Genomic DNA, 54776 nt, shown 5'->3' with positions numbered 1-54776 from the left:
GATTTATACTACCGATTAAATCAGTTTGTCCTTACAGTTCCTCCGCTGAGAGACAGGGGGGAAGATATCTTGCTGCTTTCATATTATTTTCTTGAAAAATACAGGTTGCAGTATCCTGATAAAGAAATTGCGGATTTTTCTCCGCAATCGTTACGCATAATCAGCTCATACGAATGGCCGGGAAATGTCAGACAATTGGCAAGCGCAATTCATAAAGCGGTGATTACTGCTCAATCACCAATTGTCGAAGTGCAGATAAAGACAAAGGAAAATACCGTCACTAATCTGGATCAGGCGACCAGAAATTTCCAATTAAAGCTCATTAACAGAGTACTTGATATGACCGGCGGAAATAAAGATCAAGCTGCCGGCATGCTAGGAATTCATCGGAGTACATTATTTCGCTATTTGAATCCTCCGGCAAAATAGTTAGCATATGTATTTCCACTATATATTGCGGTTTATGGTGAGATTATCATTCGATAAAACTTGTGTTTCTTTTTTTGTCGTATGTGTCTTTGCAAATGCATTTTCGCTCAAAGAAGAAGTCATACGGAAGCATTTTGAATGGGGAGAATACGATAGCCTTGTCGTAAAGCTTCAACCATATTTTTCATCTCTTGCCGAGATTCAGGATTCTGCTCAGATTGCAGAATATCATCTTTATTACGCTGTTGCTGAATATGCAAAAGGGAAAATCAGCGAATCTCGGGTTCATTTTATTAAGGCATATGCCTTGAATCCGGAAATAGAATGCGAAAAAAAATATGTTAACGAGGAGATTTTAGATCTTTTTGCCGCTACAATTGATGAGTACAAAAGGCAAATCACCCTTAAGGCAAAGCAGGACTCGCTCCTTCTGGAAAAAGAGGAAAGGCTTGAGCAGAGTAAGACCAAACTCGAAATAATTGAGCTGAAAAAGCAAAAAAGGAATAAAATTATTGGTGCTGCAATCGGCTATACACTTGCTTGTGCAGCGGCTGTTTTTGCAGTATCTGAATACAATAAGGCTGAAAGATACTACGATATTTTCGAGACTGCCCGCACGGCGGGGGATAAGGCTGTCTACGATGAATACAAATTCAAGACCAAAAAAACCGATGCTTTAACGATAGCAGCAAGCATGGCATCGGCAGTAGCTGCCGGAATGGGGGCTGCATTTACATTTACCGCTCAAAAAGAGCGAAAAACGATACGGGACTTGCAATCTCAGTCCATTGGAGCAGAGCTAATACAATATGGCATACAAATCAGCGTCGAATTTTAAAAGCAATAGTGCGCGGACAGCTATTTTATTGACCGTTTGCTTCCTGTCGTGCATACATGATACTTCATTGCCGCTTCAGAATGATATCCCGGATTGTGATTACCAGAAAATAAATTCAACGCTTTTCTATCCAGACAGTATAATCTGCACATTAACAGTCAACGATTTAAACGACACGATGCATAGCCTCTTTTCCGTAATAGCGGGCACAGTAGATTTCGACAGCATCGTTTCTGATACCCTGCCATGGATAGGGCATACACAGTATCTTAACAGGGATTATACCGATAAGCAAATTCTCATTTCACTTGCTGGCAGTACACTCGGGAAATTTAATGGTGATCTGCTTATCAATGATTCATTTGGTGATATATATGTTCTACCCTATTCCGTTGAGCGAATGTTCTGCGATTCATTTAATATGTATCCTCTCAATGCTCTGTACTGGCAAAAGTATGATGATATGGATTCCGCGCATGTCACCATGGATTATGCCGATTTAAAACTGATGTTTCTCTTTGATACATCATCATCTGCGACAGGAGCGGCGGGAACAGGGGTGAGAAGCAAGTTCGCCGTTGACGGTGACTGCAAACTATCGGTAGATTTCAGCTTGCGTGATGACATGTTCGACGGATTCCATACCGATTTATTCCTGTCGACCAGTTCCGATACAGCCAAGTATGCCGGGCGGACATTCGGGATGTTTCTTGAGGCCGGTGGGCAATGGATCAATATCAAATGCAAGTCGGGATGGCAGATGTCAAGCAAAGAAATACAATATTATACCGGGACTCTTTATATTGAAAAGGTCGATTCAACAGTTAGGTTTTTCGGCAAAGAAGCAAAGCCGTCCTCCGGCAGAGTACAATTTGCCGAATTTTCCTTCTCCGACAAAGATCCGCTTTATGTCCACTTCAAAATGATGGTTGATGATCGCACAAGAATTCGTCATTGCACATGGGATAATTTCTGCATAACTGAAGGCACACTCGTTTTTTAAGTTACACAGATATTCCCTAAATATAAAGCAACCGTCTCACTTCTGCAACGTTTGTCGCATACCTGAGACACATAATTCTGGAAATTGCCTAAAAAGCTTGATTTTGAGCACAATTGCAAATGGCATTCAATTTGCTTAATCTTTAGTCATAATTGCAGACGAGTTCAAGATATGTAGTGCGGCTTTACCTTTTAAAGGAATTGTTGCAATTTCAAAATCTGTTTGCTGTCTGTAAAATTATTAATTATATTGAAAAACGATCACCAATTTTGCTCAGGAGATTAAAATGATCCGAAAAAATCACTCCCAAAAATTCCTGCTGTGCGCAATTACTGCAAGCCTCATTTTTGTGGTTTGTACCAGCGAAAACACCCTGAATGCCAGCAACCAGAGTAGCGAAGGCGGTGTTGCAAAGTTTAAAATTGTTGCAGCCTCAGATTCACCATTTCGGGAAGTAGCGGATTATGCTGTCCTGACCATCAGTGATGAAAATGTCCCTGATTTAAATTACACCTTAACCGTCACCGATTCGTCAATTGAGGGGTTGGTAAGCGGAATACCTGTCGGCGAGGACAAGTTGTTTACTATTGCTGTATATGACAGCTACGAAAACCTGCAATATCGTGGAGAATCACGGGCAGATATTATTGCAGACAGCACAATTTTTATTGCAATAACGCTCAGAAGGGTTTCCGGCAGTGCCTATATTTACGGTGTCATTGAAGAAATCCCATCGGTGAGTCCATCGTCTGAACTGGTAGCACACTGGCGTTTTAATGAAGCAAATGGCATGCGTGCCTATGATAATTCCGGCAATGATCATACAGGGGAAATTCATGGCGCTCAATGGGAGCAGGGTATTGCCGGAAGTGCATTGCTGTTCGATGGTACTGATGATTATGTTGAAATAGCCGATAAAATAAGCGATTTTCATCTCACAACGTATTCTATAGAAGCCTGGATAAAGCCATCAGAATTGCCCCTGGAAAATGGCTGTGCCTATTGTGCGGATATGTTTATTTACAGCACTATTCATACGTCAGCAGGTATGGGAAATTGCCTGCTTTTCAGAGATGGAAGACTTATGGCATCTCAGAATACAGGAGGGTGGTGTTGGAAGACAACGACAGTACCAGTGATGGATGGCAAATGGCATCATGTTGCAAGTACATTTGATGGCTCCACATTACGCTTGTATTTTGATGGTGAAATTGTAGAGTACTGGACATGCAGCAGCGCTATTTCCTACGATCAGACGCCCGTTTCTATTGGCGCAAGTCCCTGGCAATCAATCAGCAAGGGGTACTTTCATGGCTTGATCGATGAGGTAGCCGTGTGGAATGTCGCTCTGGATTCACTTACTGTTCTGAATCATTATACTGCATATCGATAATGAATACCGGATTTCGGACCAGACTCCTTATCTTTTATTGCATGATATAATATTGCGTTTTTTCGGGCTGCAGTGAACTTATACATTCCCGCCTCGCTCAGTTATTATATAATTTATATACTATGGAGTATGCCACATCGAATTTATTTTGCAGACGAATTATTCACCATCTCCTGATAGGCGTGCTGTCTCTTTTCAACACAGCCCTTGCTGATCAGCTTCCAGCATACAACGTAACCAACCCGGCTGTTGAGGATACATTCTTTATCGGGGATACGCTCCACATCCAATGGGAAGCTAATACCGAGCTTGTTTATGAAGCATATATCTATATTTCTTCTGATTCCGGTGTTAACTGGAGTGAAATACCTGATACTTCTGTTACTCTTCTTGATGCTGAATGGCTTGATTATCCGTGGATCATTTCTGATAGTGTTGGAGGTGAAAGAATTGCCGGAAAATGGTGTCGTTTGAGGATATGCAATTACGCCAGGACACTCTGTGCTTTATCTCCATATTTTTTATTTATTGATTTCAAAGATAACAGCAGGATTCGCAATAAAAACCGCACAGGCAAAGCGTATTTAAAATCTGCAAGCAGGAATATGTTTATTTACGGGCTTGATGGCAGGGTCCGGAAAACCGATTTAATTTCAACGCATCTACTGCATAATTTGAAATTAAGCGGTTATCCGTGCAGCTATTATATTTGCAAAGCTGATTCAAATACCGGCTATTTTATGCTTAATCTGATTCATTAACTGGAGAGTGTAAGGATTAATGCTGGCTAAATGCAAAAACGATCCGTATGCAATCTTTTGTGTGTTGTTAATTGCTATTCATATACTGTTTGCTAATAATCAATCTGCACAGCAATCAGTAAACAGAGCATCTCCATTGAAAATCAGTCGATCCTGGAATTATTACAGCATTCTGTCGGAGAAAATGCCGTTGTTTATACAGATTTATCATCAACTTGAACTAATCGTTGTAGGTGATTCCCGCGCGGCGTGGGGAATAGATCCCCTCAATTTTTTTGATACTACAAATCAAGCTTATCCACAGGCATTCAATTTCAGTATTTACAGCGCCGGGCTTCCTGCGGTCGAGATTCAGATTCGGGACTATGCCTTTAACCTGCCCAAACTGAAATGGATCGTTTATGGCATTTCACCGCGTATTTTTAATAAGGAGTGGCTGAGTAGTGGTAAGCAATGGCAACTACTTACAGCTAGTCCCGGATATAAATTCGATATGGATAATCCTGACAGTATCTGGGTAAACGATTATGGTTCTCTGATAAGTCCTACACCACCGGATTATTGTTGCCAAAACATGACTTTCTGGGGCTATCCAACAGATTTGGCCGATAAAGACAGTGGAAGTTGGATGTCTGATTTTGATAATCCGGAAACAGAAAGAAAGTTAAAAGAGCTTGTTCAGAATGGCACTTTTTCTCTTTCGGAAGAGCGAATTGCGCAATTTGATTCGTTATTGGCAGCTTTGCAATCAAGAGGAATTTATATGCTTGGTTATACTCCTCCAATGCATTATTTCATAGCAGACCAGCCTTGTACTGATGATGATGGAACCACTCGGGAAGGATATGATCTTGTTGTAAATTTTCTTGAAGAAATGCAGGTTAAATATAGCAATTTTATATTTATTGATATTGATAATAAAGCAAATAATGATTTTTCCTCCGACGAATTCTGGAATTTTGACCATCTCAATTCAAAGGGGGCAAAAAGGCTGACCCAATACCTGAATCAATACATTCTTTCATCTGAAATCAGACGAAATAAAGGCGTGGGTTACCCCTCGCAATTTCATAATACCTATTTGTCCAATGAGGAAATCGATATTTATACAATTCAAGGTTCTTTCATTGGTTCATTCCCTGTAAAAAGGATGAAATATGGCATTTTGCCTGAAAAAATTCCTTCGACACTGCTTATTATCAAAGGTAAGCAATCTCAAAAGCATCTTGAATTTCATTTTGAGCCGAATGACGTTTTTTTCGATTTTCACATAATACATTAACGATCGATGATACATTAGCCGGTTTGTTATCATTCTGTAAGGTAACCGTCGCATCCGTGCAACGTTTGTCGCAGGACAGAGACACATAATTCCAAAAATGGGCTTTTTTGAGCTTAACGGCTGCTTATATATTGGCATGTATATTGCAATTTGCAGGGTGGTTTAATTTATGCTGGAATAACAGTGTTTTTGCCACTAAACCCGATAGCCTTCTGTACTATCTTATTTACAAGGAGTGCTTTTATGATCCCCAAAAGAATGATATGCATATCGCTCACTTTTTTATGTGTCTTTGGCGTATCAGAATCAGTTTTTTCTCAGGCGCCTCAGACGATTCCATATTACTCTGAGTGGACAAAAGATTCAACTCCAACCCTGTCTTGGTATGCCGTATCGGGTGCAAGCAACTATCAGATAGCTATCGATGATGATCCATCATTTACTGCTCCGATAATTTTAGATCATACTAATGGTTCGACAACATATACTCCTGGATCACCCTTGCCCCTGGGGGTGATTTGGTGGAAAGTTTCAAGTTCACTCAATTATAATATTTATTCTGAGACAGATAGTTTTGAAATTTTATTTGAGCATGCTCCATATATCATTCCCTGTACCCCAGATCCTACTTCAAATAGGAAGCCGCGACTTGAATGGTCTGAAGTAGCCGGCGCAACACATTATTTTATCCTCATCGATAGCACTCCAGCCTTCGACAGTCCTTTTATTAACAAGCAGACAGGCAGCTCAGGACAAGATACATTCTTTATACCGAGTAATGATCTTCCTTATGGTTCAATTTACTGGAGAGTTTCCAGTTCCTATGACAGTTCACAGTTCTCAATGCCCGATCAATTTGAGATAATTAATTTTGAGCCTGCTTGTATAGCTCGCTGGTCCTTTGATAAGGGGAGCGGTGATTCTATATATGATTCAAGCGGTAATAATCATAATGGTTATATACATGGAGCAACCTGGACCTCAGGTTATAATGGAAACGCCCTTCGTTTTGATGGCGATGATTTTGTCCAGGTGGCAAACCATCCGCAACTTGATATTCAAAAGAATATTACAATTGTAGCCCTTATCAGACCTTCTATTATAACCGGCAATCATACAATAATCAGTAAATCTGATGGTTCGACTCTTGGTTACGATATTGCCTGCAATCCATCCGGTAATGCATATGGAAGGGTCGGAGGAGCCGGTAACTCCAATCGCTATATCATGATGAATTCACCGGTCCTTAATAATGAATGGCAAGATCTCGCTTTAACTTTCGATGGACATACTTCGAAACTCTATTATAGTGGTGAGCTTGTTGCAAGCAAAAATGTCGATGATTCATCGGGCATCGTACCGCATGACCTTTGTATTGGCAAAATGGCCGATAGAAATGGTGACAATTTTATCGGTGATATCGATGAGCTTGCTATCTATAATTGTGCCCTGAGTGCTACGGATATTTCAAATCTTTCCTATAGGCCCGATACGCTTTCGCAGGAACCTCGGCTTGTTGCTTATTGGTCGTTTGATGAGGGGAGCGGCGATACGGTTAGTGATGCTCAAGGTCATAATGGTTTCATAAACGGTGCAAATTGGACAAATGGGATAGATGGCAAAGCATTAAATTTTGACGGCATTGATGACTATGTAGAAATCACTGGAAACCCGGGCGATCTCCGGCTTCAGAAATATACAATTATGGCATGGATTAAACCGCACGTGCTGTTGAGAGAATATGGTGCAGCCTATATGGCCGATATGTTTGTTTATAGTACGATACATTCGAATCCAAGTTTGTCAAAAGGAAACTGTATCCTGTTCCGGGATGGTAAATTAACTTCATCGAAAGCCTCAGGCGGTGTTGGGAGCTGGTGTCATAATCAACTTGAAGTACCTGTTATGGACGGCAAGTGGCACCAGGTAGCCGTCAGCTTTGACGGTACTCAGCAACGGCTTTATTATGACGGCGAACCGGTATTAATATGGACGTGTCCGGAACCGGTCGATTATGATAATACCGCTCCCACTATCGGTGCCAACCCGGATCAACACATAAGCCAAGGGTATTTTAATGGTGTTATCGATGAAATTGTAGTTTACGATCAAGCGCTTCATCCGGATACTGTCGCTCAATTTTATTCCATTTTTGCGTCTGATACATCCAAACAACTCGAAATTAATCTCGGAATGAAAACTGCATATGCTCAACCTGGACAGGAGCTTTGGATGCCGGTTTATATTACTAACTATGAAGATTATATCGAGTTTAATGCATGTCAATTTACAATGAATATAGATACTGCGGTAGTTACTTTTCTTGAGGCATCAAAAGATAGCGGGATTGTTTCGGATTGGATGTTAAGCTGTAATGAAGGTGCTGGTAATTCAATCAATTTTGCCCTTGGCGGGATTTCTACTTCTCTCGGGTACAGCGAAGGTGAGCTGTTACGCTGCAAATTCAGGGTCAAACATCAGGCATCCGGGGGTAGTTTTTCGAATCTGATAATTTCAGATATTATCGTTGATGAATCGGGCCTTGTTACCGCAACATCAACACTAGGCAGAATTATCGTAGATACTGTTGATGTATTATATGGAGATATTACGGGTAATAGAATTGTTAATGCCTTTGACGGCGCATATATCCTTGAACATATCGTCGGTAACCTCATGCTTCCCGACCCCGCGGTTCCCAATTTCACCACCATGGTTGCGGATGTCAGTGGGAATGGTGCGATTACCAGTTTCGATGCTGCTTTGATATTTCAGCACAGTGTGGGGCTGATACCGGTTTTTCCGGTTGAGCAACGCAGCATGGGGAAGGTGTTGTCGGTAATGGAAACGGCATCGGGAACTCTTCAGCTTGTTTTAAACGAGAGTACGAATCAGAATGAAATTGCCGTGGATATGAGGGGCAGAAATCTGAAAGGATATGTTGCCGGTGAGTTCGGAGTTCGGTATAATCCATCCCTTGTTAACGTTGATATCGGCGGGGATGCATCCTCTCCACTTCGGGGCCATAATCTGGCAATGGGAATCGACAAACCTGTCAATAAATTCAAAATTGCCCTTGCTGTTAATGATGATATCGATGATAATCAGGAATTAACTCTTCTAACGCTTACCGTACCTCGAAAGGGCACTGAGGACCCGACCTCGGCCCTTTCACTTGTTTCTGCAGAGATAAATGAGGGTGCAATACCAACCAATATCCCTCTGGGAAATCTGGTCGGCCTTAAACAGGGATATTCGGCGGATAACTCCGGAAATATAGCATCACGAAATATGACAATGCTTTTCAACAACCGGATTCTGATCTGGAATGATGCCAAAAAACCGGTATCACTATCGATCTACGATCTTAAGGGAAGGCTTGTTTTCAACGACAGCTTTGCTCCCCAGGCCCGTTTTGTTTCAATACCATTGGAACAGTTGTCATCGGGGATGTACATCTATAAAATAATGCGCGGTTCTCAGCCGGTTGTCAGACATTTTATCCACAATAGAAAATAGCAGATAGATCTTATCCTTCTTTCTGGCCATTTGCAGCAAAGAGAAATTGGGACGAATGCTTTCGTCCCTTTTTCTTTTTGAGTTATTTTATTTCTATGGAGCAATTTTTACGATATAAAATTAAGCGCAAAATCGACTCGGGCGGGATGGCTACCGTGTATCTGGCGACCGATACGGTTTTGCATCGTGATGTTGCTCTTAAGATGGTTCATCCCCACCTGCTCGATAAACCGGAAACACTCAGGCGCTTTGAAAATGAGGCCCATGCCATTGCGACACTTTCTCATGATAATATTATCAAAATATTTGATTTTGGCGAGGAGAATGGCCGGCGTTATCTGGTAATGGAATTCATCGACGGTTCTACTCTTCTTCAGTTGCTCGAAACACATACCATTTTGCCTAACCTGGTTATTCTCTCATTGTTTGCCCAGATCTTTTCCGCATTGAACGCTGCGCATGAAAAGGGGATATGCCATCGTGATATTAAACCTTCAAATATAATGATCGACAGACATGGCTCGGTCCGGATCATGGATTTCGGCATAGCTCATCTGGTAAATCAGGACTCGATGACTATGACCGGAACATTTCTCGGTTCGCCAAATTATATTTCACCCGAACAGGCTCAGTCAAAAAGAATGTCGGTAAAAAGTGATGTCTTTTCTGCAGGTGCTGTTCTTTACCAGTGTGCAACCTCTTATCTTCCCTTTGATGGTGAAACACCTCATTCGATTATCTATTCGATAATTCATGATGAACCTCAGCCGGTTGTCCACCATAATCCGAAGCTTATTGCCCATATACCGGAACTCATTGAAAAATGTATGATTAAAGACAGCGAAATTCGTCCTTCTTCACAAGAATGCTTTGAACTGATCGAAAAGTTTTGTCTTTCCAACAAATTTCATATCGGCAGACAGCGGATTGCACGATTTCTGATCGATCCTGGGGAATATTCCCGCTCGGAAAACAGAGAATTGCATGAAATGTATTCTCAGAAGGCACGGCTGGAATTTAAACAACGCAATTATGTTACTTCATTGAGAAGCTTTTCTCAATCAAAAGTTTTTGGCGATTTGCCTCCCGAGGATCGCAAAATGGTCTCGCGCATAGGAAAGGGAATTGCTTTTCGACGAGTTGCTGTTTATCTGCTAATCGGTTGTATGACCGCGGGGATGGGATTTCTTTTGTGGCCCTTGATACAAAAAGCCGATCTAATCATAGAAAATACCCAGAAACAGAAGCTGAAAGTCGAACACGAAACGGTGATGGATGATCTCAGAGAGGAAAAGGATACTGCAAGGCCTGCCGAATCCTCCCATGAGAATCGGCGGCAGCCTCCCGAACAAAAAATAAAGACGGCAGCACGTCCTGCCTCCAGAGAAACGGCACCTCCAAAAATGGAGAAAATTGACGGGTATTTTTCAATTTATACCCGCCCTCCCATAGCCGAAATCTATGTAAATGACATTTACAGGGGTACAAGCCCGGTCGGTGTCTTATCGCTGTCTCCGGGGAGCCATCGACTAAAAATCACAAAGAAACGCTACAAAAATATCGATACGGTTATTACTATTATGCCTGAAGATACCCTCATTGAGAAAATTCCTCTGAGTAAAATTCCCGCAAAGAATCATGAATAATAGTTGAAGCAAACTATTTTGAGTAATATATTATTCTCATGTCCTTGCACGTTTATCCGGCTGCTGCAATCAAATGGGCCGGAAAAAACCGGTTTATCATCTGCAGGTATCTATGAATAAGTTTGCGATATTCCTTCTTGCGCATATCATTCTGCTCACTTTTTTTGCTCAGGCTCAGTCACAGCAGCATTCGTTTACTGCAGAAATAAGGCAGCATTTCGAATGGGGTGAGTACAATAATCTGATTGAAAAACTTGATCCCTATCTCGCTACACCTCCGGATTCATCAGATTCATCGCTTATAGCAGCATATCATACATATCTTGGCGTTGCCTATTTCGACAGGGGAGAAATCGGAGACGCCCGGGAACAGTTTGAAAGGGCCCTGATGTATGATCCCTCTGCAAAGCTCGAAAAGGATTTCGTTTCTCAACCCATGCTGGACCTCTTTGACGGCGTTCTGGAGGACCTGCAGGAGCTTAAAAAGCAGCAAAAAGAAGCAAAAAGAAAAGATTCGCTAATCGTCACCCGGGAAAGGGAACTCAAAAAAAGCATAACGACAGTGACCAGGATACAGCGAAGCTGGATTATGAGAAAAAAACAGATACATTCGATTACGGCTGTTTCTCTCTATGTTCTTGCTGGTATCATGGGTGGCGTGGCGGTGTATCAGTATGGTATTGCAGAAGAAAATTATAAACATTACAAATATGCCAGTGACAATGGTTATCTGGATGATAGACGAAAATACCGGCGTATTGTTTTACGGGCGGATATTCTTACTATCAGCGCTGCATCGGCTGCCGTACTTTCTGCACTCTCAGGGGCCGTTTTTACCCGAAATGCCCTGCAAAGAAAAAAGCAGTTGGACAGCGATTCAAAAACTCAACTGGAGATCGAACCGGATGAATAAGCCGTTCAAAAGATCTATTTGTATAGAATGGCTTCTGAAAGCACTTGTGCTCTTTTGCAGTATTACCGGATGTCTGCACGACCTGGATTATCCATTAAGTAACAACATCCCCGTTATAACGGAGATTTCGTCGAAAGGCGATTCTCTTATGGTTCTCTTTCATCCTGAAAGTACGCTGTGCACCCTTTCAATTGCCGATTATAATGACAGCATACTTATTGTGGACTCGACAACATGGCCTGGAAAATACACGTTACTGAACAGTTGTCTTGATGAAAAACGGCTTGTATTCTATCTCGATACCAACCTGCTCGGTTATGTTTTTGAGGGTGAATGCAGAATTATTGATGAACAACATGCCGGAATGCGATTTCCCTATTCTGTAGTCAAACAATTCAAGGACCCTTTTGACGCCTATCCGTTGACCTGGTGGGGAGAATCGATCGATTCCGATTCGATCGGGTATATGCGATTTTATAGTCCCATTTCCAAGGTACAGTTCTTTTTTCCGGATACGAATCTGACCGACACCTCGACAATCGCACTTACCAGCAAATTTGGCTTGACCGGTGACTTTAAATGGAGTATCAATTACTGGATCCGCAATGATATGTTGACAGGGTTCAGGCTTGGATTCCGAACTACGACCAGCAGGACATTCAACGATCCGGACGGGCAGGAAGCGGGATTAAATATTGTTGGTGATTTCAGCAGTTTATCGATCGAATATTTTGATAACAATGTCAACTCTTACATTGGAGAAGTCGGCAGGAAATTTTATTATGGGCCTGTATGGTTTATCCGCTCCGGGTGGGAGCTGCATATTATTCATGAGTCGATTGAAGGAGAGATGGATACGTTGACGCAGTTTCCGCAGCCGGAATTAATTTATGATGTACAGGACACTGTTTTTATACATATTTTTATGTCGGTAAGCGATTATTCAAATGAGCGTTTCGGTACATTGTTTGATTTCACCGTTTATGAAGGAGAGTTCTGTTACTAATGGAAATATTAAAACGGTTTTCAGGAAAAGGATCCCGCACAATTGAGCTCCGGAAATCTCCGATACTTCTTGGGAGACATTCCGATAATGATGTTGTTCTTGAAGAGAAAGGGATACCGGATATTGCTGCGAGGATTGAGCGGGAAAAGGAGGGGTTTTCGCTCGAAGGGATCAAGCCCGGGACAGCAAAAGTTAATGGGAAAAAGATCAAAAGTGTTGCTCTTGCTCCGGGAGATAGAATTGAGATCGGTTCGGAAATCTTTATCTTTGATGAAACGGAAGAAAACAACAGGTCCGATAAATCATCACTGGAGCAGACCATGCACAGCATTTCCCGCTTTTGTGAAGCCATAGGAAAAGAACGGGATTTAAAAACCTTATTAAGAAAGATTATCAATTCTCTCTTTGAAATTATCGGGGGAGAAGAAGCTTTTATATTTACGGTTGATGAAAATCGTTCTCCCCGTATTTTTATTTCATCTTCGGATGATAATGCCGAAGAGCGATTCAGTGATACGATTGTTCAGGATGTTCTTGCTTATGGCCGAGGTGTTTTTATCGGTAATGCGCTCGATGATCCCCGTTTTGCTCATGCACAAAGTATTGTTGATCTTAAGCTGGCGTCGGTGCTCTGCTGTCCGATCCGGATAGCGGCTAAGACGATCGGCGTGATTTATCTCGGGTCGAAAAAAGCGGCCATATCATTTTCCGAGCACGAATTGAACATCCTGCAGGTCTATGCCCGGATGGCAGGGATGCTCATTAACCATGTCGAATATATTTCACAGCAAAACACAACAATCAAGCGGCTTGCTGAAATACACGATAATGAAAAGATTATATCAACTTCGCCTGCCATGTCCCGGCTTCTCGAAACGGCCTTCTCTGCAGCCCAGTCGGATATTATCATTCTTCTTGAAGGTGAGACCGGCACCGGAAAAGATCTTATCGCCCAGGCAATCCACCATCGGAGTAAAAGAAAAAGTAAACCTTTTGTGGTGGTTAATTGCAGCTCCCTCACCGGCGACCTTCTTGAATCCGAGTTGTTCGGACATAAAAAAGGAGCATTTACCGGCGCGGTAAAAGATCATAAAGGGCTTTTCTCCGCAGCCCACGGGGGTACCCTGTTCATGAACGAGATCGGCGAAATGAATGTTGGACTGCAGGCGAAGCTGCTCCGTACCCTTGAAACAGGAAAAATCCGCCCTGTCGGTGCATCCACGGAAGAATCGGTTGATGTTCGTATTATATGTGCGACAAACCGGGATTTAAAACAGATGGTTGCAGAAGGGTTGTTCAGGGAAGACCTCTATTATCGCATAAATCAGTTTGCTGTGAAACTACCCCCTCTCAGGGAGCGTGGGGAAGACATCAAACTTCTTGCATACTATTTTCTGGATTTATATAAGACTCGATATCCTCATAAAGATATCATTGATTTTAATCCCGAGTCCCTGAAGGCTATGCTTTTCTATGATTGGCCGGGAAATGTTCGTGAACTGGCAAGTGTAGTCCATAAGGCGGTTTTAAGCGAAACAGGAGGTTTTGTAAGGGTTGAACTTGATGATGAGAATACGGTTGTTGAAGGATTCGACCAGGCGACGAGGGAGTTTCAGAAAAAACTCATCAAAAAGGCTTTGGCAGCCTGCGGCGGGAACAGAGAGAAAGCGGCAAAGATGCTTGGAATGAGCAGGAGTTCATTTTTTCGGTATTTGGCGCTGGTTAACGAATAATCCGCTCCTCACCCTTTCGCCTGCGAAGGTTCTTATTCTATTTTCAATGCCCGGCTATGACATTCTGATCACTACTGAAAAGTAATTATTTTATAGCATTCACATTCATACTTATCTAATCTAAAGGAGCTTGTAACGTGGCAAAATTAACTGGAAAAGCTGTTGTTGCGCAGGGAGGGGGCCCTACGGCAGTGATTAATCAAAGCCTGGTCGGCGTTGTCCTTCAGGCGCGTGAATATCCTTTTATCGAAAATATCTACGGTGCGCTTCACGGCGTTCGAGGTATTATCGATGAAGAATTTCTTGATCTGACCCAGGCGACAATGCACAACCTTGAGCAGGTAGCCAGCACGCCTTCATCCGGTATGCTTTCTACCAGAGATAAACCAGATGAAGAATATTGCGAAAAGATATTTAAAGTGCTGAAAGCTCATGATGTTCGGTATTTCTTCTATTGTGGCGGGAATGATTCTGCCGATACCTGCAGGATCGTTAATGAGAATGCCAAGCAGGCCGGTTATGAACTGCGTGTAATTCATATCCCCAAGACAATCGATAATGATCTTCTGGTAACCGACCACTGCCCCGGATTCGGCTCTGCAGGTAAATTCGTTGCCCAGGCCTTTGCCGGAATCAACCTGGATAATCGGAGTATTCCCGGTGTTTATATTGGTGTCGTGATGGGCCGTCATGCAGGATTCCTGACCGCAACAAGTATTTTTGCAAAGAAGTATCCCGATGATGGACCGCACCTTGTGTATGTCCCTGAAAAGCCTTTTGATCTCGAAAAATTTATTGCCGATGTCGACCGGGTATACAAAGAATACGGGCGTTGTGTCATTGCGATATCCGAGGGAGTGGTAAATGCTGAAGGGATACCGATTATTACGGAACTGACAAAAAGCGATGAAAAGGATGCTCATGGCAATATTCAGCTCTCAGGAACCGGAGCTCTGGGCGATGCCCTTGGGCAGCTGATAAAAGATAAACTGAAAATCAAACGTGTCCGTTGTGATACTTTTGGCTATCTGCAACGGAGCTTTTTAGGCGTTGTATCCGGTACCGATGCTCATGAGGCACGTGAAGTGGGCGAAAAAGCGGTCCAATTCTCGGCATGGGAAAATGTCGACGGCAGCGTTGCAATCAGAAGAACCGGGGATTATTCGGCAGAATATTTCCTGACACCACTTGAAACGGTTGCCCGTAATACAAAGATGATGGCTGATGAGTATATTGATACCGAAAATTCTACAATTACAACGGCATTTAAAAATTATGCCCGTTCATTAATCGGAGTATTGCCTGATTATGAAAGAATTTCGGCTCCTGTTGTCAAGAAATTGCTCCATTAAAGCCGAATATATGTATTTTCAGCACTGCAGCATTAATAATGCTGCAGTACCTTAAACCATAAAGCCCGAAAAAGAAATTTGAATTTTTTCCAGTCATTTCATCGGAGCATTGTCGATCCGGACTACTACAAAGAAATAGTTTCTTTTTCCTTTTTTCGTCCTTTCAAATATCTTGTTTCGCTGCTTCTGATCAGCTCTTTAATTTCAGGTGTTTTCCACACGTGGCATGCTTTTAGTCTCACTGATGGCCTGCCGGTCTATCTCGCCGAGATCTTCAAAAAAATCCGGTATGAAAATGGGGAACTCCATCCGGAGAGAGAAACCCCTTATATGCCTAATAAATCGTATATTGCTCAGGCTCTTGATATCCATTTTAATGTTGAAGGCACCTATTCTCTGTTACCCGATTCGTTGTTAATTGTCGATACCGCAGCAACACCATCAAAATACGAAAACTCTTCCACCTGGGTCGTTTTAGGGAAACGGCAGGTTTTTTTAACTTTTGGAGGAGTATACTTAAAGACGTTGTCATATTCTACTTTTATGTTAGAATCATTAAAGGGTAAAAATATTGAAAGGAAAATAAAAAATTACCTGCAGGGACAGACACTATCCTTTTTCTTATTCTATTTTACAAGAAATATAATCAGAATGGCGGGTGCTCTACTCTTTGGTATTTTATTCCTTTCATTCGCAACGTATATTTTCTCAATGCGACGAGTTGTCTCTCTGAGGGATATTTTTAAAATGAGCTGTTTTGCTGTCAGCCCGATTAGTGCAGGTGTTGTAATAAGTGCTGCGGCAGGTGTACGCTGGCAGTGGATACCATATATTTTTCTTTTTATATCATCAATGGTTCTTTTGCGTGGAGTTAGAGCAAATATCGGAAAGATCGAAAATAATACAACCGAATAGGGAGCGCACATTCATGTTGCTGGATATTGAACAAAAAAAAGGTGATCCGGAGAATCTTGACGGACGCCTTACCGTCTATGCTGTTATCGATATCGATCCATCCGAGCTTATGACCACGAACCATCCCATTGGATCGGTAATCCATAATGGTTTATTGGTTGCCCAGGGAAATTTTCAGGAACAGAACAATCTGAGGGATTTCCTCCAGTCGGAAATGGGACTTTCTCTGGAGGAAGGTCTGGAGGAAATTATTGGTCGGCTTGATGGTCTCGAATCGGCCCTGGATCCTGATAAGTTGCGTGATAAAATTCAGAATATGAAAGAGTTTGAAGATTTTATTCCCACTCCGGCAAAGATCGTACCGTTTCATTCGGAATCCGAAATAATGGCACAGGAGGGGGATGTTTTCTTTGTTGGAACATTCGCTCATATCGGCAATGCGAATTTGAGCGTCAATTCCTTTCCCATACTTTATCAGGCACGGTATCGTGAGCAACAGGTATTCCGGGTAAGAAATGAAATCGAAAATCTTGTTGCCCAGATTGAAAAAGGTGGAGGAGGCACGGGAAATAAACCGATAGCTCCCGATACTAATGTGCAGGAAAAGATATTGAAAGAGTACATACCCAATATGCTCTATTGCCGAAAGGATGAAACGGTACTTAAAGCGGCGGAACGGCAGTTCAAGAGCTTTTTCAGTCAGGACAAATACAAGAATGATGTTAATGCTATTATTGATTTGATAGAGAATGCCGATGAAATGGCATCAAAGCATTTCAGGCTTTTAGAATTATATGCCAGCAAAATTTCAGAGTTACATCGGGACAATTTCGCGGCGGCTGATAAAATTAATCAAGATATTACAACAATTTTAAATGAGCTCGGACACTAAACCGTCTCAGATTATCAGTGTTAAAGTATTTTATCTTCTGGTAAGGAATGCGTAATAATGCAAAACGATACAGGCTTGTTGGCAAAAATAGTTGAGCATACGCCGATTATTATTATTATTACCAACAATGACGGCACATTTCGATATGTAAATGAATACGGGGAGCAGCATCTTGGCACGCAGCGGTCCAATCTGATCGATAAATCATTTGAAGATTATCTTTCTCAAATAGAAGGGAATTTGAGCTGGAATCAGATTATGGATGTCCTTCATTCGGGCGATTATTGTCAAACGAAAATGATACTCTCTTCGGTACAGGGTGAAGAATATATCTGTAATTTCAATGCATTCTGTATTCTTGATGATCACCATCCGGTGGCGCTCACATTCATGCTGATCGATGTGACTGAAGAGGCCGATAAGGCCGACCAGATTGAAAAAAAGAATATCGAGATGGCACGGATAAATTCCGAGTTGATCAGGTCGAATGCAGAATTGAAAAAATTGAGTAAATTAAAATCGAGCTTTCTCAGTATCGCTTCGCACGAACTCAAAACGCCGCTTACATCGATTAAAGGATATTCCGATATAATCATGGACAGCATGAAAGATCGCCTTGACAGCGGAGTACTTCGCATGGTCGAGAATATCAATCGGGCTGCCGAGCGATTACACCGTGTGGTAAATGACATTCTTGATGTTAACCGTATCGAGCAGAAACGTCTCCGGCTTCAAGTTGAATCAATGAATCTCGAGTCGGTCGCTCGGGACTGCATTGATGAACTGGACTCGGTAAGCGCAAATAGAAATATCGAAGTGCGGTTGAATGTCGATGAAGCTACACCCCGTTTTTTCGGTGATAAAATACGCATGCACCAGGTATTTGCCAACTTATTGAATAATGCAGTTAAATTCTCTCCCGATAATACGGCAATCGAATTGAAAATTATGCCCTACGAGTACGAACAAATTCAGATTGTCGTAAAGGATCAGGGGATCGGAATCGACAAGGCCGACCAGAAGAAGATTTTCGATCCCTTTTATGAGATCGCCAATACAAATCGCCATAGTACACATACCTCTCGTTTTATGGGAGGGGGCACCGGGTTGGGGCTTTCTATTGTTAAGGGCATAATCGAAGCTCACGGTGGCCGGATATGGGTTGAAAGTGCCGGCGTTCAAGAGGGCGTATTTAACGGCAGCGAGTTTCATATTATTCTTCCGGTAAAAGCTCAAGTTACTGTTGAAGATGATGAGACCGATGAGATCGATCTTTCTGAAGGAGATGAGTTGGGTGAGGTTTCCGATGAAGTTTCTCCGGAACAGAAACCGGTTGTGTTATTTATCGATAGTGACAGGGAAGCTGTTGAGGTTGCCCGGATGGTGCTTGAGAATGTTTTTGATGTTGTTGTTGCTGAAAACGGTGAACTCGGGCTCTCAATGGCATTCAGCCACCGTCCATCGTTGATACTGCTCGACTCTGACCTTCCGGGAATGAATGGTTACCGGGTTTGTAGCCTCCTCCGCTCTCAGTATGAAACAAGGAATACTCCCATCGCTTTCTTTTCTGCTGCAGCAAAGGATGAAGAGATTCAGCGATGCTTTGCCAGCGGGGCAGACGATTTCATTGTTAAGCCATTCAGCGGCAAAGAGCTTGTGGAGAAAATCTGGCGTATTTTAATGAAGAAAAAGGAAGATGCCACTTTCAGATAAGTGGTTGAGCTGTTGGTACCATTAAAAAAGCCGGAACAAGAATCTTGTTCCGGCTTTTTTATTAATTTCAACGAAATATTCGATTATTTTGTCTGTCGTTCGATTGTTTCCTTATCGACATTTTCTCTCAGTGCTTCTGCAAAAGAACGGTCGAGTTTGATTGGATCCTTATCTTTATCGTCGGCATCGATAATATACACCGGCGTTGGATTGTCGAGATAACCGATAACTTCGGCATCTTCGAATAAATAAGTTTTACTTCCTTTAGCGGTTGCTGCAACAAGACGTTTTTCTACCCATCCGACATTTGTTTCATAGCGGACTTTATAATGATCCCGTTTTTCTTCCAGAACCTGCATACGTGTATTAACACCCACAGTAACAATCGGCTTTTCGTAGAGTTCACGCTTCTGATTTTTGTAAATACCGACGTTGTCTTTTCTCGGCTGTACCCAACGTGTACCTTTTTGAGCAAATACACCGGCAAAACAGATAAGAATTGCTAATGAGATAAAGCCCAGGCGCATAAACGCCTCCTCTCTGTGTGAAAATTTTTCGGTAGCCTTATTTTTAATATAGTACCTTTTTATGAAAAATGCAAGGACTAAAGCGCTTTATTAAAACGCTTGAATTCGATTCATTCTTCATTTCTCTCTCTACAAAGAATCTACGCTTTTTTAGTCGTAAAAAAGTGGCTATACGTTCAATTTAATTATCTCATATTATATTAAAATTTTCAATAAAATGGGACTCATCGTATTATAATTTTATTCGAAAATCCCCAATAGGTGGGTCGTATCGATTGATTGAATGTTTTCACCCTTTGCACAGGCTGAGACAATTTCAGTCCGCTTTGCCAAATAGATCGTGTGGGCAGGAACAAAAACGGCAATGCCTGTAGTTGACATGGCACTGAGATCTAAATTCCAGGGATTTTTTATAAGTTCAATGACCGTGTTTTCCGCGCCGATACCTGAATATCGGTCGTGGCCGGTCGGATTAAGGGGGGCGGTTACAGGAATACAGAGCTGAATATTCGTAAAAAATACCGATTTCCCTTCAAGCGGGGCAAAAATATCAACACGGTAGAGAGTCATTCGATAGGAGAGAATGGCTACGGTCCAGGTGAAACAGGGCTCTGTATCTTCACCGCAGAGGTATGATTCCACTATTCCATAACCTTCCGGACGCTCCAGCCGATGAGATTTGGTGGTTTCTATTATTTTCGGCTTGGTATCGTTAAGATTCAGGAATAATCCGGCTCTGTTTTCGTGCTCAAGAAGTGAAAACGCTGTGACAGGATGGGGAGGCTTTCTGAGAATTGTGAAATAGAGGTGCTTTTTCGGGGCGCAAAACACAGATCCCCGTGCCTTTTGGTCCTCCGTAGAAAAATTAAAATGTTCCTGCACCGGTTTTCTTTCATTCGGCAGTCTCGAATCAGAAATGCCTTCAGTTTTTAGCGCAAAGAGCCAGGCACCCAGGATATAGCAGAATGAAGTGCGGAATTGTGAATCTGATGCCTGAAAGAGAGATTTTTTAAAAAGGTTAAAACATATGTGAGCGGTGCGTTTAGCATAACATTCCCAGGCATTTGGACATGCTCCCCAGTGCATGTAAGTTTCCAGAAAGAATACGAGCATGGCAAGGTTTGTCGAATCACTTTTATCAAGGCAGAGGATCTGCCGGGGTGTTGTCGACGCAATCAAAAGGCGGAACATGTTTGCGGCATTGGCTTTTAATTTTAAAGGAATTTCCTGCTCCGGGTGTTCGATCAATACGATACAGCTTTCATTGAATAAATAAAAAAGTTGTGCAAAATAATTGGATGTGCGGTTCTGCATGATCGAAGGTGTATGTAATATTGAAGGTGTATGTAATGAAGTATCTCGCTTATCGGAGCATATCTCATTTAAAAAGCCAATCAGCGCAGCATTAATTTCTTCCCAAGGGAGTATCGGAGAGGATAAAAAGACCGCCGGAAGATGGCGTAAGCTGTTTTTTGCATCCTTCTGTGATTTTTCGATAAAATGCCGGTATACTGTAGAATCCATATTGTTGAATATTTTCAGTAATGCAAAATCGCTTTGCCGATCTTATTGCTCGTATTTTCGTCTACAAGGTGTTTTATTATGGTAAGTGCGAAGGGGATTGCAGTACCTACGCCTCGGCTGGTAATAATAGTGCCATCGGTAACCACGTCTTTTGCCACAAATTCCGCACCCTCAAGTTTATCTTCAAAGCCGGGGAAACAGGTGGCTTTTTTAGCTTTCAAAATGCCGGCCCCCGCAAACACTATGGGTGCTGCACATATGGCGGCGCAAAGTTTTTCCTCAGCATATGCTTTTCTTACAAGAGATAGTACTTGTTCGGATTTACGCAGGTTGTCGGTTCCCGGTTGTCCGCCTGGAAGAATGAGGCAATCCGGAACAGAGGAAATTTCATTGAGAACAGTATCGGTTCCCAGGCGGAGACTATGGGCGCCACAGATTTCGGTTGAGCCGCAGCCGGCAACCTGAAGGGATACCCCCGCTCTCCGGAGTAGATCGATTGAAATAACCGCTTCACTTTCTTCAAATCCTTCAGCCAGAAGAATTACAGCTGATTTCGTCACGGATCTCCTCCTTTTAATTCAGATCCAGAGTGTAGAATCGTTTTTCTTTGATATCATTTACAGGGTTATTTTTGTAGAGTAAATATTTTAAATACAATTCCGGCGTTAAAGGCGTTGAAGATGTTTTTTTGATTTTTCCGTTTTGTAGGCGGTAGATCAGATTTTCGGAACTGTTTGTTTTATCAGAGCAGATGGTTATTGTGGATAAGCCTTGGGCATGCATCAACAACGTATCATTTTTCCAGAATCCGGACACTGAGGGAAGGAAGTCGGACTTGGGTGAGGTATAGGACCAGGAAAAAATATTATCCGGTGCTGAAGGGATGGGGGGAATAAAATTCCATGAAACGCCTTTGCGGTTATCCGGTCTGGACCAGGTACGAATGATGGTTACTAAATTGCCGTACTCTTTTTCTCTGTAGTCAAAACCATGTTTTTCATCGGGATAAAACGAATTCTTTACCGTAACATTATTTTCTTTAAGCCATGCAAGAAACTGCGTAACGGCTTGAGGTGGATAGAGATGATCTTTTCCGGCATTAATATTATAGATAGGACGCTGCATCAAATTGGCGGGGATAAGCGGGACCCCCATTTTCCGGAGCAGGCCGCCGTAACCTGATATTGCGATAAATCCTGCAAAGGGACGGCAGATTGTATTTGCCGCTGCATAACAACCGGTGGCGCCGTCGGAGACACCGGCTAAAAAAATCTTATCGGGATTTATGGGAAAATGCAAAGTCATGTACCGTACTGTTTGAAGAATACGGGAAAGTCCGTTGGGTGCCCACCAGGGAGCATTTCTGTTTCCTGATGGACTCGCCAGATAGAGGGTGAGGGAATCGGCAAGTGGGCGGAGCATTTCGTATGCTTCTTTGCCCTTATCATTACGGGTTGTGCCGATACCACCATGGAGATAAACGATGAGTGGAAAGAGCGTATCATTCTGTATCTTTGGCGGCGTAAGATATCCTAAGGTAAAATCCTGGTTGAAGGTGTCTTTTAATATAACCGAAGATGAACCGGTAGCGGGGGTGGCTGAATTTATGGCGGCGGTAACGATCGAGTCCCATTGACCAGGGGTGCATGAACAGGACAGGAGTGAATCGAGTTTTGTTGCAGATGGATTAATAAACCAACTGGAGAATTCCGTTGCCATATCGGACGGCACCGGAGCGGGGGAGTGGCAAAAAATTAATATACTGAGAATCGATGCTGTACATATGAATTTTGCGATTATGCACAATTTTCTTCGAGGATCTTCTCTTGGTGCTGTCATGAACGTGTCCTTTTTTGCCGCACGGCCGGATCTCTACTCCTTAAAGAGATAAAAATATGTATTTTCAATCGAAGCTGGATAATTTCCTGATTACATAATGTTTCGATGGTGCAAATGTATGGATGATATCAGACAAATAATTTCCCGCGCGGTAAGTGAGCGTTTGTTCCCCTGTTGTGTGGCAGGGGTAACAACCCGCACACTTGAACGACAGATATGGGCGGAGGGGGCTTTGACCGGTGAAGAAGATGCCGCTCCGGCCGGGGAGAATACCATTTTTGATGTCGCATCGATTACAAAAAGTATACCCACGGCATGCCTTGCATTGATGATGGTTGAAGAAGGAACGCTTTCATTGAAAAGCCGTGTGGCAGACTATGTACCCGAATTCAGAGGAAAATATCGTGACGAGGTGATGCTCTATCATCTTCTTACCCACACGCTCGATTATAATTTCAGATTGTCATCAATGAAAGACAGGCCTGCAAAGGAAATTATCGACCATATCTGTTCTGCCGATTTTGTCTCTCCTCCCGGCACTCATTTTGCTTATGCTAATGCTACAAGTATTCTTCTGGGATTGATGGTAGAACGTGCTGCGGGGAATTCACTGGACAACCTGGCCGGGAGTCTTTTCTTTTCGCCTCTGAGAATGCATCGCACCACCTTTTACGGGGATTCATTTTCGGCCCGGGAGATCGCACCGACCGAATATGATCACTGGAGAGGACGAATGCTGCAAGGAGAAGTGCATGATGAAAGTGCGTTTACACTCAGACAGGAGAAGGTAGTGGGATCGGCCGGATTATTTTCAACCGTGCCGAATCTTCTCTGTTTTGCTGAAATGCTTTTAAATGAGGGGAAACTGAATGGACATCGTTTTTTTACTGCTGAAATGATTAAAAGAATGCATACCAATCAGATTGGCCATTTAAACGGATGTGCCGGGTTGGGATGGGAGCTTTGCCGGAGAGAATATATGGGAAATGAAGTTTCCGAAAATGCATTTGGGAAAACCGGATTTACCGGCTGTGTTATAATAATCGACCCGGAGAAAGGGAAAGCGGTTGTAATTTTATCAAATTATACATTTCCTCGCCGCAAGGATTCAAAAGATCCGATTAATGAATTCAGACGGGACATTGCTGACAGAGTTTTTGCATGAACGCAATTTAATTTATGGAAGGAGTGATAAATGGCAGAAAATAATTTCAAGAAAAAGATATTATGTATCGGTGCCGGATATGTCGGCGGGCCGACAATGGCGGTTATTGCCGAAAAGTGTCCGGAATATCGGGTGACTGTTGTAGATATTAACGAAAAGAAGATAGAAGCCTGGAATTCAAATAACCTTCCCATCTATGAGCCTGGTCTTTACGATACAGTAGAAAAGGCAAGAGGGAGAAACCTTTTCTTTTCGACAGCCCTGGATGAAAATATAAAGGATGCGGATATCATATTTGTTTCGGTGAATACGCCGACAAAATCATTTGGCGAGGGCGCCGGAAAGGCGGCCGATCTTCAATACTGGGAACGAACGGCACGGAAAATTGTTGAGGTGTCTGATTCGGATAAAATTGTTATCGAAAAAAGTACCCTTCCGGTAAGGACCGCCCGGGCCATGGAGCGGATCTTAAACGATGGAGAAAAGGGAGTTCATTTTGAGGTCATTTCCAATCCGGAATTTCTCGCCGAGGGAACGGCAATCCAGGACCTTCTCAATCCCGACCGTATCCTGATCGGATCTCATGAAAATGAAAGCGGCAAAAAGGCCTCTAATGAGATCTGTGATATCTATGCCCACTGGGTACCGAAGAAGAAAATTGTAACAAGTAATATTTGGAGTGCCGAATTGTCAAAGCTGACCGCAAATGCTTTTCTGGCACAACGCATCTCATCAATCAACAGTCTCTCTGCGCTCTGTGAAAAAACCGAGGCCGACATTTCCCAGGTAGCCTGCGCAGTGGGGATGGATAAACGGATAGGCAATAAATTTCTCAATGCCAGTGTTGGTTTCGGCGGTTCATGTTTTAAGAAGGATATACTTAACCTGGTATATATATGTGAATATTATGGTCTCACTGAAGTGGCCCGTTACTGGAAAAGTGTTGTGGAAATCAATGAATATCAGGAACATCGATTTTTTCAGACCATGGTACGGGTGATGTTTAACACGGTTGCTGGGAAAAGAATCGCCCTTTTGGGCTTTGCCTTTAAAGCGGATACGGGAGATACGCGGGAATCACCGGCAATCTATATTGCCCGGAAGCTTCTTGATGAAAAAGCAGAAGTTGTGGTCAGTGATCCCAAGGCCCTCGACAATGCAAAGATCGATCTCGCCGATTGTATTGACAAGGTGGGTTTTGTTGCGGACCCTTATAAGGCGGCGGAAGGCGCTCATGCTATTGCCGTGCTCACCGAATGGCAGGAATATACAAATCTTGATTATGAAAAAATATACCGCAAGATGAAACATCCGGCATTTATATTCGATGGACGCAATATTCTTGATCATGAATATCTCTATTCACTGGGATTTAGTGTTTTTCCCATAGGAAAACGGTCATTAAAACATTTTTAATCATATGAATGGTTCCGATGGGGCCGAATGGATGTGAACAGTGGAACTTGAACAGCCATAAGGAATTAAAGAAAATCTTGACTTACATATTTAATATAAACTATACTTCTTATAATTGAAACAAGAGGTGTTGTTTCAGCAAAGTTCAATTATCTGGCACCGAAGAAGGAGGTGTATTTTATGATTAAGCGCCACAAAGTTATACGTTTCATTACTCTGGCTGCTTTTGTTACACTCTGCGGTATGGGCTGTACAAAGAGGCCGAGCGAAGAGGAGCTGGCAAAGCTTGATCAGGCACGTGCTGCTGCAGAAAGTGCTGAAAAAAAGCTTGCTGAGCTCAGGAGTGAACGAATGGACCTCGAGCGGGTTCTCTCGGAAAAACAAGCTGAGCTTGGTCTTCATCAGGAAGAAATCGAGGATCTGAAACAGAAAATGGCTACTCACGGTCAATAACAGTATTTAATAATTATGAGGATTGATGAAATTTAGGAGGAGAGGTACTATGAAAAAATTGCTTCTTTTTGTGATGATACTCAGTGCCTGCGCTTTTGCCAGGAAAGAACGGACAGGCGCATACGAGCAACATGCAGAAGAATACGACACAATGACAATTGAGTCATATGAGGTCGTCCTGGCTGAAGCTCAGCAAAGAGAAAAAGCAGCAAAAGAACAGATTGCTGAAGAACAGGCAAAAATCGAATCCCTGAAACAGCAGATCTCCGACATCGATCAGCAGATAGCTGCTGCCATTCAGGAAAAATACGACATTCTCGGAATTACTGAGCAGGATGTAATTGATGCGGAAAATGAAATTGCCTCAATCAGGCAGGAACTTGAGTTACTTCTCGGGCTTTCCTCCGATGAATTGGCAAAACGTATCAACGATATTAAAAATCTTGAAGCCAGAATCGCCGCTCTCAAGGCGAAACCTGTATCGTATCTGTGGCGCATACGAGACCAGATTCAAGAACTTGATGAACTGCTCGAGCGGGTAAAGGCCAATCTGCCTGATAAACCGATGTCTTATACAGTTCGTTTAATTCCTGAAAGAAGAGATTGTCTGTATCGCATTGCCGAGTACGATTTCATTTATGATGATCCGGCACAGTGGCCCAAAATTTATCGAGCCAACAAGTCGGTTGTCGATGCTGCTTATGAGCGATATCAGAGAAACGTTGAAGAACCTAAGTATTCACGTTCCGAAGATTTAATCTTTCCCGGTCAGGTATTTGATATTCCGCGATAACTTTGTTGACGAGGTTTTCCTCTGAAATCAATCAATTCTCTTGATAGAGGGGCTTGAATCCAACGATTCAAGCCTTTTATATTATACAATCTCTATTTTATAATATATACTATATAATGCTCCTCTGTTTTATCCACAATAATACACTAAATATATTTAAGTATTAAGTTAATGATCAGGAATAATACCAGAGCACCATTCTAATTGCTGTTACAATAGTATCTGTCAGCATACATACTCATATGACTGAAAAGCAATCTCAGAATAAAAATAACTCGAATACTAAAGAGACAAGGCTGAAAGCTGCTAAGCGGGATACAGATTCTATCGCTATAGCAAATCGGAATAATAAAAAATTTGCTCCGATTCATAAGTTTTTCTCTTCGCCGGTAACGATTCTTGTTTGCACCGCACTTTTTCTCATTCTCTTTTCGCCTTTTGTTTCAACGGTTCAAACATTTGATCTTCCCAATGAGGGTGAGGTTGCACAAGAAACAATTATTGCACCATTCACTTTTGATATTTTAAAATCCCATGATGAGCTGGAGCGGGAAAGACAGAATGCGATGGATCAGGTTCTTCTGGTGCTCGATTTCAATCCTGAGATTCAAAATAAAGTGCGTGAAAAGTTTCTCGCGTTGCGGAATATTATCGACACTCTCTCAGATGCAGGTGTATCCGATTCGATCAAATCATCAATCAAGACTCAGTTGTCGAAGGAACTGCCCGATAACACGATTAAAAGCCTTTTAAAACGGCCGTATTTGCTTGATGATGCGCTGTTTCAGGCAGAGCAGGCGCTGGAAAGCGGAATATGTGCGGTCCTTCTGGTGCCCTCTGAAAATGCTTTGGAAGAACTCAGGGAAAAATATAACAGCCCTTTTGAACGGTACCTCATCTATGATAAGGCTTTTGTCACACTCCGCAAAGATACCCTCTATAAGCTGACCGTCAAACATCGGGATCTTCCCGTTAAAGCGATAGCGTTGGAAAATATCGTTAATGCCTTGAAAATCGAACGTATGTTTGATCACGAGGCTCTTAATGCCCTCTATGAGCTGCTTGATACCTATATGCAGCCAAACGTTACGGTGAATGGGAAAGCTACAGCACTGGCCCGTCAGCAGGCAGCCCGGGAAGTCTTGCCGATTAAGGGAAAAGTAATTAAAGATACCGAAATAATGAGGAAACATCAGGTCGTAACCCGGGAAATGATTGAAAAGTTGAGTTCTCTTCGTGAAGCTCTTCGGAAACAGTACAGCATAGCGGATCATTTCAAGCTTATCGCCGGATATTCCGGCAGAACACTCCTGGGAATAATCTTATTGGTTTTGCTTGGTTTTTATGTTGCTACATTCCGTTACGGCTTGCTACAGAAAAGCCGCCATCTCTGGGCTCTTTCATGGATTATAGTCGTCCAGATGGCGCTTATTCGTGCAGGTTTGCTCTTGGTTCCTAAGTTTTTTAAGGGGAATTCGGAGCTGAGTGCGGTAGTTCCGGAGTATTTAATTCCAACCGCTGTTGCAACAATTCTGGTCACTATTCTTTTTGATCTGGAATTGAGCATAATCGTTGGCATATTTATCTCGGTCCTGTACGGCATTTTACTGGGATTTAATCACGGGCTATTTCTTTATGCACTTTTAGGGACGGCCATTGCCAGCTTTTCCTATCGAAACATCAGGTATCGGTGGGATTTTTTCAGAGCCATGCCGCCCGTTGCCGGGGCATACGTTCTTTTTATCCTTATATGGCATCTTATCAGTTCAGAATTTTTTCCTCTTGAAATAATGCAGAATATCGGTTTAAGTCTCATAAATGTAATTTCTTCGACATTTCTGGCGATGATGCTCTGCGCGATATTCGAGAATCTTTTTGATATTTCTACCGATATGACCCTGGTCGAGCTTGCGGATATGAATCATCCGATTTTGAAACGGCTGTCGATTGAGGCTGCCGGAACCTATAATCACAGCGTTTTAGTTGGTAATCTTGCCGAATCCGCCGCCGCACAGGTGGGAGCCAATCCCTTGCTGGCACGGGTATCCTCCTATTATCATGATATCGGAAAAATTGATAAATCCGATTATTTTGTGGAAAACCATATCAGTGATAAAAATATTCATAACAAGCTTTCTCCTCATATGAGTGCGCTTATCATATGTTCTCATGTGAAGGAGGGGATTGAATTGGCTCGAAAGCATAAACTTCCACGGGTTATTCAGGACAGTATCCGCCAGCATCATGGTTCAAGCATGGTCTCCTTCTTTTTTGATAAGGCAGTGGAGCAGGATCCGCATAAACAGGTTAAAAAGGAAGATTTCCGGTATCCCGGTCCGATCCCCCAAACGCGGGAAAATGCGATTATTATGCTCGCAGATTCCGTTGAAGCTGCATCCAGGAGCCTGGCAACATCATCACCAAAACTCCTTCGGGAACTCGTGAAAAAAATTATTCGAGATAAACTTAATACCGGACAGCTCGACCAGTGTAACCTGACGCTTCGGGACCTGGATAAGATCGTCGATGGATTTATGCCGATTTTGCAGGGCATTTTCCATTCACGGATCGAATATCCCAGCAAATCTTAAAAGGAGAACCGCCGTGACCCAGAAAAAAGCCTTTGTTCGGAAACATGTTTTCATCAACCGTCGACTCCAGGGGCAGTACATGTTGACGTTCCTGATTCCCATGCTGATAATGCTGATTTTCTGGCTGGGTACCCTCTATTTTGCATCCCAGAGTATCATTAATACGACGGTATCTACCATAAAAAAGGATATCGATAATACCATTGCAGTCGAGCTTCAGGATATTTCCAATCCCAAAGTGGCTACCTACAGAAATGTTGTCGATGAAATTCGTTATTACCTTCGGGGGTTTTCATCCAATAAAGAGTATCGACAAGCCGTACTCTCTTCACTGCTCTGGATTTTCGGCGCAGGATTGTTACTGGTTATAATCCAGATTGTGCTTTTAACAATATTTTTCTCTCATCGCGTGGCCGGACCGGTATATCGATTTGAAAAGGCATGTCATTCTTTAATTGAAGGAGATTATACCGAAGAAATCAGGCTGCGTAAAAATGATGAGATGAAAAACCTGGCATCGTTGTTCAATGATGCTATCAGGAAGACTCGTGAACGGCTGCTGGCACTTAAAGACACAGCCAATGAAGAAAAAAAGAAAGAAACCCTGTCATCAATTCAGATTTAGTTTCAGTCTGCTATTGATTTTTCTTCTGGAAAAAATTAATTTAATTGATTCTGAATTTGAAACTTTTTGATATATGAAAAAGAAATATATATAATGTTTTCGTCAAAAAATTTTAAGCTAATAGGGCTGAGTGTTGCACTTCTTGCACTTGGATTTGTTTTGCTTGGGCAAGGACCAGTTAAGAATCATCTTTCGTGGAGTGTTGCTCCCTTTATACTTGTAATTACCTACTGTGTCATCATACCCTATGCGATCATTGCACGACATAAAAAAGAAAGCAAACAGTGAGCCCGGTAGAAAACAGGGCGTTTAGCTCAGCTGGTATAGAGTCCCTGCCTTACAAGCAGGTGGTCGTAGGTTCGAATCCTACAACGCCCAATTACTAAACTCGAAATCCGAAATCCGATAGCATCGGAATTGGATGATAAAGAAATAATAGTCTGTTTTCTTTCATTTTCGAGTTTCGGATTTTCATATACGGACCGGTAGTTCAGTTGGTTAGAACGCTGGCCTGTCAAGCCAGAGGTCGCGAGTTCAAGTCTCGTCCGGTCCGCCAAAAGGCCCTGATCAGTAACGATCGGGGCTTTTTGTTTTGTATATCTGCTTTTTGGGCCGACAAAGGTATGATTGTAAATTGTCCGGGGGGCGGACAATTAAAAGACCCACATAAAAAAGTCCCTGCTCAGAGAAAGAGCAGGGACTTTTTTTTCAGAAGGTTAGACGGAAAATATCAGGCTTCTTTTTCAGCCACCTCTTCTGTTTCTTCTTCTTTTAAATCTTCAAATTTGGCTTCATCAAATCTTTTAATAATATTTTCGTTAACGAGGTATACATAATCTCTATCCGGAGTAGTTACCCAGAAACGTGAGGTCTCATCTTTCTGGTTCCCGATAATGGCTTTTTTCACGTCGCCGTTATCAAGTTTGGCAGTGATAACAATTTCCGGTTCGTCAAAACCCATATCTTCCGCCGTCAACGAGGGATCTTCTTCCCATGCAGCACAACGGAAGGTGGCGAATTCGTTAACAATTTTGTCGACTTCCGCCTTTTTCGCTTTTACTTTGCCGTCGGGAGTAACGATGTTCCAGATTGCATTTGACGCCGTATCGATTTCTTTTTCCAGCACAAGTTCAGATCCCTGCTTTGTGAGCGTAATTGTTTTCAGCCGGTCTTTGTTAAACTCGACAATGGATTTATCCCGCCATCGTTTAACCTCGGTGAAAAAGGAGTATTTAATGCTTCCCCGTACACTGTAAACCGTATTCGATCCTACCGGTCGGACATAATGGCTGCTCCAGTCTGTGCCCTTTTTACCGATACGGAATTTTCCAATCGAGTTGCCTTTATCATTCCATACTTCTACCAACACACCGTTTCCTTCATCGACCTCGAACAGCTCCTGTTTTTCGGGATTTTGAGATATTACTTCATCCTTTTTCATTTTTTCGAACTTTTCCAGGGCCGATTGGACCGCTGCGCTATCAGCAGGATATTCGGTGATTTGGTGGGCCAAGCCGGAAGACTCTTCTTTGCCGACATCAGCACTGTCCATTTCATCAATGAGAGGGCTATTGCTACTTTTCTGCATTGCCTCTTTTTCATTCGGCTCAACCACAATCCAGATATCACCCTTACGCTTGACTTTGACGGTATCCTTTGAATCCGCTATTTGAAATGCGGAGCATTTTTCTACAGAAAACTCCGGAAAAAATTTAAGAGCCTTATCGGATGGTTTTTTATTCGCTATCTGATTGGCGAATACAACGATGAGGATTACAACAATTAGCGCTATACCTGAAGTAATCAGATTTTTAGTCTTCATGAATTCTGCTCCTTTGTTTTATCTTCTTCGGGCGCACCGGTTTGTGGTGTTGGTGAAGAAGTTGCTTTTGCAGGAACTGCTTTTTTTTCTTTTCGTTTGAAGAATATTACAATTCCAACGATTATAACAATAAGAGGCATAAGAACTATGTTAATTATTCTGATAACATTTGGCTTGTTAGTGCCTTCTCCAAGCTGGTCATTCTGTATCGTGCGATCGACCATGGATCGACTTCTAATCGATATCAGACTTTCATCAAGGGTAAGCCAGTCAACAACATTCATCAACCAGGTTATACTTCCGGGAGATGCGTTCTGGGCGGTAAGAAAATCGGAATCACCTGCAATGATCAGATGTCCGTTTTCGACCTGAGGAACGATTTCCCGGTCTTTATCTTTTTCAGAAAGTAACACTTCTGCGCCGATATCTGATGTGTCGGGTTCTTTGGCCGGAGGAATTGATTTCCCGGCGAAATGACTCTCAAAGGATCCATTAAGATACACCATCAGATTGCTTCGATTGAGATCATCCTCGGGCGGCTGCCATTGTTGCTGAGGATTGAGATTGAATTGTCCTGAAGTTGTCCAGCTCTTTTCGGATGATTGGACCAGCACTTTCGCCTCTTTCTCATCGGTTGCCGATGATTCCGATGCAGAATCGGCTTTATCCACAAGAAGAGTAACACTACTTGGCCACGGAAGAATCAATTCGCCCAAAGAAGAGACTGCGGGATTATTTTTATTGAAACCTTCTCCGAATACTTTTACGAAGTAAGGGTAGGGGACTGCAACATTCATCTGGAAAGCGCCGAATTTCTGAGGTATCTGCACATTTCCACATGAAGCATCGAGGACCATGTTATTCTCGACCCGGGCGCCGTAATGCTCAAGAAGATTGAGGATTTTAGGATTTTGGACCTCTCCGGCCGCTCCTCTCTGGAAATTGATACCAACAGCATCTGCCGCAACGATAAGATTTCCGCCTTTCATGAAATACTGGTCTATTTCAAACAGATCACGCTCGGAAAAACTGTTTTCGTCTCCCCCAAGGACAAGGAGTGTTTTGATATCGGAACTGATCTGCTGTCCATCGGTGATATCGATCGTCTCGACTTCATAGTTTTCTTTTAAATTATCAAAAACAGGTTTATACTTCGATTCCGTTGGATCAGTATAATCCATTTTCATCTTCATGCGAACTTCCGGCGGGATAAAGACATTGGTATCGGTTTTAAGTACCCCAACCTTCGGAACACTTGAACGCATTACTTTCATTATTGCGCTGGTAAGATCATATTCAAAATTTTTCAAATCCTGAACAACGGGAAGGACCTCTTTTTTATCGGCATATAAAACAGCGATTCCGAGATATCCATTCATCACCTGAGCTTTGTCTTTTTCAAAGGTCTGAAGACGGACTTCGGGTATTCCCAATGCCCGTACCTTGCTTTTAATTTCATCATTTTCTGCAGGATCGACCCATGAAATTCTGATATTCTTGCCGGCGTATGCTTTGTACTCGCTCAGAATATCACGAACGTCGGTTTCAAGGCTCTTCAGGTTCGGAGGAAGATCTTTGGAGAAATAGCATTTTACATTTACTATATCATCCAGATCTTTCAAAATCCGCTTGGAGGCATCCGAAATACTATACACTTTATTTTCGGTAAGGTCGAACCGGACAAACCACTTCGTGAGTACGAAATTGGCGACTGCTATAAACCCAAGGACAATGAGTATGAAAATTATTGACTGTGATTGATATTTTATGCTTTTCATAGTCTCTATTCCCACTTCCTACTTTCAATAGAACGGACATTGAGGAAAAGAAAAAAGCCGATTACCGAAAAGTAATAGACAATATCCCTGCTGTCGACCACTCCTCTTCCAATGCTTTCGAAATGATTGCCTAATCCGAGATAGGTAAGCACCGAAACAAGAAGAGGTTGATTGATTGCCATGGTAACAAAGGGACTTCCGATTATAAACAGAACAAAAGTTACGACAACACCAAGAATGAAAGCTACAATCTGATTCTCGGTAAGAGATGATACCCAGAGTCCGATTGAGATATAGGCTGCCCCCATGAGAAGGGCGCCGACATAAGAGCCGATTATCGGACCTAAATCGGGATTTCCGAGGAAGGCAATAGTGATTGGTATGGTAACCGAAAGAACGATAATAATTCCCAGGAAAGCAAAGCTTGCCAGGAATTTTCCGATAACCACATCGACATCTTTAACCGGCCAGGTGAGAAGGAGTTCCATTGTTTTGAGCTTCTTTTCTTCGGCCCATGTACGCATGGTGACCGCCGGAATAAAGAAAAGGAATACCCAGGGAAGCAGTCCGAAATAGCCGCGCATATCGGCCTGATTAATCAGAAAGAAACCCTGGAAAAATAAAAAGTTGGTAACGACAAGGTATACAGTGATGTATACGTAAGCGATTGGCGACAGAAAATACGCTCTGAATTCTTTTTTGAATATTGCTAATATATTTTGCATATTATTCATCCCTTGTAAGGCGTGTGAAGACGTCCTCGAGACTTGCGGTTTCCTTCTTCAATTCTGCAAGTGTCCAGCCGTTATCGACTGCGCACTTAAAAAGTTTATCTCCAATTTCTTGTTCCGAATCGAGAAAAACAGCGGTTTCAAACCAGCCGCCATCTGTTTCATTGAGCGTGAAATTCGAAACACCCTCTATCTGAGGAAGGTGTTGTGTAAGCGAATCTCTACTCGCATTTACCGTCATAAAATACCGCATTCCTGAGCCTTCTTTAGCCGAAAGCTCGGCCGGAGTTCCGGATGCCACGATTGAACCGTTGTTAATGATTACAATGCGGCTGCAGGTGGCCGAAACTTCGGAAAGAATATGGGAGCAGTAAACAACGGTAATCTGCTCTCCCAGTCTTTTAATCAACTGTCTGATTTCAATAATCTGATTGGGGTCAAGGCCGGACATGGGCTCATCGAGGATAAGTATTTCCGGGCTGTGGATCATCGCCTGTGCAAGGCCGACACGCTGACGGTAGCCTTTGGAGAGATGGCCGATATGACGCTGACTCATTTTACCAAGACCGCATACGGTATACATCTCATTAATTCGCGAATCCAGCGAATTTCCCTTCAGGCCACGGATTTCGCCCACAAAACGCAAATACTCATCGACGGTCATATCGTTATAGAGCGGTGCATTTTCGGGGAGATATCCGATTTTTCTTCTCACTTCCAGATCATGTTCATGAATATCCAGGCCATCAATGCGAACCTTACCCGATGTTGCGGGAATAAAACAGGTAATTATACGCATCGTGGTTGTTTTTCCGGCGCCATTGGGGCCGAGAAATCCCAGAATTTCTCCTTTTTGAATCTGAAAAGCAACATCTTTAACGGCATGTACCGTACCGAACTGCTTGTTCAGATTATCAACTTCAATCATTGTATTCGATGAAGTCATAATTTAACCACCATTTTTGAAGAAGTTTATTTCTGTTCACACCGGAACAGAACATACTGCTACAATGTTTATTTCTATTTTCGATGTAAAAAAAAACAGGGAGCATTAAAATGATTTACTGAAAGCTTGAGCGTCAAGCCCCATAACCCATATTTTCATTGCCCGCTGTTCCTAATGAGATTTATCAAATTCAAAGTACGATTTAAAACCCGGAATATTGTCGAAAAATAAAAAAGGCGTGAAAAACACGCCTTAATTTTTTGCTGATTTCCGTGAAATAGGCTTTTTAGCTTTTTTTGTTCTCCTGGATCTCAACACGAAGATCTTGTGCTATTTTTTTAATGGTCTGAAGAGATTTCCGCGCTCTGGTACCCGCAGATTTATTTCCCCGCTCAAATTTTTCATATTCAGCTTTAAGTGATTCCATTTCATCGAGCAACGGCTGAAGACTCATTATGCCCTCCTTTTGAAATTGATTGAGTGATTTTTGGGATAATATCCTGTTTGAATATTTTTAACCTTCACCTTATAAATACGTTATGCTGGTACAAGATGTCACTATTTTTCTGTATCAAAATGCTTTTTTTCGGCGGAAGCAAGCAAATATGAGCAAAATATCGGTGTGAAATCAGTATCCGCTAAAAAGAAAATAGGTTCCCGACGGCATTTGAAATCGACGCAGGAGAGGAAACCAGGCCGTCATTTTGTTCATAAGAAGATCTTTCCATATTCCCTCTGAAGGCCGTTTTTCGATGATTTTAGTATTGTCCGGAAGACCACAGACAGATTTAATATACTCTGCAGCATCTGTATGGCTTCCCAGGGTGTCAACGAGGCCGAGCCTTAATGCCTGCCTTCCGGTAAATATCCTGCCATCGGCCAATGCTCTGACCGAATCGTGATTAAGCGACCTGGCCTGTGCAATATCTTCGATAAACTGGTTGTGAGTGTCGTCAAGAAGATTCTGCAACAAATCTTTTTCTTTGGGGGTGATTTTTCGATAAGGATTTCCGAGGTCTTTGAATTTTCCGGCTTTGATTGTTGTCATATCGATGCCGATTTTTTCCGAAAGCTCATAAAAATGGGGAAATCGCATATAGACACCGAAACTCCCGGTAAGTGTTCCCGGATTAGCGAAAATTGTCTTGGCCGCACAGGCAACATAATAGCCACCCGATGCAGCGATATTTTCCATGCTGACCACAACCGGTTTATGGAAATCGCGAAAACGCATGATTTCAGAATAGATTTCCTGTGATGGAGCAACAGTGCCTCCGGGCGAATTAACCCTGATAATCACCCCTGCAATCGAATTATCATTCCGGAATTCCCGTAACTGCCGGGTATAAAGGTCGGAACTATAAATAACATCGGTGATGCGAACGAGGCCAATTTTCTTTTGCAGGCTGAGCGAGGCGCCGGTTTTTCCCCGGCTACTGATGATCATAATGCCCAGGACAACCGGAAGCAAGATTATCAGAGCTATAATAATTTTCTGGCGTTTCTTCATAAATTCTCCGATGAAACGACTCGCAGGGTATCACCGGGGGCAAGGATCGACGATTGTGTGAGACGGTTGAGTTTGCAGAGCCGGTTAACCGTTATGCCGTAATGATTGGCAATTTTCCAGAGGTTATCCCCTTTCTTTATCTCGTAATATACTATGCGCGTCGAGTGACGATTATGGGAAATTTGTTTTCTGGAAGGTACCAAGACGATCTCTCCCGGTTTGAGAATTGATTTGAGAGAGAGGTTGTTCAATGCAAGAATCTCACCTACGGAAACTTCAAACAACCGGCTCAGAGAACTCAGGTTGTCGCCTCTTTTGATCTTGTAACGAATCGCCTCTCTTCTCTTTGGTGGAGAAGAAACTGAAGGGGATAGGTTCGAGGAATTATTACGTTGCTTTGAGGAGTAGTATACCAGTTTCTGTCCTGCATGGATCAACGGACGGGATTCATTTAAATCGTTCCATTCCATGAGTGCTTCCAGAGGGACATTCAATCGCTGAGAAATTTGATAAAGGTTGTCTCCCTTTCTGACCGTATGGTACTGTCGCTTGCCCGATGGAGGCGATTTTTTTAATGCATCAGGTTCAGGATTGGTATCATCCCAGACAACATAAAGAGTAAGAATCTGTCCTGCTTTCAGGTTCCGTGAGCGGGTGATTTGATTCCAGCGCATGATATCCTTCGGGGCTACCCCGAACAGTTTGGCCAGATCATAAACAGTATCACCCGATCTCACCCTGTATTTTACAGGTTTGAGTCCCTTATTCCGGAAAGCTTTGGCTTCTTCAAGCTCATTGTGCCGTGATGATTTTGCCGGGGTGCTGCTCTTTGCAACGACAGGCGATTTCCGATTTACCGGTATCGGAATAAAGAGATATTTGCCGGCAACGATCCTGCTTGTTCTGAGACGATTGACGGATTTTATTGCCGCAACCGGGACTTTGAATTTTTGAGCTATGGCGATAAGGTTGTCACCGTAGCTGACACGATAGCGGTACCATTTAACTTTCTTTTCATCGGGAATCCGGGCATAAAATTCCTTGAACTTTTCTTTTGTGCCCGGTGGCAGATAGAGAAGAACATCGCTGTGATCGGGCGGTGTGCACCATCGCAGTATGTGTGGATTAATTTTCCGAATCTCTTTTTCATCGCACCCGATCCCTTCGGCAACTGTTTTCATATCGATACAATCACTGAAATGAAGTGTATCCAGATTGAATGGGGTCGTATCGGGCATGGTGTAACTAAAACATTCGGGATTTTTTGCCACAATAAGCGAAGAAATATACTTAGGCACATAATTCATTGTTTGTCGTGGAAGTCTGAGATGCCAGTAATCATGTGTATCCGCCCGTCCAATTGACCGTTCGACCCTGCCTTCTCCGCAGTTATAGGCGGCGAGCGCCAGGTGCCAGTCATTGAACTGGTCATACAACTTGGTCAGATATTTTATCGCCGACTGGGTCGATTTGACGGGATCTCTTCGTTCATCGAGCCAATAACTTTGCCGCAACCCGTAAATTCTGCCCGTGGATGGGATAAATTGCCATATACCCGATGCATGGGCGTAGGAGTAGGCTTTGGGGTTGAATCCGCTCTCTATCAGAGGAAGATAGGCCAGATCTCGGGGAAGACCGCTGTCGACAAACATTTTTTGCATAAAGGGGAGGTAATAGGCTGCCCGTTGAAGCCACCTTCCTACCGGACCTTTTTTACCTTTACTGTAAAACATTAACGCCGTGTAGATACGATCGTTCCAGGCCATGGGAACATCATAGTTAACCTTGCTGTGACAAAGGAGCGCTGCAAGGGAAGAACTGTCTTCGGGAGACACCCGGAGTGAATCGAGAGATTGAGAGAGGCGGCGATTGAATACCATCGCCGATATTTCATCAGGAATGCTTTCAAAATATCGGGGGGGGACAAAGGATGAATAAATATCAACAATTCGATTATAAAAAGGACTCATCTCCTTTTGAGCAGAATCGGGAAGCTGCTCAAATGACGTTATGACTTCTATGGCCTCACGAATATGAGCAATACCTTCCTCAAAAGATGAATCACGGCAAAGGGATTCTGCAGTGTCAAGGAGACGCTGCAAATAGTCCAATGACGGCGCGGTATCGCTTACCAATTCATCGATCTTCTCTACAGAATCGATGAAAAAGACCGTGTCGGGTTGTACCGATGTCGTTTGCTCAATCATCTGTGTTGATGAGGAGCATCCTGTTTCGAACAGACAAATAAAAACCGATAGAAAAACTATAAGCAGCAGGCGAGAAATGAAATGTTTGATCACAGCAAAAATCCCTCTAAAATTTAAAAAATAGAACATTGAAAAGTAAAATTAAAAATTTTCCCGATGAAAATTTTTAAACTAACCACATTTGTTTATTACAAGGAGGGAATAACTCTTGAGAATAGTATACAATTTATAAGATAAAAATGCAAGAGCCGGGAGCTTTACAATGACAGGAAAATGAGAGATTGGAGGGAAAGGGTAAAAAGTATTGTTATATTACCGCAGGTTCGAATGGCGTGGTAATTCTTTTCCACCGCTTTTTGGAAAAGGTTTCGTATTTAAACATAAACCCTCGTCGTGCCCTGCATTCCTGAATAGCCGCATCAATCCGGGGCTGGAAAAACTTGCTGTTTGAACCACAGTAATTAACAAAGGCTTTTGTTTGAGCAGAACATCGGGTACACTCAGGACACAGATGACATGAAATTTTGCAGAGAGCCACGGAATCCCCCTTAATTCAAGGGTTAATTTAAATCGCCGAAGAGCAGGGTCTTAAAAGAACATATATAAGTATACCCAACAATATGTTGTATGTCAATACATTTTTCTACCCAACCTGTTGAGGTTCTTTATATTTTATTGCTATTGCTACAGTTACAACTTTTTTATTTTTCAGCACTTTCCCGGAGGGGCTTTCACGTGCTACCAGATAGCCGTTTCAGTCCTACAATATTTTGTAGAATTTAAAAGAGACGATAAAAGGGTTAAGAACATCAGGAGACTATTTAAATGTTGCAATATGGGCTGAAAAAACTTATAATACCAAATAAAGTTAATACCACCTGGAGACACTCAAATTATTGATACCCCATGCATACTGTCTCAGGGCTGTGCGTTTACCCCGGAAGGCTGAAATCATTATGGCTGATGATTCTGCGCCCCAAAAAGAACTTCTCGATGAACTCCATGTGCTCCGGCAAAAACTCAAGGAATACGAGTCATTGCAAAAAGAGCATGAAAAAGTCCTTCACCGGTTAGAAGAAAAAGAGGCGTTTAACTTTGCATTGTTTAATTATAATCCAATCTGGACTGTGGTCGTCGACAGGGAAGGAAGGGTCGTGCGTTCCAACCGGGCAAAGCTTCAATCGGGGAGCCGGTTGCCGAATATTGGGGACATAATGTACCGGGACTATGCATCGAGCCATACTCTCGACATGTATCAGGAACTACTCACCTGCATTCAAAAGGGAGAGAAAAAAAAATTCAAGGAACTCAGATATAAAAACAAATATCTTACCATTACTATCGCACCCTTTCCCGGTGGCGCCATCATTACCTCACAGGATATTACCGATCGTAAATTGGCCGAAATCGACAGGGAAAGCCTGATCGAAGAACTACGAAAAGCGCTGAATGAGGTCGAAACCTTACGCGGCTTTCTTCCTATTTGTGCAAACTGCAAGAAAATCAGAGATGACAAGGGATACTGGACCCATGTCGAAGATTACATCAGTAAACGGAGCCGGGTCGATTTCAGCCATACTTTTTGTCCCCATTGCCTGAAAGAACTCTATCCCGATGTTTACGAAAAACGGATAAAGAAATCCACCTGCAGCGATTGAATCACCTGCAGGTGTTATTGCCCTGCCGTAAGAAATCTTTACCGGATACCTTACCTTTGGATTCCGAGAGATATCTGTTCCAGCAGCTCTATGCGCTGCTCGGTATCGTAGGCGTCCGGATAGGCAATATGAAGCCGTATGACAGCCCTGTAGGCTCCCGGAGCCACTTTGACCGCTCTGTCGTTTACTCCCAGCCATCGTAACCCCAGTTGTTTATCTCCCCGCCAACTGTCTGGATTTTGCCATTCTTCCGGCATAAGATTATCAAGATTTTCCCGGGAGTATACGAGGTTCCCCGTAATATCATAAATTTTCAGGGCTCCGGTAATTGTCATATACTCCCGATTCTTCTGATTTGACGGTATCGGAATGTCGATAATAAAGGCGATACCGCCGTGGTTGTATACAAACTGAGCAACTTCCTTTGAATGATATGCTCTCAGTTTATGGTCCTCCGCCAGGAAGCGAGGAGTGGCTATGGGACGAAATGGATTTGGGCCGGCCCGTACACGAAGTTCCAGACCCTGCAGCTCTACGTTAACCCGACGGTTGTTTTTGTCACGCTGTGTGTTGGAATGTTTGTCGGTAAACCTGAATTTGCCGCCTGCATGTATGCTGAGAAGATGGTCGACATTCAGGTCGTTGCCGTTTCTCATCTGAAATTTGGCCCGTTTCTCATCTTGTGAAACCAGAAAGAAATCAACCCCTTTAAGCATGGTGTCAACCTCTGTGGTCGTCGAATTGTTTTGATACCACACATGGAACGATTCAAAGGGGGAATCCCTGCCACCCGGGATATCATCCAGATCTTCACTGAATGTTACTGTTACGATATCCCGGCTTCGATCATTGTAATCTTTAATCTCTTTGACTACTTTCCATATAACCGGTGAAACGCGATCGGCAGCAGTAACGTTGAAGACATCCTGTGCCTCCTTTAGATTAACGATGGTAATCGCCGGCGTCCATCCTGTCTGCGGCGCAGCGGTTTCTTCTTCGGTAATTCCAATCAGAATAACATTTTTTTCAATGAGATGAATATCACTTACCGTGAAGACGTTTTGGTTATGCATAATGGTGATGTCGTGAATGGAAAATCCTGTAGTGTCAACTTTCTTATCGTAGGTGCATACGATTCCATCAATATACCCGTCAGCATCATAATCACGAGTGGAAGCTGAAATAAGAGCAGCATCCGGAGCGGTGACAATCAGATGGACGCAATCGGTGATAGTGGAATCCTTCGCCGAATGGAGGCAGACAGAGCCCCGGGTATCATGCTGAATTTCTGTGGTCTTGAAATGGATCCAGCATGCGGTACTGTCGGTGATTTGCGGCACCTGTGCTTCCGAAGACCAGATGATGCTGTCGTTGCGGCAGTCGATCGTGTTACCGAATCGATCATATAATCCTGCTTTAAAGAAACGATAATCTCCGGCATCGAGGCGAAGCGTATCTTCCACCGGTTTTGCCGTTTCACCGTTAAATATTACCAGAGAGTCGAGTTCATCGGGATATACCCTGAATTTGGGTGTTTTTGCTTCGAGGCCGTGAAGTCCGACGATAAGCTGATTGAGACTGTCGGGATCTGATGGAGCATAATAGAGCACGAATTTCACCGTGTCGATTCCATCGATAAAACATTCCGGACTTTGAATACCGGCGTCGGGCCTCTGATTAAGCAACGATGTAGTGTCTTTGACAATTGAGACCGGCGCCGGTTTTGTACCACCCCCACGACCTAAAATCTCCTGGTATACAACGAGCCGTCCGTCAGCATGTTCCGGATAACAATAAAGGCCGGGCACAGGGCCGTTTTCATTGCGCAGGCGGACCACTGCGGTAATTTCTTTGCCCGCTCGCATGCTGTCGATTTTGGGGTTTATAATTTCGATCTCAACCTGGGTTGGATTACCCGGCGTGAATTCTACGAGGATAGAATCGCTCGTTGCTCCGGAACGCTCTGTCTTTATCCAGCCGCTTCCGGTATCACTGGGTGAGAATGTCCAGCTTGAACTGCCCGAGGGGGATTTGGGGTCGGTTCCGGCAGTCGATGAACTAACGCTCCAGTCGGCGGTAACATCTTCCCACATTCCATTGTCGGAACGGAGTCCCTGAACATGGAGTGTTGTATCGTCATTGGTTGTCATCCTGAGCGTATCGACTTCGACTTTTCCATCTCCGGCAAGGATTTTGAGCGCGATTATCGAATATTTTCTGCTGATAACCAATACCGAATCGGTCAGATTGGAATACCGACCGCTCGTAGCGGAAACAGCAGCTCTGCCACTGTCTTGAACACTTTTTTCCATAAAACCCTGACCGGCAGATTCATCGCCATTCCGGGCGGTGATAATATCGGTATTGCTGCTTGGCCATGCGGTATTTGTTGAAGGGCCGATATAATTGCCTTCCCTGTCTCGAAGTACGGCACAGGCACTGTCGATCCGGGAATTGGGATCGATTTCAATAACATCGATTTCGCTGCTCCGTGTCGGATCATACAGGTTTGTGGCCGAACTGTCGGATGTGCCTTCAATGACAAGCTGTGCGGGGGGCCCTGGTTCAATATATACCAGGATACTGTCGCGGGTCAGGTCCTGAAACTCCCGGGGAAGGTCGGGTCTTTCGAGCTGTGCCTTTACCAGGATCGTTTTTCGGGCCTGTTTCGGATAGAACCAGGTTTCAAATCCGGTCGAGTCGGTTAAATATCCGATACTGCTGTCGCCTGCAATCCCGGTGGTGATATCCCTGAATTCCCATTTAATCGAGGAATCGAGCGGCGATGACTGATAGTCCTGAAGAATCCGGTTGTCGGCAAATATCTTCGAAAAAAGAGGTATGGAATCACCCGCCGGCCACAGCACAAGGGAAGGATACTCGGGATAGCCGCCCGGTGATGAAAGAAGTGAATCGATTCTGAGCTGACTGGGAAGGCTCCTTACATATTTGATTGTTAAAGCTCTATCTCTGGGATCCCGGGGATGTTTCCATTCAGCATCCAGCGTATCGGTCAGGCGGGCTTCGGTAATACCGTTATTGGGAGTCGAAAAACCGGTGTTACTTGAAATGAAAGATACCGTTGTTTCAAAAATCAGGTATCCGTTGCCTGAGTTATCTACCCTCATTGATGGATTTGTCAATCGAATGTTTTCTTCCCGGTCACCTTTGTTCCGGCTGGTAACCGTTATATATGCTTCGGAAAGTTCGGTAGCGTAAGTGGTGAGTCGGAGTGTGTACCGGGTGTCCTGCTGAGAGAGTGAATCGTTGAGTATTTCAAGCTCGCTGGCTGGATGGCAGGTGTAGGTGACACACGATGGATCGGCGGCTCCTTCCACTGCAATAGTGATATTAAAGGAGATTGTCGTGTCATCAACCGACTGGGTAGGGGAGGAAAAATGTGCATCGATAGCAATCTGGTTGTTTCCCGGGTGCAGTTCTATGACACTGTCGAGGAAAATCTGAAATTCGGTTTCGGAAATTACATAGATCGAATCGCTGTCGGCAGCAGACTGGCCGGTGGAAATATTTTTAACTGATACTGTTTGTGCGGCATAACCCTGACTTATCTCTCCCACAATAGAATCCACTATAGTGGGAAGCAGTGTCTGAGTGCTCTCCGGGGATATGGCAATATAGGCTCCGTTGGAATATTCGGCCAGATCGTTCAGGGCTCCTCCGGCATCACCACCTCCAAGAAAGATACCGTAAACCGGGATATTATTGCTCCGGAAAAACATCCGCTGAGTATCGGTGGGGCTGACCGATTCATCATTATCCGGACAGCACGGACGGCCGTCGGAAATGAAAATAACGGCTTTGTTTTTGTTCGGTGTTAGAGATGAATTCTGCAGCCATTCGATGGCGCGGTCGAGTGCTTCCCTATAATCGGTTGTGCCGCCGTTTCTGTCATTTACCCACTGCTCTAAAGTGTTTACAACATCCTGATCGAATTGGCTTTTACCGATTTCATCAAGAAGAATCGGTGGAAAGCTGTGGTTGCTCTCGATGTTGTCATTAAATCCGATATATCCGGCAGTTGATTGCGAGGCTGCGTGAGAAGTATAGAGACGGCTGATTCCCGCCTGGACCGCTATAGCACGTTGCCCGTAAGGATCGCCGGCCCACTCGCAATTACTATTGTCAAAAGGTATGGATAACGAATCGTATTGATAGGGTGCAATGGTATATGAGTCACCGGTTTGGTTTTGTAGCCCTCCATGACAAATAACATCATTATTCCCGTATCGTGTCGGATTCATACTCCCCGACAGGTCAACGACAAATATCAGATCCACCGGGGCATCCAGTGCCACGGCATCAAGACATAATCGAAGACCATCCCGGGAAATTCTCGTTACATTTTCCGGAACCCGCAGCGGTTGCCCGTCAACTAATTGAGTACGGTTAAAACAGGTGTCGAGATCGCAATCTTTCCACAGGTAGGTGCAAATGGAGTCTTGGCCAAGGGTACAAAGGGAAACTGCAAACCCCCACAGCAGGATTTTTGCCGCATTTTTCATCATCGGTTCCTCCCTATGTGTGCCGAAAAAGATTGATAATGAAATGGTAGTGAATCAGGATGGTTATTAAAGCGATTAAATAATGAGCGGTTTCTTTCGCCTTTCAACAAAACATTGAGAATTCAGGTATATAAAAATGTTTCTGTTTAATTATTTTGGCAAGTCTTGACGGTTTACGGGGGGAGTGTTGCAGTGCCTGGTTAAGCGATTGGGTTCTAATACCTTATATAAAAAGGTCGGACCCTGAGAGTTCAGGGGCCGACCATAATATAATCAAATTTGTCCGGTATCGGTTAGATGTCCATCGATGCCAGGCTTTTGAGCATCTTGAACTTTGCCTCAACCATTTTCTGGGCTTTGGCAAGGAGTTGTTTGGATGCTTCCGGCTTAGTTCTCTGGAGCACCTTGTACCGGTTTTCCTTGAGCGCATACTCGGACAGCGGCAATGTCGGATCCTTACAATCGAGCTGGAGCGGATTTTTGCCCTCTTCGGCCAGTGAAGGATTGTAACGATAGAGCGGCCAGTGTCCTGAAGCTACTGCATCTTTTTGTGCCTGGTAGCCCTTGAGCATGCTGATCCCGTGGTTGATACACTGGGCATAACAGAGTATCAACGATGGACCGTCGTATGAACCGGCCTCCATCAACGCCTTAACCGCCTGATTCTGATTGGCGCCCATGGCAATCCGGGCAACATAGACATACCCATAGGTCATGGCCATCATGCCGAGATCCTTTTTGAATGTCGGTTTTCCGCTGGCGGCGAATCTGGCGACTGCGCCCATTGGGGTAGCTTTCGATGACTGTCCGCCGGTATTTGAGTATACCTCAGTGTCCATCACAAAGATATTGACATCTTTACCGCTTGCAAGCACGTGATCGACGCCACCGTAACCGATATCATAAGCCCAACCGTCACCACCGAATGCCCAGACCGATTTTTTGGCCAGGTAGTCAACAACAGTCGCCAGGTCTTTACAGACCGGGTCGGATGATTTTTCCAGTTCAGGACGGACAGCATCAATACGCTTGAGCTGTTCCTGAATCTGTTCACGGGTCAACTGTTCGGCATTCAGTATTTCGCCGAGCAGGTTCTTGGTTTCCGCACTGCAGTTACCGTCTTTCACCAACTGGTTTGCCAGACGAATAGCGATATCATTAAATTTATCGACACACAGACGCATGCCGAATGCCAATTCCGCCGGATCTTCGAACAGCGAGTTGTTCCATGCCGGACCTCTGCCGTCGTCACGGGTGCAGTAGGGAGTGGTCGGAAGATTACCACCGTAAATCGATGAGCACCCTGTCGCGTTGGCGATTATCGAGCGTTCACCGAACATCTGGGTGGCCAGTTTTACATAGGCGGTTTCACCACATCCTGCACATGCACCACTGAATTCAAAGAGCGGTTTGACAAACTGACTTCCTTTAACCGAGTCAATCTTATAGAGACCTGGATCGGTCTCGGGTATCGTGAGCCAGTAATCCCAGTTTTTGGCTTCCCTGTCCCGAATCGGTGTTTGGGTTTCCATAACAATGGCGTCGCCCTTACCGGTCATGGGACAGTTTTCGACACACACACCGCAGCCGGTGCAGTCTTCAGGAGCAACCTGCAGTGTGTATTTCATACCCTTGAGATCTTTACCCTTTGCATCGGCTGATTTAAAATCGGTGGGTGCATTTTCAAGGTATTTGGGATCGTACGCTTTGGGGCGAATGGTTCCATGAGGACAGATGAGGGAACAGCGGTGGCACTGAATGCAGACATCGGGATTCCACACCGGAATCTGCACTGCAATGTTCCGTTTTTCATATTTCGTGGTTCCCACAGGCCAGACGCCATCGGCAGGCATTTCACTGATTTTGACGGTATGGCCTTCTTGTTTGAGCATCTTTGCAGTAACCTGTTTCACGAAATCGGGGGCATTGTCGGGCACCGGCTTGATCTCTTCGATTGGATTGGTAACTTCGCCGGAATATTCGACTTTTTCGATATTTTCGAGCGCCTTATCCACAGCATTGTTGTTCATACTGACCACTTTTTCGCCTTTTTTGCCGTAGGTATTCTGGATAGCCTCCTTAATGGCGTTGACTGCGGCGATCTGATCCATAACATTGGAAATCCTGAAAAACGCGGTCTGCATGACCACGTTAATCCGCGCACCGAGACCCAGACTGGAGGCGATGTCGACAGCGTTGATAATGAACAAATTGAGTTTCTTGTCGATAATCTGTTTCTGGACTCTTCCGGGGATATGATCCCATACCGTGTTTTTGTCGTATTGGGAAGTCAGCAGGAATGTACCGCCGTCTTCGAGATTCTGGAGCATGTCATACTTTTCGAGAAATGAGAAGTTGTGACAGGCAAGGAAATTGGCCTTTGAGATAAGGTATGGGCGGCGAATCTTGTTGGGACCGAACCGGAGGTGAGAGACGGTAATTGCACCGGCTTTTTTCGAATCGTAGACAAAGTAGCCCTGTGCATAGTTGTCGGTTTTTTTCCCGATAATTTTAATCGAGTTTTTATTGGCGCCAACGGTACCATCGGAACCCAGACCATAAAAAAGAGCCCTGAATGTCTGATCGTCTTCAACGCTGAATGTAGGATCGTATTTGATCGAATGTCCGGTAACATCGTCATTAATGCCCACCATGAAATGATTCATGGGTTTCTTCTCAGAAAGTTCATCAAAAACGCCTTTAACCATGGCCGGCGTAAATTCTGCGGAACCAAGTCCGTATCGTCCGCCGACAATTGTGGGATAGTCTTTGAACTGAGCGAGACCGTCACTCATGGCTTCGCCGATCGATGTGCGAATATCTTCGTAAAGCGGTTCTCCAAGTGAACCCGGCTCTTTTGTTCTGTCGAGAACGGCAATGCTTTTTACCGTTGATGGAAGTGCATTGATAAAAGCCTTGGTGTCCCATGGGCGGTAGAGTCGAACTTTGACCAGGCCGACTTTTTCACCGTGATTATTGAGATAGTCGACTGTTTCATGTGCAGCTTCACTGCCGCATCCCATCATAATGATAATCCGTTCGGCGTCGGGGGCACCCACATAATCGAACAGGTTATACTGGCGGCCGGCTATTTTGGCAAATCTGTCCATTGCTTTCTGGACAATTTCCGGGCAGGCATCGTAATATTTATTGACTGTTTCTCTTCCCTGAAAATAGACATCGGGGTTTTGTGATGTTCCGCGGAGGGTCGGATGGTCGGGAGTCATTGCCCGTGCTCGATGGGCTTTGATCAGATCCTCATCGATCATTTCTTTCATATCATCATAGGTTAATTCTTCGATTTTCTGGATTTCGTGAGAAACCCGGAATCCCTCATAGAAATGGATAAAGGGGATTCTCGATTCCAGCGTAGCTGCCTGAACGATCAGGGCAAAATCCATAGCTTCCTGCACACTCGCCGATGAAAGCAGGCCGAATCCTGTCTGACGGACCGCCATAACATCGCTGTGGTCGCCAAAAATCGAAAGCGCCTGACATGCAATCGAGCGGGAGGTTACATGGAATGCCGTAGGAAGTAGTTCGCCGGCAATCTTATACATATTGGGAATCATGAGCAGCAAACCCTGTGACGCAGTAAACGTGGTTGTCAGCGCTCCGGAACAGAGCGAACCGTGGACTGCAGCTGAAGCACCCGCTTCAGACTGAAGCTGCGAAACAACCGGGACTGTTCCCCAGATGTTCGTTTGATCCCGTGATGATTTTTCATCGGAAATTTCTCCTAAAGGTGATGAAGGAGTAATTGGATAAATCGCAATTACTTCATTAACCGCATGAGCCACATGGGCACATGCCGAGTTCCCGTCATGAGGAACCATTTTTCTTTTAGCCATTAGAAACTCCTGTAAGTGGAATATGGTAGATAGTCGTAAGAGTTAAACGTACCAAAATACATAGGTTGAGGAAGTCTTTTCAAGAAACCTTCTATACAAAGAAATCAAATTAATATAAAGAGAACCATTTTAACCTTCCATCTTTATTCGGCGGGGACGTCGTTACGAAATGCGAATAAACTCATGACTCCGCAGCCGAGAAGAAACATTACCACCGGAAAGGCGAGTCTGTCGGGGGAGGGGAGGATGTTCTGGTTGGTGTAAATCACCATATCATTAACAAGGGCAACCGCTCCGTCGGATTTGACATAGAGATCCAGAATAGCCATTTCCCGAAAGGGCCATAGCGCCCAGAGGGATCCGCCCATGAGGCCTATGAGGAAAGCCATGGTGGCGTCATACCAGCGGGCAAGGACCCAGGTAATCAGTTTGGCAAAAAGAAGAATACCCAGGAGCATGCCGATACTGAATATGCCCAGAAATACCGCAGCCTCGAAGGAAAAATTTTTCAGTTCGGAAATGGCGGAAAGAACGGTATAGTACTGTCCAAGCAGTATGAGCACCAGGGATCCGCTTATACCCGGCAGGGCCATGGCCGAAACAGATAAGGCACCCGATAGGGCGGCGCCCGCATAATCGATAGCAGCGTAAGTACGGATGGGACCCGAAGAACCGGCATCTGCGGCCAACTGTTCGGCATAGTACTCGGATTTGGCCTGTGCCTTGGCTGCAGGATCTACAGCGGTCGTTACATAGACAGTAAGTGCAAGGCCTGCAACAAGCGGCAGAATATGAAAGGCTTTCCATTTCTTGAGCAGCCGAAAGGGTATGATAATCGATACCAGGATAAGGCCGAAGAAAAATGCATGAGTCGGTTCGAACTGATTGGACAGAAGGTATTTCATAACCCCGGACAGTATAACAATAGCCACTGCCGCGCCAATCAGAAGACGGCCCAGAAACAAAAAATCATGCGCTGCAAGCCAGGCAATAATTTTGGAACGATTTTCCGCTTTTACCACTGCGCCCGGAATTGCGGCGGCTATCTCTTTCAGTTCTTTAATAATTCCTTTATGAAGCGTATCGAGCGACGCCATTACCCGCCCGTAGATACCAAAAACAAGCAGAAAAGTACCACCGGATACCCCTGGAATGATATTGGCCACTCCGATCATGACGCCGGTGGCGAGATCACGTATATGTGCCAGAATGTTCATCCTACTGCTCCCACCCCTGTTGGCCGACAAGGGGAACGAACACCACCGATGCAACGGAATCATGGTGCACGATACCTTCTTCGGTTCTGATATACACCTCAAGACGCTGTGATTCTCTCTGGCCGGTGGGGATTACCATTCTGCCTCCTACAGCAAGCTGTTGAGCCAATGTCTCCGGTACCGCCGGTGCTCCCGCCGTTACAATGATACGATCGTACGGGCCATGCTGAACCCACCCCCGGGTCCCATCACCGATCCGGAAAACGACATTCTGATATCCCATTTCACGCAGGCGTTTGCGGGTGGTTTCGCCAAGATCCCGGTGGCGTTCTATGGTATAAATTCGACGGGTGAACTGGGCAAGTATAGCGCTCTGGAATCCTGATCCTGTCCCTATTTCAAGAATTTTGTCATCCTGTCCAAGTTCCAGAAGCTGGGTCATCAGGGCAACAACAAAGGGTTGCGATATGGTTTGTCCCTGACCAATAGGAAGTGCATTGTTGTCGTATGCCTGCCCTCTCAGTGCCGGGTCGACAAAAAGGTGGCGGGGAACTTTGCGGAAAGCACTCAGTACCCGTTCATCAGTAATTCCTTTTGATCGTAAAATTTTAATGAGTCGTTCGCAGGCGATCTGCGGTTTCAGGTCATGCATGATGTTTGCTGTCTTTTTTCATTGCTATCCAGATTCGTAGTGTCAGCCAGATACCCGTTACAGCTTTAATCCACCTGAGGGTATCTTTCAGGTGGGAGATATGGCTCTGTGTTTGAAAATATAATGTCTGCACATTCACGTTGCCGATTGGAACCTTGTTGTGGCATGCCTTTAAAATAACTTCGGTCTCCATCTCAAAGCGGGGGCATTCGATTTTTATACTTTTTAGAAAGAATGACGCATAGGCGCGGTAGCCACACTGACTATCTTCAACTTTTGTCCCGCAGAGCATATTGATAATTCCCGAGGTCAGGGAATTTGAGAGTATACGCTCGATCGGCATGACGCCCGGCTTTCGGCTCCGCGATCCGATGATTATTCCCGCCGATGAATTACGCACTATAGCCTCCAGAAATTTTGGAAGATCTTCAACCGCATGCTGTCCGTCGGCATCCATGGTTATAATCCATTTATTCTTCCTTTCGATTAATGCTGCAAAACCGGTTGCAAGAGCACAGCCTTTTCCCTTATTTGAAGGATGGGATATATATTGGATTCCGAGCGATCGGCAGACCCTCTGAGTAGTATCGGATGAACCGTCGTCGACAACAAGGATTTGACCGGCAGGTGCCCGCTCCATAAGTTTCGGGAGAAAAATTTTCAGAGAGTCGGCGGCATTGTAGGCCGGAATACAGAGTGCAATATCCCCGGGCCAGGTATCAGGCGAGGAGTTCATCGTGACAAGGTTTCCTGGATAAGGTGAGATATTCGGTCGCCGCTATTTTCGGTGGTATCACTTTCGGAAAAAAAAATCGGATCATGGAATGTGATGTCAATCCGGGAAAAAGGTTTGGGAATAACGAATCTGTCCCACGAATTCAACCGCCATGCCGAGTGCACGACCGCCGTAAGCGGAACCACGGGAGCCCGGGCCATCAATGCAATATGAGCGATGCCGGGTTTAACTATTTCCGGAGGACCTTTGGGGCCGTCGGGAACAAGGACAATATTCTTATTTTTGTTCAGCAGGCGTACGCATTGCCTGAGTGCTGCAATTCCTTTCCGGCTCGATGAACCCCGGATCGTATGCTGGCCCCACCGGTGGGCAAGGGCTGTAGCCATATCGCCATCCCTGCTCGCAGAAACGACGGTCGTCATATCGCAATTACGAAATCCATAGGCAAAAAAGAGAATGTTGGCATGCCAGAAACAGTAAACAGTTCTCTGAACCGTCGAAAAGAGCGGATTGGTATCACGGTTTCCCGAAAAAGAATATCGCCAGGTTTTTCCCAGTAACGAAAAAAGTGCCCAGGAGAAAAAACCGACAAGCTCTGTTGATAAAGAATTTTGCATCTATTGAAAATAACGTTTATTCAGGCCTGAACGGAAAATATTTATTTTATCATCCCGAAATTGCCCCATTTCAGTCTCTCTGGTGGCTGATTTATTCGTCCGGTGGCTGCGGCTCTCGAAGCCACCGTCCGAAATCCACGCTCAGGACGCCATTTCCTGAAACAGGGACGCAAAGAGCGGTTCACGCCGCAGGTAGCTGACTTTATACTGACTTTCCCGAACCATATTTTTTACCCGGAGTTTCTCTTTCAGCAGATCATACGAGTTTTTTGGAAGCACGTTGAGTTCCGGCAGTGATAATCGTTCGGAGCCACGTTTTGTTTTCCACTCGGGGTTGATTTCGGTAAGAACCCGGTCGACGGCGCCTATGAACCTGTTTTTGTTTTCCGGAGTAGGGGAGGCGGCAAATTCGGCATAGAGCGTGTAAATCATTCTGTTTTCATCACAGATCATGGTGAAAAATTCGACCGGCATTGCAAGGTCTTTTGAAACCCGTTTCGTTGCCATAATGATCTGTTCTTCAGAAAGTTTTTCTCCCGTTAAACTGGTGATTCCCTGTCCTTTGTACATAAATTTAAACAGTGGCGCCTGGTTGTAAAAACCGGTGATTTCAACAACATCGTTAATATCATACCGGTAGAGCCCGCTCAGGGTGCTGAATGTAATGAAATAACGTTTTCCTTTCTCGACTTCCCATGCATTGAGAACGGAGGGATGCAATGTGTCACGCTCATCCTCGGGAATGAATTCGAAATGGTAGGCTGCGCAGGGAAGGAGTGATGATTCCCAGTCGTTTTCGAGCGTAACGGCGCGGGCTTCACTGGCAAAATAACCGAATTCCCGTATGACCGTTGATTCGGGGTAATAACCGTCGAGTTTGGGGATAACAAGCGAACAATTCCCCTGCGTCCAGGTGTTGACGCATGCGAGGTTGGGCCAGTAGTGCCCAGGCCGGAGGTTGTCTCCGTGTTCTTTCAGAATTTGTTCCAGTTCTGCCGCGCGCGCAGGCATGGGAGCAAGACCGAGCAATGCTTCTTCTCTGTCATCAGGACCGATACTTTCCACAACATCATCTCGAAGGGTCCCGTCACGAATATCTTTTACCAGGTCGGTATAGTTATCCATTACCACCTGGTGGATTTTGAGAAGGGACGACGGATTCGCCGAGATAATGTAGGTGATATTTTTAGCGAGCGCAAAGCGGAGAAGGCCGTAATATTTTTTCATGTAATCTTCGATAGTCATGATCGGATAGGGGACCGAATAGAGACTTTTAAGAATGCCCGGGATGTTTTTGTAGGTCAAACCTGAAATCGAACCGCAGGGGGCGCCGTCCGCAACAGTACCTTCAACCGGCGAGCCGACCAGTGAAAGATTGGCGCCGTTCCAGATTGACGGATTGTCATGAATACACTTGTACAGCCACGCCCGGGAGAGACTTTTGAGTACTCTGTCGAATTCATACTTACTTACCGGTATGAGCTTGGGTTTGTCGGTCGTGCCGCTCGTTGTGTTGTAAAGGATGGGTTTCCCGGGAAAGAGGACGTCGTTTTCACCCTGCTGCATGCGGTCGATATAAGGCGCGAGTCCGTTGTACGAACGGAATGGGACGGCTTTTCGGTAATCATCGATTGTTCGTAGTGATGAAAACCCGTGGTCCCGGCCAAATCGGGTGTTTTTTCCCTGTTTGATGATTTCTTTGAAGATCGTTTCCTGGGCGATACGAACGTTTTTGCTCGATTCAATAATTTTCTTTAATTCGGGTTTACCTCCGAGGGAGAGTACTGCTTTTTTCAGCCATACCGGGCTCATAGAAATCTCCTGGTTCTTGAAAGAGTGCTCCGGCATCCAGCAATAATACCGGATTTGCCGATATCCGGACTGGTTTTATGCCGCTTTCCGGCGGGATTCTCAATCTTTTTTCCGAAAAGTATCATGAAACCATTTCAAATAAGTTACATAATATATGTATACGGTGTCAATGTATTAATACTACTCCGATTATTCGGCGTCGGCAATGATTTTTTCCCCCTGAGCCGGCAAAGCCGGAAAGCGTTTGATGACGAGATCAAGATTCTTGAGAATGATTCTCTGGTGGGGGAACCGCATAGCGTTTCCCCCTGGTCTGAGTTCCCGATTACAATCGGGATCTCAGACGCACCCCCTCCAGCAAGGGCGGCCGCGCTATGTTGGGCGCCTG

41 protein-coding genes and 2 tRNA genes are annotated in these 54776 nt (G+C 44.1%); 24 read left to right on the top strand and 19 right to left on the bottom strand.

All coding sequences use genetic code 11. The annotated features are described in order from the left end of the window. The 15 genes from GF401_08555 to GF401_08485 all read left to right on the top strand — a co-directional run. On the top strand, window positions 1–429 hold a 429-nt coding region (locus tag GF401_08555), incomplete at its 5' end, for a sigma-54-dependent Fis family transcriptional regulator (protein ID MBD3345096.1). Window positions 430–463: 34 nt separating this feature from the next. After that, complete coding sequence (locus tag GF401_08550) at window positions 464–1267, top strand: hypothetical protein (protein MBD3345095.1); 804 nt, start codon at window positions 464–466, stop codon at window positions 1265–1267. A 67-nt stretch (window positions 1268–1334) separates the two neighbouring features. Further along, entirely contained in the window at window positions 1335–2270 is a 936-nt protein-coding gene (locus GF401_08545; GenBank protein ID MBD3345094.1) for a hypothetical protein, read from the top strand. 286 nt (window positions 2271–2556) lie between these two features. Continuing rightward, window positions 2557–3663: a hypothetical protein gene (locus GF401_08540; protein MBD3345093.1), complete on the top strand. Its 1107-nt coding sequence runs from the start codon at window positions 2557–2559 to the stop codon at window positions 3661–3663. A 122-nt stretch (window positions 3664–3785) separates the two neighbouring features. Next, a complete protein-coding gene (locus tag GF401_08535) occupies window positions 3786–4424 on the top strand; it encodes a hypothetical protein (GenBank protein MBD3345092.1) in 639 nt (212 codons plus the stop codon). Between the two features lie 19 nt (window positions 4425–4443). Next, a complete protein-coding gene (locus GF401_08530) occupies window positions 4444–5706 on the top strand; it encodes a hypothetical protein (protein MBD3345091.1) in 1263 nt (420 codons plus the stop codon). A gap of 243 nt (window positions 5707–5949) precedes the next feature. Further along, on the top strand, window positions 5950–9225 hold the full coding sequence (locus tag GF401_08525; protein ID MBD3345090.1) for a T9SS type A sorting domain-containing protein: 3276 nt from the start codon (window positions 5950–5952) through the stop codon (window positions 9223–9225). Between the two features lie 95 nt (window positions 9226–9320). Beyond that, window positions 9321–10871, top strand: a complete 1551-nt coding sequence (locus GF401_08520; GenBank protein ID MBD3345089.1) for a protein kinase — start codon at window positions 9321–9323, stop codon at window positions 10869–10871. A 73-nt stretch (window positions 10872–10944) separates the two neighbouring features. Further along, window positions 10945–11784 (top strand): tetratricopeptide repeat protein, encoded by an 840-nt coding sequence (locus tag GF401_08515; GenBank protein MBD3345088.1) that lies wholly within the window; start codon window positions 10945–10947, stop codon window positions 11782–11784. Further along, window positions 11777–12790, top strand: a complete 1014-nt coding sequence (locus tag GF401_08510) for a hypothetical protein (protein MBD3345087.1) — start codon at window positions 11777–11779, stop codon at window positions 12788–12790. The genes GF401_08515 and GF401_08510 overlap by 8 nt, the downstream gene beginning before the upstream one ends. Beyond that, on the top strand, window positions 12790–14523 hold the full coding sequence (locus GF401_08505) for a GAF domain-containing protein (protein MBD3345086.1): 1734 nt from the start codon (window positions 12790–12792) through the stop codon (window positions 14521–14523). The genes GF401_08510 and GF401_08505 overlap by 1 nt, the downstream gene beginning before the upstream one ends. A gap of 137 nt (window positions 14524–14660) precedes the next feature. Next, window positions 14661–15875, top strand: coding sequence for a diphosphate--fructose-6-phosphate 1-phosphotransferase (locus GF401_08500; protein ID MBD3345085.1), 1215 nt, complete (start codon window positions 14661–14663; stop codon window positions 15873–15875). A gap of 78 nt (window positions 15876–15953) precedes the next feature. Continuing rightward, window positions 15954–16790, top strand: coding sequence for a DUF1189 domain-containing protein (locus tag GF401_08495; GenBank protein ID MBD3345084.1), 837 nt, complete (start codon window positions 15954–15956; stop codon window positions 16788–16790). A gap of 13 nt (window positions 16791–16803) precedes the next feature. Continuing rightward, window positions 16804–17682: a hypothetical protein gene (locus tag GF401_08490; protein ID MBD3345083.1), complete on the top strand. Its 879-nt coding sequence runs from the start codon at window positions 16804–16806 to the stop codon at window positions 17680–17682. A 57-nt stretch (window positions 17683–17739) separates the two neighbouring features. Continuing rightward, window positions 17740–19395 (top strand): response regulator, encoded by a 1656-nt coding sequence (locus tag GF401_08485; protein ID MBD3345082.1) that lies wholly within the window; start codon window positions 17740–17742, stop codon window positions 19393–19395. Window positions 19396–19478: 83 nt separating this feature from the next. Here GF401_08485 and GF401_08480 read toward each other — a convergent pair whose 3' ends face one another. The 4 genes from GF401_08480 to GF401_08465 form a co-directional block, all read right to left on the bottom strand. Continuing rightward, window positions 19479–19922: a hypothetical protein gene (locus GF401_08480; protein ID MBD3345081.1), complete on the bottom strand. Its 444-nt coding sequence runs from the start codon at window positions 19920–19922 to the stop codon at window positions 19479–19481. 240 nt (window positions 19923–20162) lie between these two features. Continuing rightward, entirely contained in the window at window positions 20163–21446 is a 1284-nt protein-coding gene (locus tag GF401_08475) for a hypothetical protein (GenBank protein ID MBD3345080.1), read from the bottom strand. 14 nt (window positions 21447–21460) lie between these two features. Beyond that, on the bottom strand, window positions 21461–22006 hold the full coding sequence (locus GF401_08470; GenBank protein ID MBD3345079.1) for a DJ-1 family protein: 546 nt from the start codon (window positions 22004–22006) through the stop codon (window positions 21461–21463). A gap of 13 nt (window positions 22007–22019) precedes the next feature. Continuing rightward, window positions 22020–23285, bottom strand: a complete 1266-nt coding sequence (locus GF401_08465) for a hypothetical protein (protein ID MBD3345078.1) — start codon at window positions 23283–23285, stop codon at window positions 22020–22022. A 97-nt stretch (window positions 23286–23382) separates the two neighbouring features. On the opposite strand from GF401_08465, the gene GF401_08460 reads away from it, so the two are divergent. From GF401_08460 to GF401_08425, 8 genes are all read left to right on the top strand, one after another. Next, window positions 23383–24450, top strand: coding sequence for a serine hydrolase (locus GF401_08460; GenBank protein ID MBD3345077.1), 1068 nt, complete (start codon window positions 23383–23385; stop codon window positions 24448–24450). 30 nt (window positions 24451–24480) lie between these two features. Continuing rightward, a complete protein-coding gene (locus GF401_08455; protein MBD3345076.1) occupies window positions 24481–25866 on the top strand; it encodes a nucleotide sugar dehydrogenase in 1386 nt (461 codons plus the stop codon). Window positions 25867–26046: 180 nt separating this feature from the next. Then, window positions 26047–26319, top strand: coding sequence for a hypothetical protein (locus GF401_08450; protein MBD3345075.1), 273 nt, complete (start codon window positions 26047–26049; stop codon window positions 26317–26319). 49 nt (window positions 26320–26368) lie between these two features. Beyond that, window positions 26369–27112 carry a hypothetical protein gene (locus GF401_08445; GenBank protein ID MBD3345074.1) on the top strand — a complete coding sequence of 248 codons (744 nt, stop codon included), beginning with the start codon at window positions 26369–26371 and terminating at the stop codon, window positions 27110–27112. Window positions 27113–27354: 242 nt separating this feature from the next. After that, window positions 27355–29703, top strand: a complete 2349-nt coding sequence (locus tag GF401_08440) for an HDIG domain-containing protein (protein MBD3345073.1) — start codon at window positions 27355–27357, stop codon at window positions 29701–29703. Next, window positions 29639–30328, top strand: coding sequence for a HAMP domain-containing protein (locus tag GF401_08435; protein ID MBD3345072.1), 690 nt, complete (start codon window positions 29639–29641; stop codon window positions 30326–30328). Before GF401_08440 ends, GF401_08435 begins: the two co-directional genes overlap by 65 nt. A gap of 303 nt (window positions 30329–30631) precedes the next feature. After that, window positions 30632–30706: transfer RNA gene (locus tag GF401_08430), tRNA-Val, on the top strand. Between the two features lie 101 nt (window positions 30707–30807). After that, window positions 30808–30884 (top strand) — tRNA-Asp (locus GF401_08425). A 174-nt stretch (window positions 30885–31058) separates the two neighbouring features. Here the strand turns inward: GF401_08425 and GF401_08420 are convergent. From GF401_08420 to GF401_08385, 8 genes are all read right to left on the bottom strand, one after another. Beyond that, window positions 31059–32150 carry a DUF4340 domain-containing protein gene (locus GF401_08420; protein ID MBD3345071.1) on the bottom strand — a complete coding sequence of 364 codons (1092 nt, stop codon included), beginning with the start codon at window positions 32148–32150 and terminating at the stop codon, window positions 31059–31061. Further along, window positions 32147–33928, bottom strand: coding sequence for a hypothetical protein (locus GF401_08415; GenBank protein ID MBD3345070.1), 1782 nt, complete (start codon window positions 33926–33928; stop codon window positions 32147–32149). Before GF401_08415 ends, GF401_08420 begins: the two co-directional genes overlap by 4 nt. A gap of 5 nt (window positions 33929–33933) precedes the next feature. After that, a complete protein-coding gene (locus GF401_08410; protein ID MBD3345069.1) occupies window positions 33934–34653 on the bottom strand; it encodes an ABC transporter permease subunit in 720 nt (239 codons plus the stop codon). Window position 34654: 1 nt separating this feature from the next. Next, entirely contained in the window at window positions 34655–35587 is a 933-nt protein-coding gene (locus tag GF401_08405; protein MBD3345068.1) for an ATP-binding cassette domain-containing protein, read from the bottom strand. A 304-nt stretch (window positions 35588–35891) separates the two neighbouring features. Further along, window positions 35892–36059 carry a histone H1 gene (locus GF401_08400; GenBank protein MBD3345067.1) on the bottom strand — a complete coding sequence of 56 codons (168 nt, stop codon included), beginning with the start codon at window positions 36057–36059 and terminating at the stop codon, window positions 35892–35894. Between the two features lie 174 nt (window positions 36060–36233). Then, window positions 36234–37115 carry a signal peptide peptidase SppA gene (gene sppA / locus GF401_08395; protein ID MBD3345066.1) on the bottom strand — a complete coding sequence of 294 codons (882 nt, stop codon included), beginning with the start codon at window positions 37113–37115 and terminating at the stop codon, window positions 36234–36236. Then, window positions 37112–39451 carry a LysM peptidoglycan-binding domain-containing protein gene (locus tag GF401_08390; GenBank protein MBD3345065.1) on the bottom strand — a complete coding sequence of 780 codons (2340 nt, stop codon included), beginning with the start codon at window positions 39449–39451 and terminating at the stop codon, window positions 37112–37114. Before GF401_08390 ends, sppA begins: the two co-directional genes overlap by 4 nt. 178 nt (window positions 39452–39629) lie before the next feature. Further along, window positions 39630–39860 carry a hypothetical protein gene (locus tag GF401_08385; GenBank protein ID MBD3345064.1) on the bottom strand — a complete coding sequence of 77 codons (231 nt, stop codon included), beginning with the start codon at window positions 39858–39860 and terminating at the stop codon, window positions 39630–39632. Between the two features lie 418 nt (window positions 39861–40278). Between GF401_08385 and GF401_08380 the strand changes: the two genes are divergently transcribed. Then, on the top strand, window positions 40279–40980 hold the full coding sequence (locus GF401_08380; protein ID MBD3345063.1) for a hypothetical protein: 702 nt from the start codon (window positions 40279–40281) through the stop codon (window positions 40978–40980). 50 nt (window positions 40981–41030) lie between these two features. Here the strand turns inward: GF401_08380 and GF401_08375 are convergent, their stop codons facing one another. From GF401_08375 to GF401_08345, 7 genes are all read right to left on the bottom strand, one after another. Further along, entirely contained in the window at window positions 41031–45506 is a 4476-nt protein-coding gene (locus tag GF401_08375) for a hypothetical protein (protein MBD3345062.1), read from the bottom strand. A 290-nt stretch (window positions 45507–45796) separates the two neighbouring features. Next, the gene (gene nifJ / locus GF401_08370) at window positions 45797–49354 is read right to left on the bottom strand and encodes a pyruvate:ferredoxin (flavodoxin) oxidoreductase (protein MBD3345061.1); all 3558 of its coding nucleotides are present in this window, start codon (window positions 49352–49354) and stop codon (window positions 45797–45799) included. A 143-nt stretch (window positions 49355–49497) separates the two neighbouring features. After that, window positions 49498–50529, bottom strand: a complete 1032-nt coding sequence (locus tag GF401_08365; protein MBD3345060.1) for a DUF368 domain-containing protein — start codon at window positions 50527–50529, stop codon at window positions 49498–49500. A gap of 43 nt (window positions 50530–50572) precedes the next feature. Continuing rightward, window positions 50573–51223, bottom strand: a complete 651-nt coding sequence (locus GF401_08360; protein MBD3345059.1) for a protein-L-isoaspartate(D-aspartate) O-methyltransferase — start codon at window positions 51221–51223, stop codon at window positions 50573–50575. Next, on the bottom strand, window positions 51216–51959 hold the full coding sequence (locus GF401_08355; protein ID MBD3345058.1) for a glycosyltransferase: 744 nt from the start codon (window positions 51957–51959) through the stop codon (window positions 51216–51218). Before GF401_08355 ends, GF401_08360 begins: the two co-directional genes overlap by 8 nt. Further along, entirely contained in the window at window positions 51956–52576 is a 621-nt protein-coding gene (locus tag GF401_08350; GenBank protein MBD3345057.1) for a DUF374 domain-containing protein, read from the bottom strand. Before GF401_08350 ends, GF401_08355 begins: the two co-directional genes overlap by 4 nt. A gap of 141 nt (window positions 52577–52717) precedes the next feature. Beyond that, on the bottom strand, window positions 52718–54424 hold the full coding sequence (locus GF401_08345; GenBank protein MBD3345056.1) for a hypothetical protein: 1707 nt from the start codon (window positions 54422–54424) through the stop codon (window positions 52718–52720). Between the last annotated feature and the right edge of the window lie 352 nt (window positions 54425–54776).

It is taken from the genome of Chitinivibrionales bacterium, assembly GCA_014728215.1.
Classification (GTDB): domain Bacteria; phylum Fibrobacterota; class Chitinivibrionia; order Chitinivibrionales; family WJKA01; genus WJKA01.
The sequence above is the reverse complement of the archived record's forward strand: the minus strand, read 5'-3'. Positions and strand labels throughout refer to the sequence as shown.

Coding starts and splice junctions, on each gene's coding strand:
- GF401_08540 (MBD3345093.1), top strand. CDS start 2,557: ATGATCCGAAAAAATCACTCCCAAAAATTCCTGCTGTGCGCAATTACT.
- GF401_08535 (MBD3345092.1), top strand. CDS start 3,786: ATGGAGTATGCCACATCGAATTTATTTTGCAGACGAATTATTCACCAT.
- GF401_08355 (MBD3345058.1), bottom strand. CDS start 51,959: ATGAACTCCTCGCCTGATACCTGGCCCGGGGATATTGCACTCTGTATT.
- GF401_08360 (MBD3345059.1), bottom strand. CDS start 51,223: ATGCATGACCTGAAACCGCAGATCGCCTGCGAACGACTCATTAAAATT.
- GF401_08450 (MBD3345075.1), top strand. CDS start 26,047: ATGATTAAGCGCCACAAAGTTATACGTTTCATTACTCTGGCTGCTTTT.
- GF401_08530 (MBD3345091.1), top strand. CDS start 4,444: ATGCTGGCTAAATGCAAAAACGATCCGTATGCAATCTTTTGTGTGTTG.
- GF401_08440 (MBD3345073.1), top strand. CDS start 27,355: ATGACTGAAAAGCAATCTCAGAATAAAAATAACTCGAATACTAAAGAG.
- sppA (MBD3345066.1), bottom strand. CDS start 37,115: ATGAAGAAACGCCAGAAAATTATTATAGCTCTGATAATCTTGCTTCCG.
- GF401_08400 (MBD3345067.1), bottom strand. CDS start 36,059: ATGAGTCTTCAGCCGTTGCTCGATGAAATGGAATCACTTAAAGCTGAA.
- GF401_08375 (MBD3345062.1), bottom strand. CDS start 45,506: ATGATGAAAAATGCGGCAAAAATCCTGCTGTGGGGGTTTGCAGTTTCC.
- GF401_08520 (MBD3345089.1), top strand. CDS start 9,321: ATGGAGCAATTTTTACGATATAAAATTAAGCGCAAAATCGACTCGGGC.
- GF401_08380 (MBD3345063.1), top strand. CDS start 40,279: ATGGCTGATGATTCTGCGCCCCAAAAAGAACTTCTCGATGAACTCCAT.
- GF401_08465 (MBD3345078.1), bottom strand. CDS start 23,285: ATGACAGCACCAAGAGAAGATCCTCGAAGAAAATTGTGCATAATCGCA.
- GF401_08405 (MBD3345068.1), bottom strand. CDS start 35,587: ATGATTGAAGTTGATAATCTGAACAAGCAGTTCGGTACGGTACATGCC.
- GF401_08390 (MBD3345065.1), bottom strand. CDS start 39,451: ATGTTCTATTTTTTAAATTTTAGAGGGATTTTTGCTGTGATCAAACAT.
- nifJ (MBD3345061.1), bottom strand. CDS start 49,354: ATGGCTAAAAGAAAAATGGTTCCTCATGACGGGAACTCGGCATGTGCC.
- GF401_08420 (MBD3345071.1), bottom strand. CDS start 32,150: ATGAAGACTAAAAATCTGATTACTTCAGGTATAGCGCTAATTGTTGTA.
- GF401_08455 (MBD3345076.1), top strand. CDS start 24,481: ATGGCAGAAAATAATTTCAAGAAAAAGATATTATGTATCGGTGCCGGA.
- GF401_08490 (MBD3345083.1), top strand. CDS start 16,804: ATGTTGCTGGATATTGAACAAAAAAAAGGTGATCCGGAGAATCTTGAC.
- GF401_08510 (MBD3345087.1), top strand. CDS start 11,777: ATGAATAAGCCGTTCAAAAGATCTATTTGTATAGAATGGCTTCTGAAA.
- GF401_08475 (MBD3345080.1), bottom strand. CDS start 21,446: ATGGATTCTACAGTATACCGGCATTTTATCGAAAAATCACAGAAGGAT.
- GF401_08350 (MBD3345057.1), bottom strand. CDS start 52,576: ATGCAAAATTCTTTATCAACAGAGCTTGTCGGTTTTTTCTCCTGGGCA.
- GF401_08445 (MBD3345074.1), top strand. CDS start 26,369: ATGAAAAAATTGCTTCTTTTTGTGATGATACTCAGTGCCTGCGCTTTT.
- GF401_08435 (MBD3345072.1), top strand. CDS start 29,639: ATGGATTTATGCCGATTTTGCAGGGCATTTTCCATTCACGGATCGAAT.
- GF401_08415 (MBD3345070.1), bottom strand. CDS start 33,928: ATGAAAAGCATAAAATATCAATCACAGTCAATAATTTTCATACTCATT.
- GF401_08550 (MBD3345095.1), top strand. CDS start 464: ATGGTGAGATTATCATTCGATAAAACTTGTGTTTCTTTTTTTGTCGTA.
- GF401_08505 (MBD3345086.1), top strand. CDS start 12,790: ATGGAAATATTAAAACGGTTTTCAGGAAAAGGATCCCGCACAATTGAG.
- GF401_08460 (MBD3345077.1), top strand. CDS start 23,383: ATGTTTCGATGGTGCAAATGTATGGATGATATCAGACAAATAATTTCC.
- GF401_08480 (MBD3345081.1), bottom strand. CDS start 19,922: ATGCGCCTGGGCTTTATCTCATTAGCAATTCTTATCTGTTTTGCCGGT.
- GF401_08410 (MBD3345069.1), bottom strand. CDS start 34,653: ATGCAAAATATATTAGCAATATTCAAAAAAGAATTCAGAGCGTATTTT.
- GF401_08365 (MBD3345060.1), bottom strand. CDS start 50,529: ATGATCGGAGTGGCCAATATCATTCCAGGGGTATCCGGTGGTACTTTT.
- GF401_08485 (MBD3345082.1), top strand. CDS start 17,740: ATGCAAAACGATACAGGCTTGTTGGCAAAAATAGTTGAGCATACGCCG.
- GF401_08515 (MBD3345088.1), top strand. CDS start 10,945: ATGGGCCGGAAAAAACCGGTTTATCATCTGCAGGTATCTATGAATAAG.
- GF401_08345 (MBD3345056.1), bottom strand. CDS start 54,424: ATGCCGGAGCACTCTTTCAAGAACCAGGAGATTTCTATGAGCCCGGTA.
- GF401_08525 (MBD3345090.1), top strand. CDS start 5,950: ATGATCCCCAAAAGAATGATATGCATATCGCTCACTTTTTTATGTGTC.